Source organism: Streptomyces sp. NPDC007189 (assembly GCF_040703635.1).
Classification (GTDB): Bacteria; Actinomycetota; Actinomycetes; order Streptomycetales; family Streptomycetaceae; genus Streptomyces.
In genome coordinates, this window is sequence record NZ_JBEYEY010000002.1 from 1 (window position 1) to 57,405 (window position 57,405).

The following is a 57,405-nucleotide window of genomic DNA, read 5'->3' on the forward strand; positions in this document are numbered from 1 at the left end:
TCTGCGTCTTCTCGCGGCCGACGAGCTGGGCCAGACGGACCACGCCGAGGCCTCCTGCGCGCTGCGCCTCGTCGGAGGCGAGGGCTTCCAGCAGCCGCCCCCTCGAAGTCGTACGGACGCCCACCGGCGCCGCACGCCGAGCCCGCGCCGTCACAGTGCCTCGACGTCCTCCGGCGTCGGATACGACTCCTGCGCGCCCCGCCTGGTCACGGCCGCCGCGCCCACCCGGGCCGCGTACGCCGCCGCGTCAGCCAGGTCCGCGCCCGTCGCCAGCCGCCAGGCGAGCGCGGCCGTGAACGCGTCGCCGGCGCCCGTGGTGTCCACCGCGTCTGCCTTCACCGACGCCACCCGCGCCACCCCTGAGGAGTCGCACACCAGCGCCCCCTGCGCGCCCAGCGTCACCACCACCGAGCGCGGCCCCTTGGCCAGCAGCAGCCGGGCCCAGTCCTCGGGGTCCTCGCTGACGCACGCGTCGCCGAGGATCACCCGGGCCTCGTGCTCGTTGACGATCAGCGGGTCGCAGGCCGCGAGCACCTCGGTCGGCAGGGGGCGCGGCGGGGACGGGTTCAGCACGAGACGGCTGCCGGGGGCCAGGTTCCGCACGACCTCCACGACCGTCTCCAGCGGGATCTCCAGCTGCGTCGACACCACGCGGGAGGCGAGGAACAGGCTCACGGCCGTCCGCACGTCCGCCGGGGCGAGCTTGGCGTTGGCACCGGGCGACACCACGATGCTGTTGTCCCCGGAGGGGTCCACGGTGATCAGCGCGACGCCCGTCGGCGCCTCGCCCACCAGCACGCCCACCGTGTCGACGCCGGCCGCGCGCAGCGAGTCCAGGAGCAGCCGGCCGTGCGCGTCGTCGCCGACCCGGGCCAGCAGGGCCGTGTCCGCGCCGAACCGGGCCGCGGCGACCGCCTGGTTCGCGCCCTTGCCACCCGGGTGGACGGCCAGGTCGCCGCCGAGCACCGTCTCACCGGCGGCGGGCCGCCGCTCGACGTCGATCACCAGGTCGGCGTTGGCCGAACCCACGACCAACAGGTCGTAGTCGAACATCAGTTGACTCTCCTGACTCCCCCTGAGAGCTGACCCCGGCCGGGCGGCCGCCCCCCATGGTGCCCGATACCGGGTGAGGCGCGCTGGGCGACCCCCACGCGCGTGGCCCGCCGTCAGCCCCGGTGGCGCCCCTCCTCACGGACGGTGCGCACGGTCACGCGGGCTCGCCGGCGGGCAGTGCCCCGATGGCCGCCGTGACGGCCGCCGGTACGGCCGCGACGAGCGCGCCCGCCTCGATCTCGATGCTGCGCTCGGGCCGTCCGCTGCCGCAGTGCACGCGCCCGAGACCGCTGACGGTGTCGTCGAACACCACCATGGTGTCCGGATCCACGGAGACCGGGCACACCCCGCCGGGCCGCATCCCGGCCCGCGCCAGCCGCTCGGCGCCCGCGGGGGACAACTCGCCGCGCCGCAGCCCGGCGGCCCGGGCCAGCGGCCCGTACCGCAGCCGCGCGTGACCGGGCAGCGCGGCCAGCACCAGCCGGTCCTCCGCGGTGACGAAGGCCAGCGTCTTCACGGTCCGCTCCAGCGGAACGCCCAGCGCGGCGCACACCTGAACGGGATCGACGACACCGGGATGCTCGTACAGCCGGAAGGCCGTGCCGAGCCCGGTGAGCACGTCCGGCGGCTCAAGGGGTGCGGGATCGCTCACCCGCCCGAGACTACCGGGCGGACCGGGGGAGTCGACCTGCCCCGGCCCCGAAACGGAACTGCTCACCACGTGACTTGACCGGCACCGCCTGTCAGACCCCACCGGTACCGTCGGATCATGGCTCGAGAGGCGGGGACCCAGAGCGGTGAGCGGCGGCTCGCCGTGCTCGAGGGTGTGCTGGAACGGATCACGTACGCCAACGAGGAGAACGGCTACACCGTCGCCCGGGTCGACACCGGCAGAGGCGGCGGGGACCTGCTCACCGTCGTCGGCGCGCTGCTCGGCGCCCAGGTCGGGGAGTCGCTGCGCATGGAGGGGCGCTGGGGCTCCCACCCCCAGTACGGCAAGCAGTTCCACGTCGAGAACTACACGACGGTGCTGCCCGCCACGGTCCAGGGCATCCGGCGTTACCTCGGCTCGGGTCTGGTGAAGGGGATCGGGCCGGTCTTCGCCGACCGGATCACCCAGCACTTCGGGCTCGACACGCTCCGGGTCATCGAGGAGGAGCCGAAGCGGCTCATCGAGGTCCCCGGCCTCGGGCCCAAGCGGACCAGGAAGATCGCCGACGCCTGGGAGGAGCAGAAGGCGATCAAGGAGGTCATGCTCTTCCTGCAGACCGTCGAGGTGTCCACGTCCATCGCCGTGCGGATCTACAAGAAGTACGGCGACGCGTCCATCGGCATCGTCAAGGAGCAGCCGTACCGCCTCGCCGCCGACGTCTGGGGCATCGGCTTCCTCACCGCCGACAAGATCGCCCAGTCCGTCGGCATCCCGCACGACAGCCCCGAAAGGGTCAAGGCGGGGCTGCAGTACGCCCTGTCCCAGTCGGCCGACCAGGGGCACTGCTTCCTGCCCGAGGAGCGGCTGATCTCGGACGCGGTGAAGCTGCTCGCCGTGGACACCGGCCTGGTCATCGAGTGCCTCGCCGAGCTGGCCGCGGTCCCGGACGACGGCGGCGACCCGGGTGTCGTACGGGAGAAGGTGCCCGGACCGGACGGCGACGGCGCCGAACCCGTCACCGCCGTCTACCTCGTTCCGTTCCACCGCGCCGAGCAGTCCCTCTCCGCCCAGCTGCGGCGCCTTCTGCGGACGGACGAGGACCGGATGCCGGCCTTCCGGGACGTGGACTGGGGCAAGGCCCTCGGCTGGCTGAAGGGCCGTACCGGCGCCGATCTCGCCCCGGAGCAGGAGGCGGCCGTCAGGCTCGCGCTCACCGAGAAGGTCGCCGTCCTCACCGGCGGGCCCGGCTGCGGCAAGTCCTTCACCGTGCGCTCGATCGTCGAGCTGGCCCGCGCCAAGCGCGCCAAGGTGCTGCTCGCCGCCCCCACCGGGCGGGCCGCGAAACGGCTGGCCGAGCTGACCGGCGCCGAGGCCTCCACCGTCCACCGGCTGCTGGAGCTCAAGCCCGGCGGGGACGCGGCGTACGACCGGGACCGGCCGCTCGACGCCGACCTGGTCGTGGTGGACGAGGCCTCCATGCTGGACCTGCTGCTGGCGAACAAGCTGGTGAAGGCCGTGCCGCCCGGCGCCCATCTGCTGTTCGTCGGGGACGTCGACCAGCTGCCCAGCGTCGGCGCGGGGGAGGTGCTGCGGGATCTGCTCGCCGAGGGCAGCCCCGTGCCCGCCGTCCGGCTCACCCGGGTCTTCCGGCAGGCCCAGCAGTCCGGCGTCGTCACCAACGCGCACCGGATCAACGCCGGGCAGCATCCGCTCACCGACGGCCTGAAGGACTTCTTCCTCTTCGTGGAGGACGACACCGAGGCCGCCGGCCGGCTCACCGTGGACGTGGCCGCGCGGCGGATTCCGGCCAAGTTCGGGCTCGACCCGAGGAGGGACGTCCAGGTCCTCGCCCCCATGCACCGGGGACCGGCCGGCGCCGGGGCGCTCAACGGCCTGCTCCAGCAGGCCATCACGCCCGGCCGGCCCGATCAGCCCGAGAAGCGGTTCGGCGGCCGGGTCTTCCGCGTCGGCGACAAGGTCACCCAGGTTCGCAACAATTACGAGAAAGGGAAGAACGGTGTCTTCAACGGCACCGTGGGCGTCGTGACCTCGCTCGATCCGGTCGACCAGCGGCTCACGGTGCTGACGGACGAGGACGAGGAGGTGCCGTACGAATTCGACGAACTGGACGAACTGGCCCATGCGTACGCGGTGACCATCCACCGTTCGCAGGGAAGTGAATATCCTGCCGTGGTGATCCCCGTCACCACCGGGGCATGGATGATGCTGCAGCGGAACCTGCTGTACACGGCGGTGACACGGGCGAAGAAGCTGGTCGTCCTCGTCGGTTCACGCAAGGCGATCGGACAGGCGGTGCGCACGGTGTCCGCGGGGCGGCGCTGCACGGCACTGGACTTCAGGCTGCGCGGCGGCTGACCGCCCCTGACCAGGGGTGTCCGCCCGCATCACAAAAAATGATCGATCAAACGAGTCGTGAAGGTCACAGAGCACTTCCAGATGCCCTTCCCAGGGGGCAGGATGTGCAAGTTGGCGGCACTGAGTGCCGCCAATGGGCCCAATGGTCGACCCCGAGTGCACTCTCCTGAGCCAAATGGGGGATGGTAGAGACAGTCAGGGCACCTCGAAGATGAGGCACTACGTCGGTGAGGGAAGACGTGAGCGACAACTCTGTAGTACTGCGGTACGGCGACGGCGAGTACACCTACCCGGTGATCGACAGCACCGTCGGCGACAAGGGCTTCGACATCGGGAAGCTCCGCGCCCAGACCGGTCTGGTGACTCTGGACAGCGGGTACGGCAACACGGCCGCCTATAAATCCGCGATCACCTACCTCGACGGTGAGGCGGGCATCCTCCGCTACCGCGGCTACCCCATCGAGCAGCTGGCCGAGCGCTCCACCTTCCTGGAGGTGGCGTACCTGCTGATCAACGGCGAGCTGCCCACCGTCGACGAGCTGACGACGTTCAAGAACGACATCACGCGGCACACGCTGCTGCACGAGGACGTCAAGAACTTCTACAAGGGCTTCCCGCGCGACGCCCACCCGATGGCCATGCTGTCCTCGGTCGTCTCGGCGCTGTCCACCTTCTACCAGGACAGCCACAACCCGTTCGACGAGACGCAGCGCAACCTCTCCACGATCCGGCTGCTCGCCAAGCTGCCGACGATCGCGGCCTACGCGTACAAGAAGTCGATCGGCCACCCCTTCGTCTACCCGCGCAACGACCTCGGCTACGTCGAGAACTTCCTGCGCATGACCTTCTCGGTCCCCGCGCAGGAGTACGACCTCGACCCGGTCGTCGTCTCCGCCCTCGACAAGCTGCTGATCCTGCACGCGGACCACGAGCAGAACTGTTCGACCTCGACGGTCCGCCTGGTCGGCTCCTCGCAGGCGAACATGTTCGCGTCGATCTCGGCCGGCATCTCCGCCCTGTGGGGCCCGCTGCACGGCGGCGCCAACCAGTCCGTCCTGGAGATGCTGGAGGGCATCCAGGCGACCGGCGGCGACGTCGACTCCTTCATCCGCAAGGTGAAGAACAAGGAGGACGGCGTCCGCCTGATGGGCTTCGGCCACCGGGTCTACAAGAACTTCGACCCGCGCGCGAAGATCATCAAGGCCGCGGCGCACGACGTGCTCTCCGCTCTCGGCAAGTCGGATGAGCTGCTGGACATCGCGCTGAAGCTGGAGGAGCACGCGCTCTCCGACGACTACTTCACCGAGCGCAAGCTCTACCCGAACGTGGACTTCTACACGGGCCTGATCTACCGCGCGATGGGCTTCCCGACCGAGATGTTCACGGTCCTGTTCGCCCTGGGCCGCCTGCCGGGCTGGATCGCCCAGTGGACCGAGATGATCAAGGAGCCGGGCTCCCGCATCGGCCGCCCCCGCCAGATCTACACGGGCGTCGTCGAGCGCGACTTCGTGCCGGTCGAGGAGCGCTGACACCCCCTTTTTTCAGGGCTCGGTTCGCCTCCGGGGCGCTTGGTGCCGGTGTCGGCAGCACTCCGGAGGCTCACTCGCCGCATGGTGTGAGCGTCGGCAGCACAGTCAAAAAGCGGAAGGCGCCCTGAGACGCCGGTCCCCCCACGGGCCGACGACCAGGGCGCCTTCCCATGTCCCGGTGCGGATTCCCCCCACGGGATCCGGCCGGGCGCTCGGAGAGGACAGCGCCTGAATCGCTGTCGTGAGCAGAATGAGCAAAACTCGTCCTGCTCCAGTGATGCGGTGCGATCTGCCGGGACAGCGCACGCAGGGAGGGCCGCTCAAAGCTTCCCGGCGCACGTGCCCCGGCAACGCATCTCTGAGGAAGTCCCCCAAGACATCCCCAGATGCCGGCTGACGCCCCCCAAGACGCCGAACCGACATCGCCAACTTAGACCTTCGAACCCCTTCGATGGTTACGTTCGCATCACTGTGATCTGCGTCTCTTGCATATGTCCCTTAGGTGCGCAAGAGCCCCGATACGCGGATCGGAGCCCAAGCGTAAGGATGATGCGCGAGCCTTGTGAAGAGCTTATGTGAGGCTCGCCCCGGACTCTAGAGGGTCTCTTACTTCGGCCATCCCTAACCGCCGGTAACTTCGAGGCACTTCAGCGGAAGCGGCGCAGCCGCAGGCTGTTGGTCACCACGAACACCGAGGAGAAGGCCATCGCCGCCCCGGCGATCATCGGGTTGAGCAGCCCGGCGGCGGCCAGCGGCAGCGCGGCCACGTTGTAGCCGAACGCCCAGACCAGGTTCCCCTTGATGGTGGCCAGCGTCCGCCGGGACAGCCGGATCGCGTCGGCCGCGACCCGCAGGTCACCGCGCACCAGGGTCAGATCGCCGGCCTCGATCGCCGCGTCCGTCCCGGTGCCCATCGCCAGGCCCAGGTCGGCGGTGGCGAGCGCGGCCGCGTCGTTCACCCCGTCGCCGACCATCGCCACGGCCCGCCCCTCGCGCCGCAGCCGCCGTACGACCTCCACCTTGTCCTCGGGGAGCACCTCGGCGAACACGTCGGCGGAGTCGATGCCGACGGCCTGTGCGACCGCCTCGGCGACCGTGCGGTTGTCCCCGGTGAGCAGCACCGGCCGCAGCCCCAGGGCACGCAGGTCGCGCACCGCCTCGGCGCTGCCGTCCTTGATCGCGTCGGCGACGGCGAGCACGCCGCGGGCCCGGCCGTCCCAGCCGGCCACCACGGCCGTACGGCCCTCCCGCTCGGCCTCGCGCGCCGCGCGGGCGACGTCCGGCGGCAGGTCGTCGTACAGGCGCCCCACGGCCACCTCATGCCCGTCCACGCGCCCGCGCGCGCCCCGCCCGGGGACGTTCTCGAAGTGCTCGACCGCGGGGAGCGCGCCGACGCGTTCTCCGGCGCCGGCGGCGATCGCGCGGGCGACGGGGTGCTCGGAGGCGTGCTCCAGGGCGCCGGCGAGCCGCAACAGCTCCTTCTCGTCCTCGCCGTCGGCGGCGTACACCGCCTGCAGGGTCATCCGGCCGGTGGTGACGGTGCCCGTCTTGTCGAGGACGACGGTGTCCACGCGGCGCGTGGACTCCAGCACCTCGGGGCCCTTGATCAGGATGCCGAGCTGGGCGCCGCGCCCGGTGCCGACCATCAGCGCGGTCGGCGTGGCGAGGCCCAGCGCGCAGGGGCAGGCGATGATCAGGACGGCGACGGCGGCGGTGAACGCGGCGACCGTGTCCCCGGTGACCCCCAGCCACACACCGAAGGTGCCGAGCGCGATCAGGATGACGACCGGGACGAAGACGGCGGAGATCCGGTCGGCGAGCCGCTGCACCTCGGCCTTGCCGTTCTGCGCGTCCTCCACCAGCTTCGCCATCCGGGCGAGCTGGGTGTCGGCGCCGACCCGGGTGGCCTCCACCACCAGCCGGCCGCCCGCGTTGACGGTGGCGCCGGTGACCTTCGCGCCCGGTCCGACGTCCACCGGCACCGACTCGCCGGTCAGCATGGACGCGTCCACCGCGGAGACGCCCTCGACCACCGTGCCGTCGGTGGCGATCTTCTCGCCCGGCCGTACGACGAACCGGTCGGCGACGGCCAGCTCCGCCACCGGCACCCGCACCTCGCGCCCGTCCCGCAGGACGGCCACGTCCTTGGCGCCCAGTTCCATCAGCGCCCTCAGGGCCGCGCCCGCGCGCCGCTTGGAGCGGGCCTCCAGATAGCGGCCGAGCAGGATCAGCGCGACGACTCCGGCGGCGACCTCCAGATAGATGGTGGAGGCGCCGTCCATGCGCGAGACCGTGAGGCGGAACGCGTCGTGCAGGCCGGGCCTGCCCGCGTCGCCGAAGAACAGCGCCCACAGCGACCAGCCGAACGCGGCCAGCGTGCCGACCGAGACCAGCGTGTCCATGGTGGCCGCGCCGTGCCGGAGATTGGTCCAGGCGGCCCGGTGGAAGGGCGCGCCGCCCCAGACGACGACCGGCGCGGCCAGGGTCAGGGAGAGCCACTGCCAGTTGTCGAACTGCAGCGCCGGGATCATCGCGAGCAGCACCACGGGCGCGGCGAGCAGCGCGGAGACGAGCAGGCGGTGGCGCAGGGCGCCCAGTTCGGGGTCCTGCTCGGGGGTCTGCGGGCCCGCCGTCACGGGCTCGGGCTCGGGCGGCGCGGGTTCCTCGGCGGTGTAGCCGGTCCGCTCCACGGTGGCGATCAGATCGGCGACCCGTACGCCCTCGCCGAAGGTGATCCGCGCCTTCTCGGTGGCGAAGTTGACGGTGGCGCTGACGCCGTCCATCCGGTTGAGCTTCTTCTCCACGCGGGCGGCGCAGGAGGCGCAGGTCATCCCGCCGATGAGCAGCTCGACCTCGGAGGCGCCGGCCGTTGCGGCGCCGTTCTTCTCGGGCGTGGCGATGGTGCTGGTCATGTCCGGACTCCAGACATCGGACCGGGCCGCACGGAGCCAGTATCAGCTGGTCGGCACGGCCCGGTCGGGAATGAGAGGTGGGGCGTTCGGCCCTGAAAGCCGGGTTCAGGCCTTGCCGGCCAGCTCGAAGCCGGCCTCGTCGACGGCGGCGCGCACGGCGTCGTCGTCGAGCGGGGCCTCGGACACCACGGTCACCTCGCCGGTGGACGCGACGGCCTTCACCGAGCTGACGCCGGGGATCTGGGAGATCTCACCGGAGACGGAACCCTCGCAGTGGCCACAGCTCATACCGGTCACCTTGTAGACGGTGGTCACGGAGCCGGGTGTGTCGGTGTGGGCGGTCATGTCGTTGCTCCTCGTCGAGGCGTGTGAGGCCGGTGGGGTCCGGGAGGGAACCCCACGCTTCTCACAGTATACCCCTAGGGGGTACCTCACCAAGAGGCGTCCCGGCGCGCCAGCGACCGCACCCAGCCGACCCCGGCCAGCGCGACGAGCGCGAGCCCGCCGACCGAGAACAGCGTGAACAGGTGCTCCCGCACGCCGCCCGGCCGGACGAGATACCCCGGTGCGAACGGGTCGGCGCCGGTCAGCCGGGCCACCCCCCGCAGGGCGAGGCCGCGCGTGGCGTCCCCCAGCGCGTGCAGCAGGCAGACGCCGAGACAGGTGCCCACGAGCGGCGCGGTGATGCGGAAACGCCCGGTCAGCCGGCGCCGGGACAGCAGCGCGCCGCCCGCGATCGCCGTCCACAGCCCGTGCCCGAACGGCGCGAGCAGCCCGCGCGGGATCTCCGTCTGAAGCAGCGCGCGCAGACCGGCGCCGCTCGTGGAGGTGACCGCACCGAAGGCGTGCCCCACGCTCTCCGGGGCGGCGAAGCCGAAACCGACGGCCGCGCCGAGCACCAGTCCGGCGCGCATCCCGCGGATACCCGGCTGCCGGCGCAGCACGAACACCAGCGCCCCGAGCTTGGCCGCCTCCTCGATCAGGCCGACGCCGAGGAACCTGCCGAGGGAGGGGTGCAGCGGATACGACCCCAGCGGCGAGGCGCCGAGCACGCCGAGGGTGCCGCCGGCCAGGAAACAGCCGAGGATCGCGCTGACGCCCAGGTCGCGGACGTGCCGCTCGTACGCCCACAGCACGAAGACGACCGGCACGAGAAAGCCGCCGAGCAGGATCAGTGTCGGCAGCAGGGTGCTGTTCCGCGTCTCGTACGTGACCCACGCGGCCGACACCCACAGGGCGAGCCCTGCGCCCAGACACCGCCGCCACAGGCCCGCGGCGATCCGGGGGTACGGCGGTGGCGGCTGCTGGGGTCCGGGGATACGGGCCTTGGGCGCGCCGGGAGGCGGGGAGTGGCTCACGGGGGTCCCCTCGGACGACGGCTGGGCGGAGTCGAGTCGATGTCGAGCGGTTCATCCGCACTCTAGGCAGCCGCGCCGCGGGGCGCAGTCCGGGTGGCCTGGTGGGGGCATGGGGCGGGCCCCCAAGGGCGGCGAGGCAGACGTGCGCCGTGCGGGTGACGTCGGCGGGGGAGGCGCCGGGCATGAAGGAGGCGAGCAGGTCCTCGACGCGGCCGACGATCGTGGCGTGCAGCCGGCCGTGCGCCTCGGCCATCCGGACCCTCTACTCTTCGCGGAGGTTCCGGAAAGGAGTGCGGATGCGCGCGGTGGTGTTCGAGCGGTACGGCGAGCCGGCCGAGGTCCGGGACGTACCCGACCCGGAGCCCGAGGAGCACGGCGTCGTCGTCCGCGTGGAGGCCACCGGGCTCTGCCGCAGCGACTGGCACGGCTGGATGGGCCACGACGCCGACATCACGCTGCCGCACGTACCCGGACACGAACTCGCCGGTGTCGTCGAGGCGGTGGGCCCCCGGGTCAGCCGATGGCGGCCCGGCGACCGGGTCACCGTGCCGTTCGTCTGCGCCTGCGGCACCTGTCCGGCCTGCGCCGACGGCGACCAGCAGGTGTGCGAACGCCAGACCCAGCCGGGCTTCCACCACTGGGGCTCCTTCGCCGAGTACGTCGCGCTCGACCACGCCGACGTCAACCTGGTCGCGATCCCGGACGACATGGCGTACACCACCGCCGCCGCTCTCGGCTGCCGCTTCGCCACCGCCTTCCGCGCGGTGGTGCAGCAGGGCCGGGTGGCGCCGGGGGAATGGGTCGCCGTGCACGGCTGCGGCGGCGTCGGGCTGTCCGCGGTGATGATCGCGGCGGCGGCCGGTGCGCGCGTGGTCGCCGTCGACGTGTCGGCCCAGGCCCTCGCCCTGGCGCGGAAGTTCGGCGCCGCCGAGTGCCTGGACGCGACCGGGGTGATCGATCCGGCCGCCGCCGTCCGCGAGCTGACCGACGGCGGCGCCCATCTCTCCCTGGACGCCCTCGGCTCGCCCGCCACCTGCGCGAACTCCGTGAACGGCCTGCGCCGGCGCGGCCGGCACGTCCAGGTCGGGCTGCTGCCCTCGGCCGACGGCACCACCCCCGTCCCGCTGGCCCGCGCCATCGCCCTGGAACTCGAACTCCTCGGCAGCCACGGCATGGCCGCCCACGCCTACCCCGAGATGCTCCGCCTGGTCCGCTCCGGTGTGCTGCGCCCCGACCTCCTGGTGACGTCCACCATCCCGCTGGACGCGACACCGGCCGCCCTCGCGGCGATGGGCACGGCACCGGGCGCGGGGGTCACGGTCATCGAGCCGTGGAGTTGAGCGCGGCCCACTCCCGGTCCAGGATCGACATGATCACCTCGTCGGCCCAGGCGCCGTCGCGCCGCTGCACCTCCCGACGTACGCCCTCGACCACGAAGCCGACCTTCTCGTAGACCCGCAGGGCCCGCGCGTTGTCGGCGTACACCTCCAACTGGATCCGGTGCAGGCCGAGTTGCTCGAAGCCGTGACCGACGATCAGCCGGGTCGCCTCGGTGCCGACGCCCCGGCCGCGGCCCCGGGGGCCGATGAGGGTGCGGAACGTGCAGCTGCGGGCGGCCGGGTCGTACGCGTACAGGACGACCTCGCCCAGGACCTCGCCTGTCCCGGGGTCCGTGACGGCCAGATCGAGCCGGTCGGGCGAGGCCGACCGGGAGCCGTACCAGGACCGGAGCCGTTCCGGGCTGAGGTCGGTGGACGGCTCGAAGGTGAAGCGGATGACCTCAGGGTCGGCGATGATCTCCCACATGGCCCCGGCATCGGCCTCGGTGAAGGGCCGCAGGACGGTCTTCCGGCCGGTCAGCGTGGGTTTGACGGAGAAGTCCATGGTCGGCACTGTGCCCCACGCGGACGGTGGGGCACACGGGATTTTCCGCCGGCCGGCAGCCGGGCGAGCGGCGAAGGCCTCACGGTCGTGGGCCCCGCCTGGTGAAGGCCCCGCGGTCGTAGGTCCGCGGATGAAGGCCCGGCGGTCCTAGTCCCGCCGGGCGGCGAAGGCCTCACGGTCGTGGGCCCGCGGGGTGAAGGCCTGACGGTCGTAGGCCCCGCGGTCGTAGGCCCGCGGATGAAGGCCCGGCGGTCCTAGGCTCGCCGGGCGGCGAAGGCCTCACCGTCGTAGGCCCGCGGATGAAGGCCCCGCGGTCCTAGGCCCGCGGGTGAAGGCCCCGCGGTCGTAAGGCCCGCGGATGAAGGCCCGGCGGTCCTAGTCCCGCCGGGCGGCGAAGGCCTCACCGTCGTAGGCCCGCGGGGTGAAGGCCTGACGGTCGTAGGCCCGCGGATGAAGGCCCCGCGGTCCTAGGCCCGCCGGGTGAAGGCCCCGCGGTCGTAAGGCCCGCGATCGTGAGCCCCGCGGGAGGAGCCCCCGCGGTCGTAAGGCCCGCGCCGCCCGGCTCCGGGAGGTCAGTCCGTGCGCCGGCCCCGGTTGCCCGGTCGTGAGGCGACCCAGGCGTGGACGGTCTCGGCGTACCAGTACGGCTTGCCGCCCTCCACGCGGTCGGGCGGGGGCAGCAGCCCGTGCTTGCGATAGGACCGTACGGTGTCGGGCTGCACCCTGATGTGCGCCGCGATCTCCTTGTAGGACCAGAGCCTTTGGTCGGTCATGAGTTGCACCTCCCTGCGTGCGCCGCGGCGGCGGCCGGGGGCGGCCGTCGGGGGAGCCGGGCGCTGCGCTGGCGATCAGCGAGCCTGCGACCGGTGAACGACGCCCGGTCGCCGGTGGACAGGGGCTGTCGACACGGTGTGACGGGGAGCCCGCGTACCCGGGACATGTGTGACAGGAAGGAGGTGTTTGTGACACGTCCGCCGCAAAGGCGTGCGCCGGGGCATCGGCGGGGCGCGTTGCCGTGTCCGCCGGAGGCGCTTTCGCGGCGGTGGCCGGAAAGCGGTGACAAGAGCTGGTCCGAATGTCCGGACAAAACATTGACAGGGCTCGGCGTGCGGGACTAGAAAGCCGGGGAGAGCCATGACGAAGGGAAGCCGATGGCCTACGACCTGATCACCATGGGGCGGATCGGAGTGGACCTCTACCCGCTGCAGACCGGTGTCCCGCTCGCCCAGGTGTCGTCGTTCGGCAAGTTCCTCGGCGGGTCGGCGACGAACGTGGCGGTCGCCGCGGCCCGACTCGGCCGGCGCACCGCCGTGATCACCCGTACGGGCGACGATCCGTTCGGCGCCTATCTGCACGAGGCGCTGCGCGGCTTCGGCGTCGACGACCGCTGGGTCACCCCCGTCCCGGGGCTGCCGACCCCGGTCACCTTCTGCGAGGTCTTCCCGCCGGACGACTTCCCCCTCTACTTCTACCGGCAGCCCAAGGCGCCGGACCTGGAGATCGACGCCCATGAGCTGGATCTGGACGCGGTCCGCGCCGCCCGCATCTTCTGGATGACCGGCACCGGCCTGAGCGAGGAGCCCAGCCGTACGGCGACCCTCGCGGCCCTGGCCCACCGGGCCAAGTCCGGCATCACGGTGTTCGACCTCGACTGGCGCCCGATGTTCTGGCGGGACCCCGACGCGGCGCGCCCCTTCTACGCCGAGGCCCTGCGGCACGCCACGGTCGCCGTCGGCAACCTGGACGAGGTCGAGGTGGCGACCGGGGAACGCGAGCCGCATGCCGCCGCCCGCGCGCTGCTCGCCGCCGGGGCGGAGGTCGCCGTGGTCAAGCAGGGACCCAAGGGTGTTCTCGCCGTCAGCGCTTCGGGCGACTCGGCGGAGGTCCCGCCGCTGCCCGTCACCGTCCTGAACGGCCTCGGCGCCGGAGACGCCTTCGGCGGCTCCCTGTGCCACGGACTCCTCGAAGGCTGGGACCTGGAGACGGTCATGCGGCACGCCAACGCGGCCGGCGCCATCGTCGCCTCCCGGCTGGAATGCTCCTCGGCGATGCCCACCCCGGACGAGGTGGCCGCCGCGCTCGACGCCGGAGCGGTCCAGTGAGGGCCGGCCGGGTGACGGGCACCCACACGGGCGACGGAGCAGGCGCCGGCCCGGAAAGCCCCGCGCCCAGCGAAGGCACCGCGACGGCTCCCCGCGAGGGCGCCGCGCCCGCACCCCCCACAGGCGTCCCCCGCGCCACGCCCGCCGAGATCGACGTCACCGAACTCGTCCGGATCCGCACCCGCCACCCGGAGGCGATCGCCGAGGCCGCCGCCCGTCGTGCCCGCAGGCCGCTGCTGAACGAGAACGGCAGGCTGATGATCGTCGCCGCCGACCACCCCGCCCGGGGAGCCCTCGGCGTCGGTGACCGCAAGCTCGCCATGGCGAACCGTGCCGACCTGCTCGGGCGCCTCTGCCTCGCGCTGTCCCGGCCCGGTGTCGACGGCGTCCTCGCCACCGCCGACATCCTGGACGACCTGCTCCTGCTCGGCGCCCTCGACCACAAGGTGGTCATGGGCTCCATGAACCGGGGCGGACTGCAGGGCGCCAGCTTCGAGCTGGACGACCGTTTCACCGGGCACCGCCCCGAGGACATCCAGCGGCTCGGCTTCGACGCGGGCAAGCTGCTGCTGCGCATCGACTACGACGACCCCGGCTCCCTGACCACCCTGGAGTCCACCGCCCGCGCCATCGACGAGATGGCCGCGCGCCGGCTGCCGGTGTTCGTCGAGCCGTTCATCAGCCGCCGCACCCCCGAGGGCAGGGTGCGCAACGACCTGTCCGCCGAGGCGGTCACCCGCTCCATCGCCATCGCCTCCGGCCTCGGCGGCTCCTCCGCCTACACCTGGCTGAAGGTGCCGGTCACCGACGACCCCGACGACATGGCCCGGGTCATGGAGACCTCCACGCTGCCGGCCGTGCTGCTCGGCGGGGACATCGGCGACTCGCCCGAGAGCCAGGTCGCCGCGTACGAGAAATGGCGCGGCGCGCTGCAACTGCCCACCGTGCGCGGCCTGGTGGTCGGCCGCTCGCTGCTGTACCCGGCGGACGGCGACGTGGCCGCCGCCGTGGACACCGCCGTAGGACTGCTGTGAGGGCCGCATGACCAGCACCGATCTGCATCTGCCCAGGGGCGCCACCGCGAACGCCCGGTACGCCGTCGACATCGGCCCCAAGGCGGCCGGCTGGTCTTACAGCAGCCTGCGCGTGGTCGAGTCGGCGCCCGGCGGCAGTCATACGTTCACCACCGGGGACAGCGAGTGGATCGTGCTTCCGCTGGAAGGCGGATGTACCGTACAAATCGAGACCGCGACAGGGGAGCAGGACGAGTTCCAACTCCTGGGCCGGGACAGCGTGTTCGCGGACGTCTCCGACTTCGCGTACGTTCCCCGGGACGCCCGGGTCCAGATCGCCTCCGGCGCGGGAGGCCGCTTCGCCCTGGCAGGAGCGAAGTGCGAGCGACGACTCCCCGCCCGCTACGGCCCCGCGCCGGAGGTCCCCGTCGAACAGCGCGGCAGCGGCACCTGCGCCCGCACGGTGCGCAACTTCGCCTCCGCGGACTCCTTCGACTGCGACAGGCTGATCGCCGTCGAGGTGATCACCCCGGGCGGCAACTGGTCGTCGTACCCGCCGCACAAGCACGACGAGCACCGGCCGGGCGAGGAGTCCGAGCTGGAGGAGATCTACTACTTCGAGATCGACGGCCCCAACGGCCTCGGCTACCAGCGGGTCTTCCCCTCCCGTGCGGGCGGCGCGGACGTCCTCGCCGAGGTCCGCTCCGGCGACACGGTCCTCGTCCCCGACGGCTGGCACGGCCCGTCCATCGCCCAGCCCGGGCACGACATGTACTACCTGAACGTCATGGCGGGCCCGGGCCAGACCCGCGAGTGGCGGATCTGCTTCCACCCGGACCACACGGAGGGGTACCGATGACGACGACCCGGCTGACCGTCGCCCAGGCGCTGGTCCGGTTCCTGGCGGCCCAGTACACCGAACGCGACGGCGAGCGGCGCCGGCTGATCGGCGCCACCTGGGGCATCTTCGGCCACGGCAATGTCGCGGGGCTCGGCCAGGCGCTGGTCGAGTACGCGGACGTCATGCCGTACCACCAGGGCCGCAACGAGCAGTCCATGGTGCACGCGGCCGTCGGCTACGCCCGCCAGTCCAACCGCCTGTCCACGCACGCGGTGACGACGTCGATCGGCCCCGGCGCCACCAACCTGGTCACCGGCGCCGCGCTCGCCACCATCAACCACCTCCCGGTGCTGCTCCTGCCCGGCGACGTCTTCGCCACCCGCCCCGCCGACCCGGTGCTGCAGCAGCTGGAGGTGCCGTACGCGGGCGACGTGTCGGTCAACGACACCCTGCGCCCGGTGTCGAGGTACTTCGACCGCATCACCCGCCCGGAGGCCCTGATCCCGAGCGCGCTGCAGGCCATGCGGGTCCTCACCGACCCGGTGGAGACCGGCGCGGTCACCCTCGCCCTGCCGCAGGACGTGCAGGCGGAGGCGTTCGACTGGCCGGAGGAGTTCTTCGCCGAGCGGGTGTGGACCGTACGGCGGCCGGGCGCGGACCCGGCCGAGCTGGCGGAGGCGGTCCGGGCGATCCGCGCCGCACGCAGGCCCCTGATCGTCGCGGGCGGCGGGGTGCACCACAGCCGCGCCGAGACGGCCCTCGCCGAGTTCGCCGAGGCCACCGGCATCCCGGTCGCCTCCACCCAGGCCGGCAAGGGCTCCCTGCGGTACGACCACCCGCAGGACGTCGGCGGCATCGGCCACACCGGCACCGCGACCGCCGACGAGCTGGCCCGCACCGCGGACCTGGTGATCGGCGCCGGCACCCGGTACACCGACTTCACCACCGCCTCCGGCACCCTCTTCGAGAACCCGGACGTCCGCTTCCTCAACCTCAACATCGCGGCCTTCGACGGCCACAAGCTGGCCGGACTTCCGCTGGTCGCCGACGCCCGCAGCGGCCTGGAGGAACTGACCGAGCGGCTGCAGATGCACGGCCACCGGGTCGCCGACTCCTACGTCACCGAGTACACCGAGGACAAGGAGCGCTGGGAGCAGCGCGTCGACGCCTGCTTCGAGGCCGAGGAGCCGGACGTACGGCCCACCCAGCCGCAGGTCATCGGCGCCCTGGACGCCCTGGTGGACGAGTCCGACATCATCATCAACGCGGCCGGCTCGCTGCCCGGCGATCTGCACAAGCTGTGGCGGGCGCGGTCGGTGGACCAGTACCACCTGGAGTACGGCTACTCCTGCATGGGCTACGAGATCCCGGCCGCGCTCGGCGTGAAGCTCGCCGCGCCGGAGCGGAACGTGTGGGCGCTGGTCGGCGACGGCACGTATCTGATGATGCCGACGGAGATCGTGACGGCCGTGCAGGAGGGCGTCGCGATCAAGATCCTGCTGGTGCAGAACCACGGGTACGCGTCCATCGGCGGGCTCTCGGAGTCGGTGGGCGGCGAACGGTTCGGCACCGCCTACCGGTTCCCGACGGCCGAGGGCACGTACACGGGCGCCCCGCTGCCCGTCGACCTCGCCGCCAACGCCGCCAGCCTGGGGATGCGGGTGCTGCGCGCGAAGACCGTACGGGAGCTGCGCGCGGCGCTCGCCGAGGCGCGCACCGCCGACACTCCCACATGTGTCTACGTGGAGACCGAAACGTCCGACACTGTGTCGGGCGCGCCTCCGGCGCAGGCCTGGTGGGATGTTCCTGTGGCCGAGACCGCGACCCGACCGTCCGCGGTCAAGGCACGTGAGCTGTACGAACGGCACGTCTCGACCCGACGCCGCCATCTGTGAGCAAGGAGTACTGGGGCATGACGAAGATCGTCAACCACTGGATCGGCGGGAAGACCGTCGACGGCGCGTCGGGTACGTACGGGCCGGTCACCGACCCGGCGACCGGCGCGGTCACCACGAAGGTCGCGTTCGCGTCGGTGGAGGAGGTGGACGCGGCGGTCGCCGCCGCCAAGGACGCCTTCACGACCTGGGGCCAGTCCTCGCTGGCCCAGCGGACCACCATCCTCTTCCGGTTCCGGGCGCTGCTCGACGCCCACCGCGACGAGATCGCCGAGCTGATCACCGCCGAGCACGGCAAGGTGCACTCGGACGCGCTGGGTGAGGTCGCGCGCGGTCTGGAGATCGTGGACCTGGCCTGCGGGATCAACGTCCAGCTGAAGGGCGAGCTGTCGACGCAGGTCGCGAGCCGTGTGGACGTCTCCTCCATCCGCCAGCCGCTCGGTGTCGTCGCCGGCATCACGCCGTTCAACTTCCCGGCGATGGTCCCGATGTGGATGTTCCCGATCGCGATCGCGTGCGGCAACACGTTCGTGCTGAAGCCGAGCGAGAAGGACCCGTCGGCCTCCCTCAAGCTCGCCGAGCTGCTGGCCGAGGCGGGTCTGCCGGACGGCGTCTTCAACGTCGTGCACGGCGACAAGGTGGCCGTCGACCGCCTGCTGGAGCACCCGGACGTCAAGGCGGTCTCCTTCGTCGGCTCGACCCCGATCGCCCGCTACATCCACACCACCGCCGCCGCGAACGGCAAGCGGGTGCAGGCCCTGGGCGGCGCCAAGAACCACATGCTGGTCCTGCCGGACGCCGACCTGGACGCGGCGGCCGACGCGGCCGTGAGCGCCGCCTACGGCTCGGCCGGCGAGCGCTGCATGGCCATCTCCGCCGTCGTCGCGGTCGGCTCGATCGGCGACACGCTGGTGGAGAAGATCCGCGAGCGCGCCGAGAAGATCAAGATCGGTCCGGGCAACGACCCGACGTCCGAGATGGGCCCGCTGATCACCAAGGCGCACCGCGACAAGGTGGCCTCCTATGTGGCGGGCGCCGCCGCCGAGGGCTGCGAGGTGGTGCTCGACGGCACCGGCTACACCGTCGAGGGCCACGAGGACGGCCACTGGATCGGCATCTCGCTGCTGGACAAGGTGCCCACCTCCGCGAAGGCCTACCAGGACGAGATCTTCGGCCCGGTGCTGTGCGTGCTGCGCGCGGAGACGTACGAGGAGGGTGTGGCCCTCATCAACGCCTCGCCGTTCGGCAACGGCACCGCGATCTTCACCCGGGACGGCGGCGCGGCCCGCCGCTTCCAGCTGGAGATCGAGGCCGGCATGGTCGGCGTGAACGTCCCGATCCCGGTGCCGGTGGGCTACCACTCCTTCGGCGGCTGGAAGGACTCGCTCTTCGGCGACCACCACATCTACGGCAACGACGGCACGCACTTCTACACGCGCGGCAAGGTCGTCACCACGCGCTGGCCCGACCCGGCCGACGCCCCGGCGGGCGTGGACCTCGGCTTCCCGCGGAACCACTGACCGTAGTCCCAGCACGTCGTCAGGCCGTCCGGATTCCGGACGGCCTGACATTTTTTTGAAACCTTCGCTGCGGTTCCCGTTCACGCAGGACGAAACGGATGACGAAGGGGTTTCGCGGAGATGGCCTTCGAAAGCAAGGTCACACTCGCTCAAGGCTTGATGGATACGCCAATAGGGTGTCGCGGCCTAGGAAAGTGATGTGGCGTACGACCCTCCGCAACTGCGGATTCCGTAGGTAAACCCCCATTGACGAGGCGGTTTTCGTCGGGGTTCCCTATGGGCGCCGGGAGCGGGCGACAGACACGTACGACGATCCGCCGGAGGCGATAGCGCTCCCGAACCCACCCTCAGTCTCACGAGTCGATCGGAATCGCCGTATGACCGACACCGTCCAGAAGTCCGTGATCGACACCGCGACGGCCCCGTCCCCGGGCCTGAAGCGTTCCATCGGTGTCGTCGGCGGCACGCTGCTGACGCTGTCCTGCGTCACGCCCGCCTCCACGCTCTTCGTGATCGTGCCCGACCTGTTCTCCAGCCTGGGCACGGCGACGGCGCTCTGCATCGCCATCGGCGCACTCCTGTGCATCCCCGTGGCCTTCTGCTACTCCGAGCTGGGCACCCTCATCCCCAGCGCGGGCGGCGAGTACGCCATCGTCTCCACCCTCGCCGGACGGCTCGCCGGCTGGCTGGCCTTCGTGATGTCGCTGCTCGTGGTGATGATCGTCCCTCCGGTCATCGCGATGGGCACCGCCGACTACCTCGCCCCGATCGTCCACCTCGACCCGTCCATGACGGGCGCCGGAGTGATGATCGCGGCCACCCTCGCCGGCCTGCTCGACCTGCGCGCCAACGCCTGGATCACCGGCATCTTCCTGGTCCTGGAGGTCGTCGCCGCCGGCGTGGTCGCCCTGCTCGGCTTCACCCACACCCACCGCGGCGCGGGCAGCCTCGTCGGCTCGCTGCACGTGGCCGGCGAACACGCCCACGTCAACCCGGTGACGGCCATGATGGTCCTGTCCGGGCTCGCCATCGCCCTGTTCGCCACCCAGGGCTTCTCCACCGCCATCTACCTCTCCGAGGAGCTGGAGAACCCGCGCCGCAGCGTCGCCCGCACCGTCCTCGCCACGCTCGCCATCTCCAGCATCGTCATCCTGGTCCCGGTCGTGGCGATCACCCTCGGCGCCGGCGACCTGAAGACCCTGACCGGCGGCGACATCTCCAGCATGGTCATCGCCTGGAGCGACTCGGCCGTCGGCACCTTCGTCAGCCTGTGCGTCGCGCTGGCGATCATCAACGCGGGCATCGTCATGGTCATCCAGAACTCCCGCGTCCTGTTCGCCTCCGCCCGCGACAAGGCCTGGCCGCGGCCGGTCAACGACGCCCTCGCCAAGCTCGGCCGGTTCGGCTCCCCCTGGGTCGCCACCCTCGTCGTCGGCGTCCCCGGCGCCTTCCTCTGCTTCGTCAACCTCGACACCCTCTACGGCGTCACCGGCGTCGCCGTCACCGGCCTGTACCTGCTGGTCGCCATCGCCTCGCTGCTCTGCCGGCGCGGCGCGCACCGCGGCCGTACGGCCTGGCGCATGCCCCTGTGGCCCGCGGTGCCCGTCCTGCTGATCGCCGTCCTGCTCTACGTCCTGGTCGAGCAGGACGTCTCCTACCTGATCTGGACCGGCGGCATCACCGCCGTCGCCACCCTCTACTGGGCCTTCTACCTCCGCCCGCGCCGCGAGACCCGCTGGCTGGTGTCCCTGCCGGAGGACGTCCAGGCCGAGCAGGCCCAGGCCTAGCGCCTCAGAAGTCCCACGTCACCACGGTGCACGTCCCGTCGCCCTTGCCGCCCGCACTGCGATACGCGGCAAGGGCGACGTCGTTTCCGGCGTCGACGCCGACCCACATGCCGTAGCAGCCCCGCTCCCGGGCCAGCGCGGCCAGTCGCAGGACGAGCGCCCGCCCGATGCCCCGGCGCCGGTACGGCTCGCCGACGGCCAGCTCGTAGAGGAACATCTCGGCGCCCTTGTCGGGGTGCACGGTCTCCACGCCGCTGACGAAGCCGGCCACGGCGCCCTCCTCGTACGCCAGCAGCAGATGGTGCCCGGCGGTGGTGAGGAAACGCTCCGCCCACTCGGGACGCACCGGATGATCGAACAGATGCTCGGCGGCGGCGACGTCGGCGACCGTACCGGCCTTCCGGATCTCCATGGCTCTTCGTACCACGGCTGGTGTACGCCGGACAGGTCCCGTACTCCCGGGGGAGGGGCGGGGGTTCAGCCCACCGGCTCGCCCGGTTGTCGGTGGCGGCCCGTACCGTTGAGGCATGGATCTTCGCCAGGGGCCTCTCCGGGGGCGGATGAGGCAGCGCCTGCCCTCGGTGCGGGGGCTGCTGAAGGGGCCGCGCCGGCTGCTCGCCGCCGCGGCCGCCGTCGTGGTGCTCGCCGGGGCCGGCACCTGGACGGCCGCAGCGTCCGGCGACACGCCGCCGGTGCACCGCACCGATCAGGTCATGGCGGTCGACGGGGTGCGCCTGGACACCTCGTTCTTCACCCCCGCCGGCCCCGGCCGGCACCCGGCCGTCCTGCTGGCGCACGGCTTCGGCGGCAGCAAGGACGACATGCGCGCCCAGGCCGAGGACCTCGCCCGCGACGGATACGCGGTCCTGACCTGGTCCGCGCGCGGCTTCGGCAGGTCGACCGGAAAGATCGGGCTCAACGACCCGAAGGCCGAGGTCGCCGACGTCTCCCGGCTCCTCGACTGGCTGGCGAGGCGCCCCGAGGTCCAGCTCGACAAGCCGGGCGACCCGCGCGTGGGCATGGCCGGCGGCTCCTACGGCGGCGCCGTCTCGCTGCTCACCGCCGGATACGACCACCGGGTCGACGCCATCGCCCCGGCCATCACCTACTGGAACCTCGCGGACGCCCTGTTCCCGGACGGCGTGTTCAAGAAGCTGTGGGCCGGCGTCTTCTTCAACACCGGCGGCGGCTGCGCCCGCTTCGAGCCGGTCCTGTGCCGGATGTACGACAGGGTCGCCGAGTCCGGCACCCCGGACGCGGCCGCCCGCACGCTCCTCCAGGAGCGCTCGCCGTCCGCCGTCGGCTCCCGCATCAAGGTCCCCACCCTGCTGCTGCAGGGCCAGACGGACTCCCTGTTCACCCTCGCCCAGTCCGACGCCGCCGAGAAGGCGATCCGGGCGAACGGCGCGCCGGTGGACGTCGACTGGATCGCCGGCGGCCACGACGGCGGCGACATGGAGACCGGCCGGGTGCAGGCACGCGTGCGTGCGTGGTTCGACCGGTATCTGAAGGGCGACGGAAGCGCCGCCACCGGCCCGGTCTTCCGGATCACCCGCACCGGCGGCGTGAACTCCACCGACGGCACCGCCCAGCTGCGCGGCGCGAGCGCCGGCGCCTACCCCGGCCTGCGCAGCCACCCGCGCGACATCCCGCTCACCGGCGGCGCCCAGCACGTCACCAACCCGGCAGGCGCCAGCCCGCCCGGCGTCTCCGCGCTGCCCGGCCTCGGCGGCTCCGGCGGCCTCACCCAGCTGTCCGCGCTCGGCCTCGGCGTCTCCCTCGACTTCCCCGGCCAGTACGCGAAGTTCGACTCGGCGCCGCTCACCCGCGACCTGCAGATCACCGGCGCCCCGACCGCGACCGTCCACATCACCTCCACCAGCGACGACGCCGTCCTGTTCGGCAAGGTCTACGACGTCGGCCCCGACGGCGCCCGGCAGGTGCTGCCGTCCCAGCTCGTCGCCCCCTTCCGGGTGACCGGCGTCCGGGCCGGCAAGGACGTCACGGTCACCCTCCCGGCGATCGACCACCAGGTGCAGAAGGGCCACCGGCTCCGCCTGGTCCTCGCCTCCACCGACCTCGGCTACGCCTCACCGGCCGCTCCGGCCACCTACACCGTCTCCCTCAAGGGAGGCCTGAGCGTGCCGACGGCCCCCGCCGTCACCACGGCCGCGGCCCCCCTGCCCGCCTGGGTCTGGTGGCTCCCCGCGGCCGGCGCGGCGGTCGCGCTCGCCCTGCTGCTCACCGCCCGCCGCCGCACGGCCGGCCCCGCACCCGACCCCGCTCTGGCCGACGTCCCGCTGGTGATCAGCGGCCTGAGCAAGCGGTACGCGAAGTCCGCCGACCGGTACGCGGTGCGCGAGCTGTCCTTCCGCGTCGAGCAGGGCCAGGTGCTCGGCCTGCTCGGCCCCAACGGCGCGGGCAAGACCACCACCCTGCGCATGCTGATGGGCCTGATCACCCCGGACGACGGCGAGATCCGCGTCTTCGGCCACGCCATCCGCCCCGGCGCGCCCGTGCTCTCCCGGGTCGGCGCCTTCGTCGAGGGCGCGGGCTTCCTGCCGCACCTGTCCGGCCGGGAGAACCTCCAGCTGTACTGGCGGGCCACCGGCCGCCCGCCCGAGGACGCCCACCTGGACGAGGCGCTGGAGATCGCCGGGCTCGGCGACGCGCTCGCCCGCGCGGTGCGCACCTACTCGCAGGGCATGCGCCAGCGCCTCGCCATCGCCCAGGCCATGCTCGGCCTTCCCGACCTGCTCATCCTCGACGAACCCACCAACGGCCTCGACCCGCCCCAGATCCGCGAGATGCGCCAGGTGATGATCCGCTACGCCGCCGCCGGACGCACGGTGATCGTCTCCAGCCATCTCCTCGCCGAGGTCGAGCAGACCTGCACGCACCTGGTGGTGATGGACCGCGGCCGGCTCGTCCAGGCCGGCCCGGTCGGCGAGATCGTCGGCTCCGGCGACACGCTGCTCGTCGGCACCGCCACGCCGGTGGAGGAGCCGGTCGTGGAGAAGGTGGCCGCGCTGCCCGGCGTCGCCTCCGCCGTGCGCACCGACGACGGGCTGCTGATCCGGCTGGAGACCGGCGGCACGGCCGAGCGGCTGGTCGCGGAGCTGGTGCGGCTCGAGGTGCCGGTCGCCTCGGTCGGCCCACACCGCCGACTGGAAGACGCCTTCCTCACCCTGATCGGAGGATCAGCATGAGCACGCTCACCGAGGCGGCCTCCGGTTACCGGGCGGGCCATACGCTCCCCGTGCGGGTCGAGCTGGTCCGCCAGCTCAAGCGGCGCCGCACCCTGGTCATGGGCGCCGTCCTCGCCTTGCTGCCGTTCGTGCTGGTGATCGCCTTCGCGATCGGCGGCGGCCCGTCCGGCCGCAACGGCGAGATCACCCTGATGGACACGGCCACCGCGTCCGGCGCCAACTTCGCCGCGGTGAACCTGTTCGTCTCGGCCGGCTTCCTGCTCGTGATCCCGGTCGCCCTGTTCTGCGGGGACACCGTCGCCTCCGAGGCCGGCTGGTCCTCCCTGCGCTACCTGCTCGCCGCGCCCGTCCCCCGCGTCCGGCTGCTGTGGTCCAAGCTGGTCGTGGCGCTCGCACTGAGCCTCGCCGCGATGATCCTGCTCCCGGTCATCGCCCTCGCGGTCGGCACGGCGGCCTACGGCTGGGGTCCGCTGCAGATACCGACGGGCGGCGCGCTGGACACCGGGACGGCGGTGCAGCGGCTCGCGGTGACCGTGGCGTACATCTTCGTGTCCCAACTGGTCACCGCCGGGCTGGCGTTCTGGCTGTCGACGAAGACCGACGCACCGCTCGGCGCGGTGGGCGGCGCGGTCGGCCTGACCATCGTCGGCAACGTCCTGGACGCGGTCACCGCGCTCGGCCACTGGCGCGACTTCCTGCCCGCGCACTGGCAGTTCGCCTGGGCCGACGCCGTCCAGCCCCGTCCGGAGTGGTCCGGCATGATCCAGGGCACCGCGATCTCCATAACGTACGCCCTGGTGCTGTTCGCCCTGGCCTTCCGGGGTTTCGCCCGCAAGGACATCGTGTCCTAGGTCACCGGAGGGTCACCCACGGGTCTCGGCGGCCCGCCACCGTGCCCGCTTCGAGACCCATCCGCAACACCCCGGCCCGCACGTTCCACACCCCCGCACCGTCACAGTCGGGACGAGTCGCGCGACAGGTTCGTCCTCAACTGGCTCAGGGGGTTGGCGAGATGACAGGCAACAGCTCGGCGAGGCGGACAGACGGCCGACCGGGGAAGGACACAGGGGGACGACGGGCCACGCATGCGGGGGCCGCGACCGAGCCGGTACCCGGGCGAGGGGCGCGGTTGGAGGCCGCGACCGGGTCGGCGCTCGAGCGCGGCGCGCTGCCGGAGGTCGGGAGCAGGCCGGAGGTGGGGGCCGGGAGCAGGCCGGAGGTGGGGGACGGGAGTGGGCCGGAGGCGGGGGCCGGGCCGGTACCCGGGCGCGGGGCGCGGACGGAGGCCGGGAGTGGGCCGGAGGCGGGGGCGGCGACCGGGTCGGCGCTCGAGCGCGATGTGCTGCTGGAGGTCGGGAGCAGGCCGGAGGCGGGGGTTCTGGTCGGGGCCGTCGGCCCGTTCGGTCGGGTGGCCCGGAACCCGTCGGCTCGCCGGGCCCCGCAGGGTCCTCGGCGTCGGGCGGCTCGCGGCTTCCTGTGGGCCACGCGGCCCTGGCCTCGCGGGGCGCGCGCGTCTCTGCCGGGGCCGTATCCCCAGCAGAGGCGCGCACCTTCGCCCGGGATACGGCCCCGGCCTCGAGGGGCTCGCCCGCTGTTCGCGCTCACCCTCGCGCTCGCCGCAGGCTTGCTGCTGACGTCCTGTTCCGCGGGTGAAAGGCAGCAGGGTGCGGTGGGCAGGGCCGACAGCGCGGGGCAGCCGGCGCCCGGGCCCGGCCGGAGCGTCACCGGGGCCGGGCCCGAGCGGTCCTCCGGGAAGCTGTCCACCTTCGCGCTCGACGTCGACACCGCCTCCTACACCTACGCCCGCCGCACCCTCGCCGACGGCCGCAGGCCCGACCCGTCGACCGTCCGGCCCGAGGAGTTCGTCAACAGCTTCCGCCAGGACTACCCGCGGCCGGACGGCAACGGCTTCACGGTGACCGTCGACGGCGCCCGCACCGGCCGGCCCGGCTGGTCCCTCGTCCGGGTCGGGCTCGCCACCCGGGCCGCCGAACCGGCCGGGAAACGCCCGCCCGCCGCCCTCACCTTCGTCATCGACGTCTCCGGCTCCATGGGCGAACCCGGCCGCCTCGACCTCGCGAAGCGGTCCCTGAACACCATGACGGACCGGCTGCGCGACGACGACTCGGTGGCCGTCGTCACCTTCAGCGACCGCGCCGAGACCGTCCTGCCGATGACCCGGCTCGGCGGCCACCGCGGCGCGGTCCACGACGCCGTCGACGGTCTGCAACCCCAGTACTCCACCAATCTCGGCGCGGGCGTCGAGACGGGATACGCCACCGCCGTGAAGGGCCTGCGCAAGGGCGCCGTCAACCGGGTCGTCCTCGTCTCCGACGCCCTCGCCAACGAAGGCGACACCAGCGCGGACGCCATCCTGCGCCGCATCGACGGCGCCCGCCGCGAACACGGCATCACCCTCTTCGGCGTGGGCGTCGGCAGCGACTACGGCGACGCCCTCATGGAGCGCCTCGCCGACAAGGGCGACGGCCACACCGTCTACGTCTCCGACGCCGAGCAGGCCCGCACGGTGTTGTGCGAGCAGCTCCCGCAGAACATCGAGCTGACCGCGCGCGACGCCAAGGCCCAGGTCGCCTTCGACCCGGACACCGTCACCGCCTTCCGGCTCGTCAGCTACGACGACCGCAAGGTCGCCGACAAGGACTTCCGCGACGACCACGTCGACGGCGGCGAGGTGGGCCCCGGCCACACCGTGACCGCCCTCTACGCGGTCCACACCCGCCCCGGGGCCCACGGTCACCTCGCCACGGCGACCGTCCGCTGGCTCGACCCGCGCACCCGCGCCCCGCACGAGGCCTCCGGCGCGCTGGAGACCGGCGCCCTGGCCGGCTCGGTGTGGGAGGCGAGCCCCCGCTTCCAGGCCACCGCGGTCGCCGCCTACTTCGCCGACGCCCTGCGCGCCGACGGCCTGCGCGCCGGTCCCGCCCTCCCGGGCGCCCCGGGCCTGCCTCACCTCGCCACCAGGGCCGCCGCGCTGGCGACGAGGACGGAGGACCAGGACGTACGGGCCCTCGCCGACGCCATCCGCCAGGCGAGCCGTACCGATCCGGAGGACTGACCCGGCCACAAGGTCGCGCGCACCCCATTGACCTTTCCTTACTTGCGAGTAAGTTGCGCCCCGGCAAGGACCTTCGCAGGGCAGAGCCGGGAGCCGCCATGGGCGTACGCAGGGATCTGAAGCGGGCACGGCAGCGCACCGACCTGGCGGCGCGCGGCTCGGTGGAGATCGTCAGGGATGCCGACGGCACGGTCCGCGAGGTCCGTGCCTCCCCGCTCGCGCCCCCGCTGACCACCGGCTCCATGGCCGACCTGCCCTTCGCGCACGCGGCCGAGACGCCGGACGCGGTGCTGTTCCGGCGCCAGGCGCAGGGGGCCTGGCGGCCGGTGACGGCGGCCGCGTTCGCCGCCGAGGTCGCCGCCGTCGCCAAGGGGCTGATCGCGGCCGGCCTCGAACCGGGCGGCCGGGTCGCGCTCATGTCCCGGACCCGCTACGAGTGGACCGTCCTGGACTTCGCCGTCTGGGCCGCCGGGGGCCAGTCCGTGCCCGTCTACCCCACCTCCTCCGCCGAGCAACTGGAGTGGATCGTCCGCGACTCCGGCGCCCGGTACGTCGTCACCGAGACCGCCGAGAACGCGACCACGGTCACCACCGGCACCGCGGGCCACGCCCGCCCACCGCGCCTGTGGCAGCTCGACGCCGGAGCCCTCGCCGACCTCACCGCCCTCGGCCGCGACGTCCCCGACGAGGAACTCGCCGCCCGCCGGGCCGCGCTGACCCCCGGCGCCATCGCGACCGTCTGCTACACCTCCGGCACCACGGGCCGGCCCAAGGGCTGCGTCCTCACCCACGCCAATCTGCACGCCGAGGCCGCCAACACCGTCGAACTGCTGCACCCGGTCTTCCAGGCCGTCACCGGCGAGGCCGCCACCACCCTGCTCTTCCTGCCGCTCGCCCACATCCTCGGCCGCACCCTCCAGCTGGCCTGCCTGCTGGCCCGCATCGAGACCGGTCACTTCCCGAGCGTCAGACCGGACGAACTGCGGCCCGCCCTCAAGGAGTTCCGGCCCACCTTCCTGGTCGGGGTGCCGTACCTCTTCGAGAAGATCCACGACACCGGGCGCGCCACCGCCGAGAAGATCGGCCGGGCCGCCTCCTTCGACCGCGCCGAGCGGATCGCCGTCCGCTTCGGCGAGGCGTCCCTGCGGAAGTTCCTCGGCACCGGCAAGGGCCCGGGACCCGGCCTGTACGCCGCCTGGGCGCTGTACGACCTGCTGGTCTACCGCCGCATCCGCAAGGAGCTGGGCGGCCGGATGCGGTACGCCATCAGCGGCGGCTCCCCGCTGGACCGCGATCTCAACCTGTTCTTCCACGCGGCCGGCATCGTCGTCTACGAGGGCTACGGCCTGACCGAGACCACGGCCGCCGCCACCATCGTGCCCCCGCTCGCCCCCCGCCCCGGCACGGTCGGCCTGCCGGTCCCCGGTGTCGCCGTACGCCTCGCCGACGACGGGGAAGTGCTGGTCAAAGGCGGGGTGGTCTTCGGGTCGTACTGGAACAACCGGCGGGCCACGGACGCGGTCCTGGCGGACGGCTGGTTCGCCACCGGCGACCTGGGGTCCCTGGACGAGGACGGCTATCTCACCATCACCGGCCGGAAGAAGGACATCCTCGTCACCTCGGGCGGCAAGAACGTCTCCCCGGCCGTCCTGGAGGACCGGCTGCGCAGCCGCGCGCCGGTCGGGCAGTGCGTGGTCGTCGGCGACAACCGGCCCTTCGTCGCCGCGCTGATCACCCTCGACCCGGAGGCGGTCGCCCACTGGCTGTCGGTGCGGAAGCTTCCGCCGGACACCCCGGCCGCCGAGCTGGTGCGCGACGAACGGCTGCGCGCCGAGGTGCGGAAGGCGGTCGACTACGCCAACGAGGCCGTCTCGCGCGCGGAGTCCATCCGCGCCTTCGCGCTCGTCGAGGGCGAGTTCACCGAGGAGAACGGGCTGCTGACGCCGTCGCTCAAGGTCAAGCGGCACGCGGTGACGGCAGCCTACGCCGAGGAGATCGAGCGGCTCTACAAGGGGTAGGAAACGCGGACGGCGGGCCACCGGGGAACCGGTGGCCCGCCGCGGCGGGAAGGGGCCGGTCAGCCGTTGCCGGACAGGGCGTTGACGTCCGACAGGATGTGCGAGAGCGGCTCGTCGCCCTTGGCCTGGGTCGAGTTCTCGGTGCACTGCTGGTTCTGCGGCGCGGACAGGATCGGCACGTCCTGCAGCACGCCGACGGCGACGACGCCGAGCAGCCCCTGCAGGTTGGCCTTGACCGGCAGACCGACGCACGGCTTGTTGAGCGAGCCCTGGACCAGCGAGAGCTGCGGGCTCTGGTCGCCGAGCGTGGCGGAGTTGCCGAAGTCGGAGCTGGCCTTGTTGCCGCTGAGCGACGTGGTGCCGTGGCCGTCGTCGAGGGCGAGGGCCTGGGGGGCCGCCACCCCGGCGAGACCGGCGACGGAGGCGGCGACAGCCGCGGTTGCCCACAGCTTCTTCATGTTCATTCCCTTTCGAAAGGCGGACTCCGGGGAGGAGCTGCATGATCGTCAACGGCGGAGACCCCACCGGAGTTGCGGTGTTTGCCCCGATTGGAGCAGTGCAATGCGATGAGTTCACAAACGCCCCCCTCCGGTGGTCGGACGGGGCGTGCAAACGGCGGGCCGCCAAGACTCGGCGGCCCGCCGGACGCGGGGCCCGTGCGGGCCCCGCGGACTCACTTGGAGCCGTTGCCGGCCAGCACGTCGAGGTCGTCCAGGATGTGCGAGAGCGGCTCGTCGCCCTTGGCCTGGGTCGAGTTCTCGGTGCACTGCTGGTTCTGCGGCGCGGACAGGATCGGCACGTCCTGCAGCACGCCGACGGCGCCGAGGCCGAGCAGCCCCTGCGCGTTCAGCTTCGCCGGCAGGGCGATGCAGGGCTTGTTGAACGAACCCTGGATCAGCGCGATCTGCGGGCTCATGTTGCCGTACGTCGCGGAGTTGCCGAACGCCTGCGAGGCACCGTTGCCGCTGAACGAGGTGGTGCCGTGGTGGTCGTCGATGGCCAGGGCCGGTGACGCCGCGGCGGCGGATGCACCGACGACGGAGGCGGCGACCGCGGCGGAGGCCAGAACCTTCTTGATCACGTATTTGTTCCCTTCTGAAGAAACCCCGTCCACCGGAGCGCCCTGGTTCAACTGTCCCTCGCACCGACCGGTTGCTGGCGTTCACTCCGATGGCCCATACGGAAGCGGGGAAACGGGTGATTCCCCGCAACCGATCGGCGCGGACCGGGTTGATGCGAGGGCATGCACGTGTGTCTTGGCGAAGAGCCAGGAAAGGAAAGCGAAATGCTCAAGAAGGCAATGGCCGCGGCGGCGGTCGCCGCGTCCTTCGTCGGTGCGTCCGCGGCGGTGGCCCCTCAGGCGCTTGCCCTCGACGACGGCCAGGGGACCACGTCGCTGAGCGGCAACGGGGCCCACGAGGCGTTCGGCAACCAGCTGACCAAGGGCAAGATGAGCCCGCAGGCCACTTTGGTGCAGAGCTCCCTCAACAAGCTCTGCGTCGGACTGCCCGCCAAGCTCAACGCCCAGGGCATCCTCGGCATCATCGCCGCCGTCGGCGTCGCGCAGGACGTGCCGATCCTGTCCGCGCCGCAGAACCAGCAGTGCACCGAGAACTCGACCCAGGCCAAGGGCGACGAACCGGTCTCGCACGTCCTGTCGGACGTCAACGCCCTGTCGGGCAACAAGTAGGCCGTCGGCCGGACCGCGGTCCGGCGACGACCGCCCGGGGATGCCCGCGCCGAGGCGCGCGGCACCCCGGGCGGTTTTTTGGTGCCGCGCGCGTATATCCTGCCGGTCCGGCGACGTGTCAATTCTGTGAAGGCGTTCGAGTGAATTCCCGGACGGCGCCTGTTCCGGAGTTTCTTCCGCCGTCCATCCCTCGTTTTACAGCCTGCCGGTCATGGTGCGAGCCGTTCAAGCTGTGCTCGCTCGGTTTCGGCCGTCATAGGGGCATGACCGCAAAGAAGGGAAATCTCATGAAGAAGAGCGCTGCCGTCGTCGCCGGCGCGGTCCTGGCCCTGGGCGGTGCCGCCCCCGCCTTCGCCGGGACGAGCGCCGAGGGTGCCGCCGCCAACTCCGCGGGCGTCGCGTCCGGCAACGCGGTCCAGATCCCGGTCCACGTGCCGATCAACGTCTGCGGCAACACCGTCGACATCATCGCGCTGCTGAACCCCGCGTTCGGCAACACCTGCGCGGCCCGCTGACGTTCGGCGCACCGCGCCGGCCACCGGGTGCGTCATGGCCGGCTCCGGACCGGGGGATCCGTCGATTCGTCGTTCCGGGGCCGGCCTTTCCCACTTCTTCGAGCAGGAAGACAACGACATTGCGACAGACCCTCAGCAAGGGCATGGTCGTCGCCGCCGCCGCGACCGGCGTGCTGTCCTTGTGCAGCGGCGGCACCGCGCTCGCCGACAGCGGCGCGGACAGCGTGGCCCAGGGCTCGGCCGGTGTGCTGTCCGGCAACACCCTCCAGGCCCCGGTGAACGTCCCGGTCAACGTCTGCGGCAACTCCGTGGACGCGGCCGGGGCCCTGAACCCGGCGTTCGGCAACTCCTGCGGGAACGTCCACGGTTCCCCCCAGCGCCACAGCCCCACCCGGCACCACCACCCCCCGCACGGCGGCGAGACGACCCCGCCCCCGTACGGCGGCGAGGAGTCGAACCCGCCTCCGTACGGCGGCGAGGAATCGACCCCGCCTCCCTACGGCGGCGAGGAGGGCACCCCGCCCGGCGGCCATCACTCGAAGCCGCCGTGCCGCCACTCGACGCCTCCCGCCAGGCCCAGCAGCCCGCCCAGCGGCGGGCACACCGCGCCTCCGCGCGGCGAGACGGCTCCGCCGCCCCAGGCGCGGCCGTCCCTTCCGCAGACCGGTGGTGAAGGCCCGGCGATGCTCGCGACCTCGGCCGCGAGCGCCGCGCTGATCGCGGCCGGCACGGTCCTGTACCGCCGGGGCCGGGCCACCGCGCGCCGGTAGCGTGCCGGGTGCCGGAGCAGCCGCCGGCACCCGGTCCCGATGCTCTTCTTCTCTCTCGCCGGTTTTCTCGCCCGTTTTCTCGTCGGTTCCCCCGTGCGGGGGTCAGGGCCACCTGAAAGCCCCAACCGCGCTGGCGGAAGCCACACCGATGTGACTGCCTGTCAGTGACGAGAAAGGAGCGGGCATGGCTGCACAGCACAGCGGGGCCCGGTCCCGGCGGCTGGCCGTCGTGACGGTGGCGGCCGTCGCGTCGGTCGCCCTGGCGGTCGGTCCCGGTCTCGCCGCGAACGCGAGCGCGAGCACGGGAGCGGTACGGGCAGCCGCTCCGCCCGTTCCGGCCGCGCCGCCGCCCCCTGCCGTACCGCCCGTTCCGGCCGTGCCGACACCCCCGGCCCCTGTCGCACCGCCCCCTCCGGCCCCCGTCGCCCAGCCGACCCCGGCACCGGGCCTCCCGCCCGCCCCGGTCACCCCGCCCGCTCCGCCCGTTCCGCCCGCCCCGGGCATCCCCACGCCCACCGGCCCGGCCCCGGCCGTGTCGCCGCCGGCGCCCGCCGAGCCCGCCGTACCGCCGTTCGGCGCGTTCCTGGACTCCGGGCCGCTCGGGATCGCGCGCATGGCGGAGTTGAGCAACTGGCTCGGCGGGACCGAGCTGAAGGTCGCCCACACCTATCTGCCCGGCGACAGCTGGCTGGACATCGAGGGTCCGCCCGGCTTCCTGGACGTATGGGCGCAGTGGCGGCGGGCCAAGGCCGACCGCATGCTCGTGCTCAACGTGCCGATGCAGCAGCACAACGAGGCCGGGGTCTCCGACGACGGGGTGCGGTGGCTGCTGCGGCAGGGCGCGGCCGGCGCGTTCGACCAGCACTTCAGGGCGCTGGCCGAGCGGCTCGTGGCGCTGAAGGCGCCGGACACGGTGATCGTGCTCGGCTGGGAGATGAACGGCACCACCTACACCCACCGCTGCGCACCGGACCCGGAGAACTGGAAGAGGTACTGGAACCGGATCGTCACCACCATGCGCGCGGTGCCCGGCCAGAAGTTCCGGTTCGACTTCGCGCCGAGCCGCGGACTGGACGCCGTGCCGTGGACCGCGTGCTATCCGGGCGATGCCACGGTCGACATCATCGGCATGGATTCCTACGACCAGCCGGCCGGACTGTCGTTCGACCAGCAGGTGAAAGAGCCCTACGGCCTGCAGCAGCACGTGGACTTCGCGAAGGCCCACGGCAAGCCGATCTCCTATCCGGAATGGGGGCTGTTCCGCAACGGTGACGACGCCGCGTACATGAAGGGCATGCTCGGCTGGATCGACGCGCACAAGCCGCTGTACAACACGCTGACCGACTACTGCCCGCACGGCGTGTGGCAGTGCCCGGAGAACCCCAGGTCGGCCTGGATCTACCGGACCGCCCTGTACGGCCGCGCCGACGAACCGGTCCCCACCGTCCCGGCGCCGCCCCCGGCGAAGCCGGCCGCGCCCCCGGCGAACTGCTCCCCGCTGAGCCTCGGCGACCTGGTCGAGTACTGGCTCGGCGGGAAGCTGTGCCTGCGCTTCGACTGGTGGTCGCGGACCCGCTAGCCGCGCCGGTGCTGCGTCCACCGGCGCAGCGCCTCCTTGCCCCGCTGCCGGGCGGCCGCCTCGCACAGGGCGGCCGTCAGCAGCGGGGCGGTGCGCCGGCGGGCCATGAGCAGGCGCCGGCTGACGACCGGTTCGGGACGCCAGTGGTGCTTGTACGGCTCGTCGCCGCGCAGCAGGCTCAGCGTGCCGCGTCCGCGCGCCCGCTCGGCGCAGGCGTCGAGCAGCATCACCGCCACGTCCGCCTTGCGCTCCCGCAGGGACGGGTGGGCGCCGTACAGATAGCCGCCGGCCAGACCGGGGGAGAGCAGGGTCAGGTCGACGGCCACCACCTCGCCGTCGATCCGGAACTCGGTGACCGCCGCGCTGCCCGAGCGGATCATCGGGCCGGCCGCGCGCACCAGGTGCTCCTGGAACCGGGGCTGGAGATGCTCGGCCGTCACCTTCCGGCCCTGCCACTGCAGCCGGTGCAGCTCCAGCAGCCGGCCGAGCGCCGCGTCCGCCTCCTGGGGGCCCACCGCGTGCCGCGTGACGCCCAGGGACTCGAGTTTGCGCAGCTTCGCCCGCACCCGCTGCTGGGCCTTGGCGGACGGCAGCCGGGCCACCAGGTCGTCCAGGGGGACGGCGGGCAGCTCCAGGCACAGCGAGCCGGCCACCGTACGGCGCGGGCCGCGCCAGCGGTCGTAGACCCGCTCCGCCGCGCCGCCCGGCCGTACCTCGCGGAAGTCGACCAGCGCCGTGCGGGCCGCGTCCGCCAGCGCCTCGGTGAGCGCGTCGGCCGCGGGCCCGGCGTCGGCGTCGTCCAGCAGCACGTCCGCGTAGTCGGAGATCGCCCCGCCGAGCGGCACCAGCGCGGGCAGCGGCCGGTGGACCAGCATCAGCGGCGCGGCGGCCACCAGGTCGCCGCCGGAGCGCACCAGCAGCACCCGGAGCCGGCCGGGGCGGCCGTACGCCAGCCACCACGAGTGCAGCCAGGCATGGCTCTGGAACGGGGTCGCGGCGGCGCACCGCCCGTACAGCCGCTCCCAGGCGGGCGCCAGGGCGGCGAACGCGGCCTCGTCGGTGACGAGTTCGGCGGTGCGGGCGCAGCGCGCCGTCTCGGTGGCCGTCACAGCCGGCCGTGCGCGTCGGCGGCGACGGCCGGGCCGGGCACCGAGGCCGGGCGGGCGGCCTCCTCCGGGCGGCGCCGCGGCCGGGCCAGCAGCGCGAGCGCGCCGACCAGCCCGCCCGCGCTCGCCCCGACCAGGCCGGTCACCTCCACCGACGGCGAGGACGGCGCGGACGGCTTGAGCGCGCGGGAGAACTGCAGCAGCTTGACGTGGGTCTGGTCCGCGGTGTCGGCGGCGTGCCGGGTGAGCGCCTCGGCCACGGCGTTGGCCATGTCGGCGGCCTGCACCGGGCGGGTGGCGGTGGCGGAGACGGACACGATCGGGGCGTCCGGCGAGGTCGCGGTGCGCACGCTCTCGCGCAGGGTGTCCACCGGCACCCCGGCCCACATCTGGGCGTCGCCGAGCACCGCGAGCTGGGTGGCGGCCCGGCCGTAGGCCTGCGCGAAGCCCTGGGCGGAGGCGGCGTCGGACTTGGCGGTGGGCACGGCGACGACATAGCTGGTGGCCGTGTACGTCGGCGGCTTGACGACGCCGTACTCGACGCCGAGCAGCCCGCCCGCGACGACCCCGGCCGCCACCAGCGACCAGGCCGGGAGCCTGCGGAGGCGAAAGAGGCGGACAGTGCGGTGGTTGTCGGTCATGAGGGGTTCGCTCCCTGCTGGACGGGGACTTCAAGGGGGATGTGGGAGGCCGTGAGCGCCGCCGCGTAGACCTCCATGAGCCGGGCGGCGCTGCGGGTGATGCAGTAGTGGCGGGCCGCCTCGCAGGCGGTGCGCGGGCGGGGGCCGGCGGCGCGGACCCGGGCGAGTGCGCGGGCGTAGGCGTCGGCGTCGCACGGGACGCGTACGGCGTCCGGGGCGGCCCCGGGCGGCAGGTCCTGAAGGGCCGGGCAGGAGGTGTAGCGCACCGGCAGCCCGGCGGCGAGCGCCTCCACGGCCGCCAGCCCGAACGCCTCCTCGGGGGACGGCGCGGCCAGCACGTCCATCGCCGAGGTCAGCGCGGGCAGGTCAGGGCCGCACGTGCCGTCGCCGAGGTACGGCCGCTCGCCCGCGAACAGCACCCGGCCGGCGACGCCCGCCGCCCGTGCGGCCCGCCGCAGCGCGCCCTCCTCGGGCCCGCCGCCGACCAGCAGCAGCCAGTAGAAATCTGGAAGTTGGCGCAGCGCGTGGATCAGGACGTCGAAGCGTTTGCCGGGGACCAGCCGGCCGACGGCGCCGACGACGAACGCCCCGGCGGGCAGCCCGAGCCGGTCGCGGGTGCGCCGCCGGGCCGCCGGGTCGAAGGCGAACCGGGCCAGGTCGATGCCGTTGGGTACGACCGTGATCCGCGGCTCGGGCACGCCCCAGCGGGCGAGCCGGGCGGCGACCGTGGGCGAGACCGCGACCGTGGACCGGCCCAGCCGCTCGCCCAGCAGGTACAGCCCGCGCACCCCGGCGGTGAGCGGCCGGCCCTCCAGCCGGGTGTCGCCGAGGGAGTGCTCGGTGGCGACGACCGCGCGGACCCCGGCCAGCCGGGCGGCGATACGGCCGTACAGGCAGGCCCGGTAGAGGTGGGTGTGCACGAGGTCGTAGCGGCCCTGGCGGACGATCCGGGCCAGCCGGGGCAGCGCGGCCAGGTCGCGGTTGCCGCGCATGCCGAGGTGCGTCACCCGCACCCCGTCGGCGCGCAGCCCGTCGGCCACCGGCCCCGGGCCGGTCAGCGTCACCACGTCGCACTCGATCGGCAAGTGCCGCAGCAGCAGCCGCAGTTGCTGCTCGGCGCCGCCCACGCCGAGGCCCGTGATGATGTGCAGCGCCCTCACCGCAGCCCCGCCACGGGACGGCGGCGCAGCCGGTGCAGCCGGTACTTCAGGAACAGGCGTACGGCGGTGTCGTTCTGCCCGACGTGCACGCGCGGCAGGACGTGCGGGCCGTTCAGCTCCCCGGGGTCGATGGCGCAGGCGTACCCGTACCCGGCCGCGCGCACGGCCTCCACCGCGCGCTGGTCGACCGTGCCGTACGGATAGCAGAAACCGGTGACCGGGACGCCGGTCAGCTCCTCCAGCAGGGCCCGGCTCTCGGCGGTCTCCTCCTTGAGCGCGGCGTCGTCGGCGCGGGTGAGGTCGATGTGGGTGAGGCCGTGCGAGCCGATCTCGACGCCCGCCTCGGCGGCGCGCCGGACGCCCTCGGCGGTCAGCAGCGGTTTGCGCGGGCCCTGCGGATCCCAGGCGTTGTCGGCGCCGAGCCGGCCGGGCAGCACGAACAGGGTGGCCGAGCAGCCCCAACGCGACAGCAGCGGAAGGGCGTTGTCCAGGAAGTCGGCGTATCCGTCGTCGAAGGTGAGGCCCACCAGGTTCCGGCCCTCGCCCCGCGCCCGGGCGGCGAGCAGTTCGGCCACCGACACCCCGCGCAGCCCCCGCCGGCGCAGCCAGCCCAGCTGCCGCTCCAGCCGGGCGGGGGCGACCGTGACCCGGTACGGGTCCTCGGAGCAGTCGGCGACCGAGTGGTACATGGCGATCCACGGGACCGGGCCCGTCCTGCCCGGCCGGAGCGGGGCGGTGGTCTCAGCGCAGAAGGGCATGGGCCAGCCTTCGGGTGAGGGTGCGGACACGGCGGAGCGCGCAGGTGCAGCCCTGCGCGCCCAGGACGCAAGCGAGCAGCGCGAACACGACGGTCACGGTGGCGGTGCCGGCGGCGAGCGCGGCGAGCGGCGTCGCGGGCAGCGCGGCCACGAGGGCGCCGGACACGGCGGCGACCACCGCGGCCCGCAGCGGCCGGCTCAGCTCGCGCAGCACGAGCGGCGTGCGGACCGGCACACTGCGGCGCCGCATGCCGGCGAGCAGCAGGGCGGCGGTGACGGTGATGCCGGTGGCGTTGGCGGCGGCGATCCCGGTCACGCCCCAGGAGCCGAGGGCCAGGGCGCCGACGCAGGACGTCACCGCGATCCCGGCGGTCATCGCGCCGACCGGGTACCAGGCGGCGCGGCCCGCGGAGAAGTAGGAGCGGACCAGGACGCCGGTCAGCGTCTGGCCGAGCAGCCCGATCGCGTAGACGCGCATCACCCCGGCCGTCGCCGCGGTGTCGGCGGCGGTGAACGCGCCGCGCTGGAACAGCAGGGCGATCAGCTGCGGGGCGCAGGCCACGACGGCGGCCGTGCCGAGCAGCACCAGTGCGGCGGCCACCGCGAGGTCCCGTTCCACCCGGGCCCGGGCCCGCTCGGTGTCGCCCTCGGCCAGCGCCCGCGCGACCACCGGGAAGGTGACCGTGCACAGCATCAGCGACAGGCTCATGGGGATCTGCGCGACCTTCTGCGCGTAGTTCAGGTGCGAGATCGCCCCGGCGGGCAGACCGGAGGCGAGGAACCGCTCGATCAGCACCTGCGACTGCCGGCACAGCGCGAACAGCAGCACGGTCGCCATCAGCCGCACGTCCACCGCCCGCGGCTCGACGGCCACGGGGGGCACCGGATCCCTCGTAAGGCCGCGCCGGGACCCCACCACACGGATCAGCGACGGCAGTTGGACGAGCACCATGAGCAGCCCGCCCGCCGCGACCCCGAACGCGGCCGCGCGCACGCCCCAGCGGCCGCCGAACGCGTACATCGCCGCGACGATGCAGAGGTTGTAGACGATGTAGATCGCGGCCGGCGCCAGGAACCGGCGATGGGCCCGCAGCGCCGCGCTGCAGTACCCGGCGAGACCGAAGCTGAGCACACAGGTCGCGGTGAGCCGGGTGCAGTCCACGGCCAGGCCCGCGTCGGACAGGCCCGGCGCGAGTGCCGCGACGAACTGCGGCGCCGCCAGCGCCAGCAGCCCGCCCACCGCTGTGAACACCGGCGCCAGCCGGGGCAGCGTGCCCGCGACCAGCGACCGCACCGGGTCGCCGCCGGCGCCCTGGGCGCGGCGGGCCAGCGCCCGGCTGAACGCCGGGATCAGCGCGAACGCCAGCCCGTCCTCGATGAGCAGCGTCGCCGCGAACTCCGGCACCGTCCAGGCGACCAGAAAGGCGTCCGTGTCCCGCCCGGCCCCGAACAGCCGCGCCAGTGACTGGTCCCGCACCAGCCCCAGCAACGATCCCGCGACCGACAGCGAGGCGGTGACGAGCGCGGCCCGCGCGAGAAAACGCCGGGAGGGCGGGACGTGGTCGGGGTGCTGGTCGGGGGCCTCGGGTGGTGCTTCGGGTGGGGTTCCGGGTGGGGTTTCGGGCAGGCGGGTCGTCGGTACGGCGGGCGGGTCCCACCCCGGTGCGACCGCGCCGGTCGTCTGTGCGGTCGGCGCGGTCGGCTCCGGGCTCGGCAGGTTCTCGGTGCTCGGGCTCGTCATCGCGGGGGCCTCCGGCACTCGTGCCGTGCCGGCCGCCGCCCCCGGCGCGGCCCGGAACCGCATGAGCCGGACGGCAGGGGGCGCCCCGCCGCGCGCAACACGGTCATCGCAGCGCCGCCTCCTCCGCGACCGGGGCCGGGCAGTCCGGCACGCCCGTGCTCGCTTCGGCGGTGAGCTGGTCCGCGCCGACCAGCGCCCACCAGCCGGCCATCCCGAGGCACACCGCCGTCAGCACGGTCGACGGGCCGCCGATGTCGGCGTACAGGAAGTCCACGAGCTGCCAGATCAGCAGCCCGCACGCGATCAGGGCGCAGTCCAGGCCCCGGCCGCCGGCCGCGCGGACGCGCCCCAGGCCCCGCAGGGCGCACACCAGCAGGGCCAGCCAGCCGCCCGCGAGGCCGAGCAGCCCGGTCAGGCCCTGCTCGCCGAGGACCAGCAGATACATGTCGTGCGGGGACAGCAGCGGCTCCCTGCGGTATGCCGCGCCCGCCCCCTCGGTGTCGCTGCCGGAGGAGAGCGCCAGGGAGGCGTGTGCGTCCCGGTACTCGGGAAAGCCCTTCAGGCCGACGCCGGTCAGCGGGTGCTCGCGCCACATGTCGAGCGCCGCCGCCCACATCGCGTACCGGTCGGTGACCGACTGGTCGGGCGTGTCGGTGACCTGCGTGATGCTGTCGATCCGCTCCCGCAGCAGCGCCGTACCCGCCCCGAACCCGCCCACCAGCACCACGCACACCGCGACCGCCGCCGCGCCCGCCTTCAGCGCCCGGCGCGGCCCGGACAGCACGAGCTGGACGGTGACCGTGACGGCGGTGGCGATCCAGGCGCCCCGGCTGAAGGACAGCGCCAGCGGCAGCAGCAGCGCCAGGGCGCAGCCGGCGGCCGCAAGGCGCGTGCGCCGGGTGCCGCGGCCGAGCGCGAGCCCCACCGCGCACACCAGCCCGAAGGACACCACCGTCGCCATGTCCATCACGTCCGACGGCCCGAAGGTGCCGACCGCGCGGATGTCCTCGCCCTGGTAGGAGGCGCCCGTGCCGGTGACGTACTGGTGCACCCCGACCGCGCCCTGGCACACCGCGAGCGCCATGAACGCCCAGGCGGCCAGCCGCAGATCGCGCCGGTCCCGGACGAGCAGGACCACGGCCGCGGGGACCAGGACGAAGATCTGCAGGTAGCGGCCGAGGCCGGCGATCCCGGCACCCGGCGACAGCGCGTTCGCCGCGGCCAGCGCGAGCCCGGGCACGGGCAGGGCGAGCAGCACGGCCGCGGTACGGCTGAGCGGGCGGCGCCGGGCGCGCAGCAGCCGTACCGCGCAGAAGACCACGACCAGCGCGGACAGCGCGTCGGCCGGGCCCGCGCCGCCGCCGGACGGGACCGGCAGCGCGAGCAGCGCGACGACGGCCACCACCGGCAGCACGGGGGACCGGAGCGCGGAGAGCCGCGGGAGCGGTGTGCGGGCCATCGGTCAGCTCCCCGTCGAGCGCACGAGCGCGGCCGCGGTGCGCAGCAGGATGCAGACGTCCTGCCACAGCGACCAGTTGTCGATGTAGGCGTTGTCGAACCGCGCCCGGTCCTCGATGGAGGTGTCACCGCGCAGCCCGTGGATCTGCGCGAGCCCGGTGATGCCGGTCTGCATGCGGTGCCGGGCCGCGTAACCCGGGTGGTCCTGGCTGAACCGGGCCACGAAGTACGGCCGTTCCGGGCGCGGGCCGACCAGGCTCATGTCGCCCCGGAAGACGTTCCACAGCTGGAGAAGCTCGTCCAGCGAGGTCCGCCGCAGAAAGCGGCAGAAGGGGCTCATCCGGCTCTCCCCGGCCACGCTCCACCGGGTGGCCGCCTCGTGCTCGTCGGCCGGGCGGTGCGTGCGGAACTTCAGCAGGGTGAAGGGGCGCCCGTCCTTGCCGATCCGCTCCTGCCGGAAGACCACGCCGGGCCCGCCGGTGATCCGGAGCACGACCGCGCACACCAGCAGCACCGGGCCGGCCAGCACCAGCAGCGCCCCGGAGACCAGCACGTCCAGCAGCCGCTTGCCGAGGCTGCCGCGCCGCCGCGCGCCGAGGTCCAGACGCCGTACGGCGAAACCGGCGAGCTGGTCGCGCATCTCGTACGCCGGGCAGTCCGCGTCCAGCTCCCACACCGTGCAGCCCGACTCGGCGAGCGCCCGCAGCAGCGGGGCCTGCGCGGTGCGCACGGCCGGGTCCACGGTGAGCACCACCCGCACCCCGTCCCGGACCAGCGCCCGCTCCACCTCCTCGCCGGTGGCGAGCACGGGCAGCGCACCGCCGCCCGCCCGGTGGTCGGCCACCACGCCGACCGGCCGCACCCCGCAGCGCGGATGCCGCAGCAGCGCGGCGGCCACCCGCTGCGCGGTCGCGGCGGGCCCGAACACCAGCGCGGTGCGCGGGCGGCGCAGCACCGCGACGTGACGCCGCCAGTGCACCAGGCCCCGGCCCGCGCAGGCCGCCGCCGAGTGCAGCGCCCAGCCCAGCAGCAGGGCGCGGGTGCCGAGGGCGCGCTCGGGGTCGTACGCGGCGAGCAGTGCGGCGAGTGCCAGCCAGGCCACCGCGATCCGGCCGCACAGCGCGGGCAGTTCGTCGAGGACGCCGGGCAGCGGGCGCGCCGACCGCGGGCGCAGCAGCAGCGCGAGCGCCGCCAGCACGGCGGTCGGCAGCGGACGGCGGGCGGCGTCCAGCGCGGCCGCGCCCGCCAGCGCCGCGGCGAGGTCGGCCGCGAGCAGCGGCAGCGGTGAGGCCGGGCGGACGGGCGGGCGGCGCAGCGGGAACCGGAAGCCGCGGGCCGCCGGGGCCGGCAGCACCGAGACGGGCGAGAATCCGTGGTCCCAGGGCTGCGAGCCGGGCGAGGGTACGGTGCTTTCCGCAGTCACGAGTGGATGGACTCCCTGCACTCGGAGGGCACGCGCGGTGCTCTGGCTCGGGCGCCGCCGAGGAGTTCGCGGTAGAGGTCCGTGATCCGCGCGGTCGTGTGCCGCACGTCGTGCGTGGCCGTCACATGCCGGCGCCCCTGCTCGCCGAGGGCGGCGCACAGCGGCGGGTCGGACAGCAGCGCGGCGAGGGCACCGGCGAGCGCGGCGGGGTCGTCCGGCGGCACCAGGCAGTGCGCGGCGAGCGCGGCGGGCAGGCTCTCGCGGGCGCCGCCGACGTCGGTGAGGACGGCGGGCCGGCCGCAGCCGAGCGCCTCCAGCGGGGCGAGCGCCATGCCCTCCCAGCGCGAGGGCAGCACGACCAGGTCGGCGGCGCGGTACCAGGGCACGGGGTCCGCCACCGCGCCGGCGAACCGCACGGAGGAGTGGGCGAGCCGCCGTAACGTCTCCCGGTCCGGGCCGTCGCCGACCAGCACGAGCCGCGCGTTCGGAACCCTGCCGAGGACGCGCGGCCAGGCCCGCAGCAGCACGTCCTGGCCCTTCTGGCGGCAGAGCCGGCCCACGCAGACCACGACGGGCCCGCCGGACTCCGCGAGGAGCGCGGGACGGGGCCCGGGCGCGAAACGTTGCGTGTCGACGCCGTTCGGGACGACCGTGTACGCGGCCCGCACACCGGCGCGCAGCCCGGTCAGGCGTTCGGCGTCGCTGACGCACACCACGCGGTCGGTCCAGCGCGCCCCCCACCGCTCCCAGCGCCGGGCGAGGGCGGCGGTGGGGCCGTCGACGGCCTCGAAGGACCAGGCGTGCGGCTGGAACACGGTCGGGACGCGGCCGCGCACGGCCAGCCGTCCGGCCAGACCGGCCTTCGCGCTGTGCGCGTGCACCAGTTCGGGGCGTACCTCGGCGATCAGACGTGCGAGCCGCCGTACCTCGCCCGGCAGGCCGGGACCGGGGGACCGGACGGCCCGCCAGAGCCGGACCTCGGCGCCCAACTCCCGCAGGGAGTCGGCAAGTTCACCGCCGGGGCAGGCGGCGCAGACGCGCAGACCCGCCGTGAGCTGGGCCTCGGCCAGGTCCCGTACGACCCGGGCGACACCGCCGTCGACGGGTTGCGCGAGGTGCAGGACCCGGGGCCGGGGGTCGGGTGCTGACTGGTGCATTCGCGGGTTACCTCGCAGGAAGAGGGGCGCTCGGACGGCGGTCGGGAACGCGCCTCACACCCGTGCGCCCACGGCGGCGAAGGGGCCACCGGCCCACGCCGCGTCCGGCCTGGAAACGAGCCGAAGGGCCGCCGGGTCACCGCCGCGCCGTTCGCGCACGTCGTCCGCGGTCCGGGCGGGGGCGCGCAGTGCGACCGGCGTGCGCCGGAGGCCGAGGGAGAGCGTGCGCGGGGGCGCGGGAGAGGGGCGTGCGGCCGGGACGCCGGCGGGGGCGGGGGCCGGGGGGCACGGCGTCGAGCACAGTCGCGGACCGAGGAACTTGCGCATGACCGGCGGGGCCCTTTCGCACGTGCTGGAGAGGTCCGCAACTCTAGTGGCTATGCGTATTAATCCGGAGAAATGGGGCAAGTGTGTCGGAATCGTGAAAGTGGCGCCGTGCCTCCGTCACTCCATTGGCCGCACAACCCCGGGCTCCGCCACGCGTTGACACAACGCCGGGTATCCGCCCGGATGTTTGTGTCGATCCCCAAGGAGCACCTCTCCATGTCGCGTATCGCGAAGGGTCTGGTCCTGACCTCCGCCGCCGTCGCGGCCGTCGCCGGCGCTGCCGGTGCGGCTTCCGCCGACTCGCACGCAGCCGCTCTGGCCAACGGTTCCCCGGGCGTCCTGTCGGGCGACATCGTCCCGGTCCCGATCCACGTGCCCATCAACGCCTGCGGTAACAGCGTCAACGTCATCGTCGGCCTGCTGAACCCGTCGTTCGGCAACAAGTGCGCCAACCTCTGACGCCGGGGGCAACCCTTCGGCCGGCCGTCCTTCTCGCGCGTTCACCGCGGGGTGGGCGGCCGGTTCCGTGCTCGCCCGAACGGATCACAATGGGTGTTCGAGCGGTTGCGGTACGTCATCGGTGAACGGACGGTGGGCTCAGGTCCCGATGTTCACCGAAAGGAACACCCATGCGTGGTCTGCCCGCGCGGCGTCTCGCCTCCTCCGCCCTCTGTGCCGCCGTCCTGGTCGGCATAACCGGTCCGGCAGCCGTCGCCGCCGACTCGGCCGGAGAGCGCGACCATGCCGCCCCCCGATCCTCCGTCCCCGGAGCGGACAAGCTCCTCGCCCAGGTCAGGGCCCTCGACCACACCGGCTCCACCCTGCAGCCGGTCGTCGACCTGCTCAAGGAGTCGCTGACCCAGGGCCGGTTGCCCGCCGACCGGGCGCGGGCGCTCGCCGACGCGGCCCACGCGGCCGTCGCCAGGGCCGCCGCCCAGGCCGACCCCAAGCCGACCACCCCGGCCAAGCCCGCCACCCCGGCCACCCCGACGGCTCCGGCCACCCCGGCCGCCCCGACGCCCGCGGCCACGCCTACGGCGGCGGCCACGCCCACGACGGCGGCCACCCCCACCGCGCCGAGCACTCCGACCGCGCCGGCCACGCCCACGACGGCTGCCAAGCCTGCGGCGACTCCCGCTGCGGCGGCGCCCACTGTGGCGGCGACTCCTACTGCGGCGGCGACTCCTGCGACGGCGGCTAAGCCTGCGGCGACTCCTACTGCGGCGGCGCCCACTGTGGCGGCGACTCCGACTGCGGCGGCGACTCCTGCGACGGCGGCTAAGCCTGCGGCGACTCCTACTGCGGCGGCGACTCCTGCGACGGCGGCTAAGCCTGCGGCGACTTCTACTGCGGCGGCTGCGCCTGCGACGGCGGCCAAGCCGGCCGCAGCCACCACGCCGGCGGCCCCGACCGCCCCCGCGACCCCCGAACTGCCGGCCAAGCCGAGCACGCCGGCGGCGCCCGCCAAGCCCGCGGTCCCTGCGACGCCGGCGGCTGCTGCCAAGCCTGCTGCGGTGCCCGTGACGCCGACGGCTGCCGCGGTGCCGAGCGTGCCCGCGACTCCCGCCAAGCCCGCCGTGCCCACGACGCCGGCGGCTGCTGCCAAGCCCGCTGCGGTGCCCGCGACGCCGACGGCTCCCGCCGTACCGAGCACGCCGGCGACGCCCGCCAAGCCCGCCGTGGCCGCGACGCCGACCGGCGCCGCCGTACCGAGCACGCCCGCGGCCCCCGCGCTCCCGGCCACCCCGAGCGCTCCCGCGGCCGCGAAGCCCGCGGCGGCGGCCGTTCCCGCCGCCCTGACGAAGCACCTGCCCGTCAGCGCCCCGGCCTCGGCCCGCGACACCACCGACGACCTGCTCGCCGCGCTCGACACGGCCATCGACAAGCTGGTGGCGGCGGTCACCTCCGACCTCGACCAGCTGCTCACGTCCGCCGGCGGTGTCGTCGACGACCTGCTCAACCTGCTGACGACCGGCCTCCTCGGCAGCGAGTCGACCACGTCCAGCCTCACCACGCCCTCGCTGCCGAGCCTGCCCACGACCGGGTGACACGCCACGCCCCGCAGCGCCCTCACCGCGTCAGCCGCCGTGCCCGTCCCCGGCACGGCGGCTGAGCGCTTCCGCCGATGAGCCGTTTCCCGGGCCCGTCGGGGATTTCATATGTCTTCTCCACGCGGGGTTTCCGCTCCGGCCGGACCTCGTTAGGCACGACGTCAGAATTTCCTGGGGTGACGTGAGTTGCCGAAGAAAGGAACACGATGAAGTCCCTGAAGGCTGCCGCTGTCGTTGCCGGTTCCGTGGCCCTCGCCGGCGTCGCCGCGCCCGCGTTCGCCTACAACGCCGCCGACGTGACGCCCACCAGCCTCAACGGCGCCGTCAACCAGCTCACCAAGGGTCCGCTCACCCTCGACCAGGCGATGCCGCTGCAGCACCAGTCGGACGCCCTCGACACCGAGAACAAGGACTCCCTGCTCCACACGGTCAAGGGCGCCGCCGGCGCGCTGAACCAGCACAACCCGCTGCTCGGCGGCCTGCCCCTGCAGAGCTGACGCTCCGCCCCCGCGCGCACGGGCCGGTACCGCACCCGCGGCGCCGGCCCCGGCGTTTTCCGGGCCGCTTCCCTCTATCGTGTGGAGCGCCCGTGGGCACTCGCCCGGAAGGGTGAGAAGCCGCCCGGAGGCCCGCGAACCCGCCGATAAGGTCGCGCGGTGACCTCAACTCCCAGCGAAATCCGCACCCCCGGCCTCGGCACCCTCGTCGTCCTGCCCTGGAGCGGCGAGGCACCTGACGGCGCCGACATGCCCTATCTGCTGGCCTACTCCCTCGGAGACGCCGAGGGCGGACCGGAGGCCACCGCGGTCGCCGTCGAGCGGCTGCTGACCCGCAACGGGCTGCCCGTGGGCGGCGACCTCGTCGACGGCACGGGCCGGCCCAGCCTCCCCGTCAGCCTGCTGGTCGAGGCCGGCCAGGCCGTGCTGAGGATGCCGCAGATGGTCGCCCAGGCCGACGCGCCGCCGGAGTGGCTCGCCGCGGTCGCCCGGCGCGGCTACGCCTACCTGGTCTTCACCACCCGCGCCTGGCCCGAGGGCGAGCCCGGCAAGCCCGTCGAAGCCGCCGCGCTGGCCGCGTTCGCCGGCGCCGAGGAGACCCTGACCGCCGCCGCGCACGTCGTCCTGCCGGCGACCAGCCTGCGCGTCTGACGCCCTGGACCCCGGCGGAAGGCGCAGGACTCGGCCCGCTGCCGGCGCTCACCGGGTCGGCCGGACGGCGCTGCCGGCTGGTGGGACTTCGGGACCAGCCGAAGGGTGACGAGACGACTATTACGGCATCCGGGCGAAATGTGAACTGAGGTCGTTTTCCGGCTCGTTACCCGGTACGGACCTCGCATCCCCGCACCCTGGAAGGGACCGTACCCGACATGAAGCCGACCACCCGAGGAACCCTTGCCGCCGTCATCGCGGGCGCCGCTGCCGCCGTCGGAGCCGCAGCCAGCCCCGCCGCTGCGGCCGGCACGGTCCCCGTGCCGGTGCCGCTGCAGGGCGTCTCCGAATCCCTGGGCATGGAGGTGCCCAAGGCCGGCCTGCAGGTGCCGCTGCTGACCCCGGGCGCGCCCGAGGGCCCGCGCCATGTCACCGGGCGCCTGCTGCCCGACCGGACCCTGCCCCAGGTGCCCGTCCACGGCGCGCTGCCCGGTGCCGACGTGCGGGCGCCGCTGCCGCGGCTCCTCGGCGACGGCTTCGACCACGCCTCCGTCGACCTCCCCGCCTCCGACCTGCGCACCCTCGGCCCCGGCCTGAACGTGGACGCGCCCCTGACCGCGCCCAACCCGCACAACTTCGGCCTCCCGGACGCCAAGCTGCCCGAGGCCGGCGTCCTCGCCCCGGTCCTCCAGACGGTCGCAGGCGCGAACCTGGGCAGCGGGCCGGGTCTGTAGCCCGGAGAGCTGGGCCTGCGGCGCTGGGCCGTGGGCGTTTGGCGCCTGGGGCGCTCGGTCTGCGGCGCTGGGCCCGCGGCGCTTGGCCCGCGCCGTGCTCGGACCGTGGCGCTCGGTTCGCGGTGCTCGGTTCGCGGTGCTCAGACCCTGGCGCTCGGCTCGCGGTGTTCGGTCCGTGGCGCTCAGACCGTGGCGCTCGGTTCGCGGTGTTCGGTTCGCGGTGCTCGGTCCGTGGCGCTCGGCTCGCGGTACTCGGATCGTGGCGCTCGATCCGCGGTGCTCGGACCGCCGCATCCGGCCGGCGGCGCTCGGCCCGGCCCACGGTGCCCCGGCCGCCGGCCGCGCTCGGCCGTTCCTGCTGCGGGGCGTGCCCGCTGCCGCCGTCGTACCGCCGGATGGCCCCTCGACGGTGACCCTCCGTGCCGGGCGGCGGTTAGCCGTTGGGGACACCTGATCGGGCACCTCGGGTCAGGGTCCCCGGTCACGGAATCCGGTCAGAGGCATCCGAGCACTCGGGAGTGAACGATGGGCGTGGGCGGCGGAACGGTGGCGGTGGACACGGAACAGCGGGGAAGAGCGGAGGCCGCCGGGCCGTCCCGCAGAGACATGGCGCGGAGGCTGCTCGGCTCGGCCGCCGCCCTGGCGGTGGCCCCGCTCGTCGCCGCCGCCCGGCCCGCGCCCTCCGCGAAAAGCCCCGCTCGCGCCTTCGACGAGACCTACCGGGGCCGCCACATCCAGGGCGTGCCGGTGTCGGCCGCGAGCCGCGAACTGGGCGGGCAGGACTGGCGGATCACCGTCGACGGACGCCCGCTGCATCTGATGCGGCGGGCCGACGGCACCTGGATGAGCATGGTCGACCACTACACGTCGTACCGCACGCCGCTGGAGGCGACCCGGGCGGCCGTGGACGAGATCGGCCCCGGCCAGCGGCTGCGCGACATGGCCTCGGCCGACGCGGACGCCGGGCCGATGGACTGCGCCATGACCGGGGAAGCAGGCACAGGGTCGGCGGAAGGAGACCGGGGGCTGAGGACGGGGGAACGCGATGGCGTACGTGCGTAAGAACGCCGGCAGGCTCACCACGAGCGAGCGGCGAAGGTTCGTGAACGCGCTGCTGGAGCTGAAACGGCGCGGCGAATACGACGAGTTCGTGCGGATGCACCTCGCCTACTACACCCCCGACGGCGAGACCGGCCTGCGCACCGCGCACATGGCGCCGTCCTTCCTGCCCTGGCACCGCCGGTTCCTGCTGGAACTGGAGCGGGCGCTGCGCCGGGTGGACTCCTCGGTGACGGTGCCGTACTGGGACTGGACCCGGGACCGTACGACGACTTCCGTGCCCTGGACCAAGGACCTGCTCGGCGGCAACGGGCGGCGCTCCGACCGGCGGGTGACGACCGGGCCGTTCGCCTATGCGGCGGGACACTGGACCATCAAGGTGGGCATCACCGACGGCGCGTTCCTCACCCGGGACCTGGGCCGGGCCGCCGCCCCCCTCCAGCTGCCCACCCGCCACGACCTGCAGTGGGCGCTCGCCGACCCGCTCTACGACGCCTGGCCCTGGGACTCGACGGTCACCAAGGGCTTCCGCAACAAGCTGGAGGGCTGGGGGACCGGCAGCGGCAGCGCCTCCTGGCACAACCACAACCGGGTGCACCGCTGGGTCGGCGGCGCGATGCTCGGCGGCGCGTCCGTCAACGACCCGGTGTTCTGGCTGCACCACGCCTTCCTCGACCTGCAGTGGCAGCGCTGGCAGCGGGCCCACCGCGAGCACCGCTATCTGCCGGCCGCCGCGCCCGGCCACGCCGACGCCCAGCACGGCCGGGTCGTCGCCCGGCACCAGAAGCTCCCGCCGTGGGACGAGACACCGGACCAGCTGGAGGACCTGAGCCGGACCTACCGGTACGCGTGAGCGGGTTACGCGTGCGGGATGCCGGTACGGGCAGCGGTACGGGCATGGCAAGAGCCCCGGCGCTCGGGGTGCCGGGGCTCTGGGCGGTGGCGTCGGATCAGTTGCCGTAGCCGCTGCTGCTGCCGCCGTGGCTGCTGCTGCCGCCGTGGCCGGGCTGGCTCTGGCTGAGGTTGCCGCAGGTGTTGCCGAAGGCCGGGTTCAGCAGCGCGATGACGTCGACGGTGTTGCCGCAGGCGTTGATCGGTACGTGGACCGGGACCTGGACCACGTCGCCCGAGATCGCACCGGGGGAGCGGACGGCCCCGGCCTGGGCGCCCGAGTCGGCCATGGCCAGTCCGGCCCCGCTGGCCACCACGGCACCGGTGCCGAGAGCGACGGCGGCTGCCTTCGCGATGCGAGACATCACGTTCTCCTTCTGATTGCTCGGGAAGCGCGGCGGCAGACAGCCGCCATACCTCCCGTTCAACGGCGCCACGCGGAGGCGGTCACGGCGATCTGCCGCAGATCACCCTTCTGACGCGGACGGCGGCCGTACGGCGCGCACGGCACGTACCGCGCGCAAGCAGCCCTCGCCACCGCGGCGGCCGCACGGCAGGGGAGCGGTCACTGCGACTGCCGCGGCCGCATGACGCGGGCTCGGTCACGGCCACTGCGGCGGTCGTATGGCAGGGGAGCGGTCACGGCCACTGCGGTAGTCGCATCGTGCGGGCTCGGTCACCGCCACCGCGGCGGCCGCATGGCTCCGGAGCCGTCCCCGCCCCCGCCATGGCGCCGGCTCAGGGCAGTCGTCGTACGGGAGAGCCGGCGAGGTAGGCGCGGATGTTCTCGATCGCCTGGCCGTAGTACGTCGTGTAGTTGGCCCGCGAGACATAGCCGAGGTGGGGCGTGGCGAGGAGGCGGGGCGCGGTGCGCATCGGGTGGCCGGCGGGCAGCGGCTCGATGTCGAAGACGTCGACGCCGGCGCCCGCGATCCGGCCCTCGTGCAGCGCGGCCAGCAGGGCGTCCTGGTCGACGACCGACGCGCGCGAGGTGTTGATCAGGTAGGCGGTCGGTTTCATCAGGGCGAGTTCGGCGGCGCCGATCAGGCCGCGGGTGCCGGCGCCGCCGGGGACGTGGACGGAGACGAAGTCGGACTCGGCGAGCAACTCCTCCTTGGAGGCCGCCGGTTCGACACCGTGCTCCGCGGCACGCTCCCCGGTCAGGCGCGGGCTCCACGCGCTGACCCGCATGCCGAAGGCGAGCCCCACCCGGGCCACGCGGGCGCCGATCCTGCCGAGCCCGAGCACACCGAGCCGGGCGCCGTGCAGATCGGCGCCGACGGTGGACTGCCAGGGGCCGCCCGTGCGCAGCGCGGTGCTCTCCTCGACGATCCCGCGGGCCAGCCCGAGCAGCAGCGCCCAGGTCAGCTCGGCCGGCGGGATGCCGGAGCTGTCGGTGCCGCACACGGTGACGCCGTACCGCTCGGCGGCGGCGTAGTCGATGACGGTGTTGCGCCTCCCGGACGCGACGAGCAGCCTCAGCCGGGGCAGCCGGGCGAGCAGCGAGCCGGGGAACGGGACGCGTTCGCGCAGGGTGACCACGATGTCGTAGTCGGCGAGGGCCGCGGCGAGGGCGTCCTCGCCGTCGAGGTGCTCGCGCAGCGCGACGACCTCGACCTCGTCCTCGAGCACCGACCAGTCGGCCATCGCGGTGGCCACCCCCTGGAAGTCGTCCAGCACCGCACAGCGAAGTCGCACGTCGTCACTCCCTTCCCGACGCCGACCCTAACCACGGGCACGGGCGCGTCTGTTGGCGCCTCCCACCGCCGCCCGAGCCACCTACCCCGAGGCAAACGGAACCTGAACTCTTTCTTTCTTCTCCATATACAACTCTTCACCTTCCTCTTACGTCGAACCGGTGAACAGCGGCGCCCGTCCCTGGAGGCGCCACCCCGGAAGAGGAACCCTGCCCATGACGATCCGCCGGCTGTGCGGAGTCCTGCGCGTACGCGGGACGACCGACCTAGCCCTCGCGCTCCTGCTCGGCGCGTCCTTCGCCGCGCTGCCCGTCGTCGCCCTGCTGCCGTCCCTGTGGGGTTTCGTGGCGGCGACGGCCGTGACGTACCTGGCGGACGAGGCGCTGCACGTGCGCGCCCCGGCCTTCGTGCGCCGGCTGGCGGCACTGCATCTGGACCGCACCATGCGGTTCGCGGTGCGTACGGTCATGCTGCTGGCGCTGGCCGCACGGCTGGACGCGCCGGACGCGGTGCTCGTCGCCGGGCTCGGCGTCTTCAGCGCCCACTACGCGATGATGATGTGCTACACGGCCGTACACCACGCCGTACGGCGCCGCCGGGTCCTGCCGCTGGTGGTGCGCAACCTCGACATGAGCGAGCTGCCCGTCCCGCCGCAGCCGTCGGCCTTCTTCTACCGCCGCTACCTGCGCAAACTCCTCCACCTCGACCTGCCGGCGCACGCCGGGCTTCTGGTGGCGGCCGCCACCGGCTCCGAGCGGGCGGCCTACGCGGGCTTCGCGCTGACGCCGGCGACGACCGCGGCGGCGCTCCTGGCCGTCCTGGCCCAGTACCGCACGGCGCGCCGCATGCCCGCCCGCGAGGAGGTGCTCGCCGCGGTCAACCGCCAACTGACCGGATACCGCCCGCAGGTGGCCCTGTACTTCAGCTTCGCGGCTGTATCCCGTGACTTCATGTACCAGGTCAACATGTGGATCGAGACGCTGGAGCAGCTGGACCTGCGCCCGGTGATCATCCTGCGCGAGCGGGCGTCGTTCCGCTACCTGAGCCGTACCTGGATACCGGTGGTGTGCGTGCCGAGGGCGGACGACCTGGCCGAGCTGGACCTGTCCGCCGTACGCGTCGTGCTGTACCCCGGCAACGCGGGCAAGAACGTCCACATGCTGCGCTTCGCCGAGGCCAAGCACGTCTTCATCGGTCACGGCGACAGCGACAAGCTGGCCAGCAGCAACCGGGTCAGCAAGGTGTACGACGAGATATGGGTGGCCGGGCGCGCGGGCCGGGACCGGTACCAGCGGGTGCGGCACGCCATCAGCGACAGCGCGATCGTGGAGGTGGGGCGCCCGCAGCTGTCCCCGATCCGTCTGCACGCCGACCACACTCCCGGCCCGGTCCCGGTCGTCCTCTACGCCCCCACCTGGGAGGGCTGGAGCGACGACGACTGCCACACCTCGCTCATCCCGATGGGCGTGCCGCTGATCGAGAAGCTGCTCGCGGAGAACGTCCGGATCATCTACAAGCCCCACCCCCTCACCGGCAAGCGCTCCGCCGAGGCCGCGGCGGCCGACCGGGCGATCCGCGAGCTGCTGCGCACCGACAACGAGCGGCACGGCGCCACCGAGGCGGAGGCGGCGGAGGCGGCGGCACGCCCCCGGCTGAAGGAGATCCAGGCCCGCCTGGACGAACTCGCCGGCCGGCACCGCGGCGACGACGCCGAGCAGCTGCGCACGTCACGGGTCCCCGACCGGGCGGCGGCGGCCGAGTGGCAGGAGCTGCGGGCGGAATGGCACCGCGTCTTCTGGGAGAGCCGCGGCCCGCTCCGCCACAACATCATCACCCGCCAACTGCCCGCCCTGTACGACTGCTTCAACCAGGCCGACCTGCTGATCAGCGACGTCTCCTCGGTGGTCGCCGACTTCGTGGCCAGCCTCAAGCCGTACGTCCTGACCAACGCCCACGACCTGCCCGACGCCGAGTTCCGCGCCGCGTACACCACGGCGGGCGGCGCCTACCTCCTGGACCGCGCCTGCACCCGCCTCCCCGCCATCCTCACCGCCGTCCGCTCCCCCCACCCCGACCCGATGACCCCCGCCCGCCGCACCCTCAAGCACTACGTCCTCGGCCCCGACCACCCCACCTCCCTGCAACGCTTCAACACCGCGGTGAACACCCTGGCAAGCAGAGCGGAGACGGAAGGGGTACAGGGGGGTGCGGGGGTGGCGGCGTGAGGGGCACGTGAGGGCGACTGTGGGGCGGGCGGGGCAGTGATCAGGTGCTGTCGCCCCGGCCCCTCCTCTCCGCCGCCTTCGCCGTCCAGCCCAGATACCCCGGGCCAGCGCGCCGACGCCGATCGCCACGAGGACGGCTCCGCAGTCGATGACATGAGGCAGACCGGGGAAGAAGGCGAAGAACGCCAGGGAGAGAACAAGCCCCCGCAACGAACACGATCCCTCCCGCCCGACGCCGGCCCGACCACTGCTGTTGTTCCGTCATGCCCAACTCACTTGGTGATGTGGTGACACTGGCTCACGCGCCGCACCCCGTTGACATGGAGGCGGGCGTGAAGGAGCAGTCGACACCGGCGTTGTGGTAGGTGATCCTCCTGCCGCTGCCTCGGATGATGTGCGTGAACATGCAGCCGGTCGGCACCTTCATGGTCATACCGCCGACGCTGTACTCGAAGGTGTGCACAGGAGCCGTTGCGATCGACGTGGCCTCGGCCCCTGCCGGGGTGGTGAGGACAAGGGCGCCTGGGGCGGCCAGAGCCGTGACGATGCGCTTGAAGTCCGGTGTGAGCAAGGTGGTCCCCCTCTGGTGATCTCGTGACGAGCACCTGGGACAACGGGCACGTTGCTGTGCTGTCGCGGGATCGAAGGGCAGCTTCGCCGAAATAAAGGATCACGGAGCTGCCCTGTTGACCAGCAGAACCGTCAGCGGTGCGGTTGGCCGGGACGGTGGGGGCGACCACCGGTCTCGGACGCAGAACTCGCGCTACTCCACTGTCCTTACGACCCGAAGGTCACGGACGCCTGCCCATGGCCCGTGGTGTCGGAGGTGAGGCCGGTCGGGAACGCACGGCTCGAGGGCCGTTCGGAACTAGCGAGCGGCGACTGCCTCGATGCTTCTTTGCCGGCGGGCGCCGGTCGCTGAAGTGCGTCCGGCGTCGATTCTCGGCTCGGCTACTCTCGGCGCCACTGACCTTCACGCCCGCTGCATCTGGGCACCCCGCATCTCGCTCGGGAGACGCCAACCCATGAATACGCCGCCGCCATCGCCGCGTGACCCGGAGTGGGCCGACGGATCAGCCGTCCGGATCGGTGCTCTGGTTCCGCTGACCCGGCCCGGCTGGGTGGAGGCGGGCCGGCACCTGCTCGCCGGGCTGGAGTTGGGCGTGCGCGACGTCAATGACGGGGGCGGGATCGCCGGAAGGCCACTGGAGCTGGTGGTCCGGGACACCGCGGCCGATCCGCAGCGGGCCGCGGCGGCCGTGGACGAACTGGCTGACCTGGGCGTGGCCGCCCTGGCGGGGGAGTACCACAGCGTCGTCGCTCGCGCCGCCGCCACCAGGGCCGACGCCCTCGGCGTGCCGTTCCTCTGCTCGTCAGCGGTGCTCGACGCGCTCACCGAGCAGCCGACGCGATGGGTCGCGCGGCTCCCCCCGGCACAGTCCCACGGCTGGCGGATCTACGCGGACTTCCTCCTCGGCGCGGGTCACACCCGAGTCGCCGTGGCAACCCAGCCGAGCGTCTACTGGGCGTCCGGGATCCGCATCCTGCGGGACCACCTTGCTCCGCGCGGCGGCACGGTCGTCGAACTCGACACGCGCGCGCTCGCGCCGGCGGCCGTGTGCGACGAACTCGTCGCCCATCGTGCGACGGCGCTCCTCCTCCTGGTCGGCCACCCGGAGCCGGCGGTGCCGATCGTCAAGTCCGTCCGCCACGACGAGCGCCTCGCCGAGGTCCTGATCGGCGCTCCGGCCGGGCAGCCGGAGTTCGCCGAGTGGGCGAGGATGCTGGGCGACGACGGCGCCGGGATCCCGTTCCTGCGCTACCTGCCCGAGCGCCTCGGCCCACTCGGCGCACGAGTGGACACGGCCCTCCGCGAGCGGCTGGCCGAGGCGCCCTCCTTCGTCGCCTTCGAGGGCTACGACACGGTCGCCGTCCTCGCCGACGTCCTGCGTTCGCACGGCACGGACCGGGCACGCATCGCCGAATCCTGGCCGCGTGCCGAAGTGGAGGGCACCCGCGGACGGATCCGGTTCTCGCGCACGCCCGGCATCAGCGTGCAGCAATGGGCTTGGCCGCCGGTCCAGGTCGTCGATCGAGACCCGGCGAACCTTGACCGCTTCCGAACCCTCCACACCGGCTGAGCACGCCCCCGCCCATCGCCGGCATTGGCTGATCTTCCTCCCGCTTCCAGACCGCCGACAGCTCCGACCGCCTCCGACACGGCTGCCTCGCGAATCCCCGGTGAAAGCTGGACGGCCCCGGGTTCCGCCCTTGATCACCAGCGGGTCTCCGGTGCTTTGCCGTACCCGGCGTCACAGCCCCTGACCAGCGAAAAGCCCTCCCGAGGGGAGGGCTGAGACTGGGCGCCCCCGGCAGGACTCGAACCTGCGGCCAAGCGCTTAGAAGGCGCCTGCTCTATCCACTGAGCTACGGGGGCCTGGTGGCCGGACCAAGGATAAAGCTCCCTGTTCCTCGACCCTGTCGCTTCCCCTCCGTGGCTCGATGTGGAGGTTCGGTGAAGCGGTCCTGATAATCGCAGGCAGGTACGAATCGTGCATCGCTTTTGGCCTCCGACGCACCGGGTGTTGTGCACTCGTTATGCCTGGGCTGTGCCCATGTCCCAGTCGTCCCTTGCGTCCTTTCTGTCCGCTCGGCGCGCAGACATGTCTATATGCTTCAGAATTCCCCTAAAATTGGGCATTCTTCGCATGTGGTGACCTTGGACGTACGGCCTCAGCTGCTCGACACACTCTCCGCACTGCGCGACCGTGTCGTCGCCGCACGCTTTCCGCTGCCCCTCCCGGGGGCGCCACGCGCGCGTGCCAACCGCGACGAACTCCTCGCGCAGCTCGACGACTACCTGGTACCCCGCCTGAGGGAGCCGGAGGCGCCGCTCCTGGCCGTCGTCGGCGGGTCCACCGGCGCCGGCAAGTCGACGCTCGTGAACTCCCTCGTCGGACGGCGGGTGAGCGAAGCGGGCGTCCTGAGGCCGACGACCCGGACACCCGTCCTCGTCTGCCATCCGGACGATCAGCACTGGTTCAGCGGCATGCGCGTGCTCCCCGACCTCACGCGCGTGTGGGCCCCCGCCCCCGACGAGGATCCCGACGACCTCATGCCCTCCGGTGCGCCCCCTGCGCGCGTGCTGCGCGTCGAGACCGCCGACACCCTCCCGCGCGGCCTCGCCCTCCTCGACGCCCCCGACATCGACTCCCTGGTCGCCGACAACCGCGTCCTCGCCGCCGAACTGATCTGCGCCGCCGACATCTGGATCATGGTCACCACGGCCGCCCGCTACGCCGACGCCGTCCCCTGGCACCTGCTGCGCACCGCCAAGGAGTACGACGCCACCCTCGTCACCGTCCTGGACCGGGTGCCCCACCAGGTCGTCTCCGAGGTCTCCCGGCAGTACGGCGCCCTGCTCACCAAGGCCGGCCTCGGTGACGTACCCCGCTTCACCGTGCCCGAGCTGCCCGAGTCCGCCTGGGGCGCCGGTCTGCTGCCCGCCACCGCCGTGGCCCCGCTGAAGGAGTGGCTCACCCACCACGCTCAGGAACCGGCCGCGAGAGAGCAGGCCATGGCCCGTACGGTCCATGGTCTCCTCGACTCGCTCAAGGTCCGCATGCCCGAGCTGGCCGGCGCGGCCGCCGCCCAGTACGCGGCCGCCCTCCGCCTCACCTCCGCCGTGGAGACCGCCTACGACAGCGAGCACGCGCGCGTACGCGGCCGGCTCCAGTCCGGCGCCGTACTCGCCGGGGACGCCCTCAAGCGCTGGCGGGCCTTCCCGCTGGACTGCACCCCCGGCGAACTCCTCGACGCCCTCGTGGAAAGCCTGGCCGCCCTGCTGCTGTGCTCCGTCACCGCCGCCGACGAGCGTGTCGACGAGGCCTGGCGGCGCGAGCCCGCCGGGGCCGACCCGGCCCTCGCCGCCGGCCACTCCGCCCTGGAGAGCTCCGAACACCGCATCGGCCTCGCCGTACGGCGCTGGCGGCGCGAGCTGGAGGAGTACGCCGAGGACGAGGTGCGCGTGCTGGAACGCTCCGTGATGCC

At 73.4% G+C, this 57,405-nt stretch carries 48 protein-coding genes and 1 tRNA gene (1 of these 49 only partly in view); 27 read left to right on the forward strand and 22 right to left on the reverse strand.

Annotated features, from left to right (window positions below):
• Positions 1-150: 150 nt before the first annotated feature.
• Both AB0950_RS03195 and AB0950_RS03200 read right to left on the reverse strand, forming a co-directional pair.
• Positions 151-1,053, reverse strand: coding sequence for a ribokinase (locus AB0950_RS03195; protein ID WP_366777673.1), 903 nt, complete (start codon positions 1,051-1,053; stop codon positions 151-153).
• A 154-nt stretch (positions 1,054-1,207) separates the two neighbouring features.
• Positions 1,208-1,705, reverse strand: a complete 498-nt coding sequence (locus AB0950_RS03200) for a YbaK/EbsC family protein (RefSeq protein WP_360144980.1) — start codon at positions 1,703-1,705, stop codon at positions 1,208-1,210.
• A 117-nt stretch (positions 1,706-1,822) separates the two neighbouring features.
• Here AB0950_RS03200 and AB0950_RS03205 point away from each other — a divergent pair, with 117 nt between their 5' ends.
• Positions 1,823-4,081: an ATP-dependent RecD-like DNA helicase gene (locus AB0950_RS03205; protein ID WP_360572309.1), complete on the forward strand. Its 2,259-nt coding sequence runs from the start codon at positions 1,823-1,825 to the stop codon at positions 4,079-4,081.
• A gap of 239 nt (positions 4,082-4,320) precedes the next feature.
• Positions 4,321-5,610: a citrate synthase gene (locus AB0950_RS03210; RefSeq protein ID WP_360144974.1), complete on the forward strand. Its 1,290-nt coding sequence runs from the start codon at positions 4,321-4,323 to the stop codon at positions 5,608-5,610.
• Between the two features lie 647 nt (positions 5,611-6,257).
• Here the strand turns inward: AB0950_RS03210 and AB0950_RS03215 are convergent.
• The 3 genes from AB0950_RS03215 to AB0950_RS03225 form a co-directional block, all read right to left on the reverse strand.
• Positions 6,258-8,522, reverse strand: a complete 2,265-nt coding sequence (locus tag AB0950_RS03215; RefSeq protein WP_366777674.1) for a heavy metal translocating P-type ATPase — start codon at positions 8,520-8,522, stop codon at positions 6,258-6,260.
• 105 nt (positions 8,523-8,627) lie between these two features.
• The gene (locus AB0950_RS03220) at positions 8,628-8,867 is read right to left on the reverse strand and encodes a heavy-metal-associated domain-containing protein (RefSeq protein WP_360144968.1); all 240 of its coding nucleotides are present in this window, start codon (positions 8,865-8,867) and stop codon (positions 8,628-8,630) included.
• Positions 8,868-8,953: 86 nt separating this feature from the next.
• Positions 8,954-9,880 carry a PrsW family glutamic-type intramembrane protease gene (locus tag AB0950_RS03225; protein ID WP_360572305.1) on the reverse strand — a complete coding sequence of 309 codons (927 nt, stop codon included), beginning with the start codon at positions 9,878-9,880 and terminating at the stop codon, positions 8,954-8,956.
• Positions 9,881-10,176: 296 nt separating this feature from the next.
• Here AB0950_RS03225 and AB0950_RS03230 point away from each other — a divergent pair, with 296 nt between their 5' ends.
• Entirely contained in the window at positions 10,177-11,220 is a 1,044-nt protein-coding gene (locus AB0950_RS03230; RefSeq protein WP_366777675.1) for a zinc-dependent alcohol dehydrogenase family protein, read from the forward strand.
• Here AB0950_RS03230 and AB0950_RS03235 read toward each other — a convergent pair.
• Complete coding sequence (locus AB0950_RS03235; protein ID WP_360144959.1) at positions 11,201-11,764, reverse strand: GNAT family protein; 564 nt, start codon at positions 11,762-11,764, stop codon at positions 11,201-11,203. The two genes, AB0950_RS03230 and AB0950_RS03235, sit on opposite strands and share 20 nt — an antisense overlap.
• Before the next feature lie 572 nt (positions 11,765-12,336).
• Entirely contained in the window at positions 12,337-12,537 is a 201-nt protein-coding gene (locus tag AB0950_RS03240; RefSeq protein WP_360144956.1) for a MerR family DNA-binding transcriptional regulator, read from the reverse strand.
• 378 nt (positions 12,538-12,915) lie between these two features.
• On the opposite strand from AB0950_RS03240, the gene iolC reads away from it, so the two are divergent.
• From iolC to AB0950_RS03270, 6 genes are all read left to right on the forward strand, one after another.
• Positions 12,916-13,866, forward strand: coding sequence for a 5-dehydro-2-deoxygluconokinase (gene iolC / locus AB0950_RS03245; RefSeq protein WP_360572301.1), 951 nt, complete (start codon positions 12,916-12,918; stop codon positions 13,864-13,866).
• A gap of 149 nt (positions 13,867-14,015) precedes the next feature.
• Positions 14,016-14,900 carry a deoxyribose-phosphate aldolase gene (locus tag AB0950_RS03250; protein ID WP_360145504.1) on the forward strand — a complete coding sequence of 295 codons (885 nt, stop codon included), beginning with the start codon at positions 14,016-14,018 and terminating at the stop codon, positions 14,898-14,900.
• 7 nt (positions 14,901-14,907) lie between these two features.
• Positions 14,908-15,738 carry a 5-deoxy-glucuronate isomerase gene (iolB, locus tag AB0950_RS03255; protein WP_366777676.1) on the forward strand — a complete coding sequence of 277 codons (831 nt, stop codon included), beginning with the start codon at positions 14,908-14,910 and terminating at the stop codon, positions 15,736-15,738.
• Positions 15,735-17,615, forward strand: a complete 1,881-nt coding sequence (gene iolD / locus AB0950_RS03260; RefSeq protein ID WP_366777677.1) for a 3D-(3,5/4)-trihydroxycyclohexane-1,2-dione acylhydrolase (decyclizing) — start codon at positions 15,735-15,737, stop codon at positions 17,613-17,615. The genes iolB and iolD overlap by 4 nt, the downstream gene beginning before the upstream one ends.
• 17 nt (positions 17,616-17,632) lie before the next feature.
• Positions 17,633-19,135 carry a CoA-acylating methylmalonate-semialdehyde dehydrogenase gene (gene mmsA / locus AB0950_RS03265; RefSeq protein ID WP_360144944.1) on the forward strand — a complete coding sequence of 501 codons (1,503 nt, stop codon included), beginning with the start codon at positions 17,633-17,635 and terminating at the stop codon, positions 19,133-19,135.
• A 377-nt stretch (positions 19,136-19,512) separates the two neighbouring features.
• Positions 19,513-20,922, forward strand: coding sequence for an APC family permease (locus AB0950_RS03270; RefSeq protein ID WP_366777678.1), 1,410 nt, complete (start codon positions 19,513-19,515; stop codon positions 20,920-20,922).
• A 4-nt stretch (positions 20,923-20,926) separates the two neighbouring features.
• On the opposite strand, the gene AB0950_RS03275 is transcribed toward AB0950_RS03270, so the two are convergent.
• A complete protein-coding gene (locus AB0950_RS03275) occupies positions 20,927-21,334 on the reverse strand; it encodes a GNAT family N-acetyltransferase (protein ID WP_366777679.1) in 408 nt (135 codons plus the stop codon).
• 148 nt (positions 21,335-21,482) lie between these two features.
• On the opposite strand from AB0950_RS03275, the gene AB0950_RS03280 reads away from it, so the two are divergent.
• The 4 genes from AB0950_RS03280 to AB0950_RS03295 all read left to right on the forward strand — a co-directional run bounded on the left by AB0950_RS03280 (position 21,483) and on the right by AB0950_RS03295 (position 29,225).
• Positions 21,483-24,131: a CocE/NonD family hydrolase gene (locus AB0950_RS03280; RefSeq protein ID WP_366777914.1), complete on the forward strand. Its 2,649-nt coding sequence runs from the start codon at positions 21,483-21,485 to the stop codon at positions 24,129-24,131.
• Entirely contained in the window at positions 24,128-24,982 is an 855-nt protein-coding gene (locus AB0950_RS03285) for an ABC transporter permease (protein WP_360144935.1), read from the forward strand. The genes AB0950_RS03280 and AB0950_RS03285 overlap by 4 nt, the downstream gene beginning before the upstream one ends.
• A gap of 710 nt (positions 24,983-25,692) precedes the next feature.
• Entirely contained in the window at positions 25,693-27,207 is a 1,515-nt protein-coding gene (locus tag AB0950_RS03290; RefSeq protein ID WP_366777915.1) for a von Willebrand factor type A domain-containing protein, read from the forward strand.
• Positions 27,208-27,305: 98 nt separating this feature from the next.
• On the forward strand, positions 27,306-29,225 hold the full coding sequence (locus AB0950_RS03295) for an AMP-binding protein (RefSeq protein WP_366777680.1): 1,920 nt from the start codon (positions 27,306-27,308) through the stop codon (positions 29,223-29,225).
• A 59-nt stretch (positions 29,226-29,284) separates the two neighbouring features.
• On the opposite strand, the gene AB0950_RS03300 is transcribed toward AB0950_RS03295, so the two are convergent.
• On the reverse strand, positions 29,285-29,683 hold the full coding sequence (locus tag AB0950_RS03300; RefSeq protein ID WP_366777681.1) for a rodlin: 399 nt from the start codon (positions 29,681-29,683) through the stop codon (positions 29,285-29,287).
• Between the two features lie 215 nt (positions 29,684-29,898).
• Complete coding sequence (locus AB0950_RS03305; protein ID WP_360572294.1) at positions 29,899-30,306, reverse strand: rodlin; 408 nt, start codon at positions 30,304-30,306, stop codon at positions 29,899-29,901.
• Between the two features lie 204 nt (positions 30,307-30,510).
• On the opposite strand from AB0950_RS03305, the gene AB0950_RS03310 reads away from it, so the two are divergent.
• The 4 genes from AB0950_RS03310 to AB0950_RS03325 all read left to right on the forward strand — a co-directional run bounded on the left by AB0950_RS03310 (position 30,511) and on the right by AB0950_RS03325 (position 33,779).
• Positions 30,511-30,915 carry a rodlin gene (locus AB0950_RS03310; RefSeq protein ID WP_360144921.1) on the forward strand — a complete coding sequence of 135 codons (405 nt, stop codon included), beginning with the start codon at positions 30,511-30,513 and terminating at the stop codon, positions 30,913-30,915.
• Positions 30,916-31,202: 287 nt separating this feature from the next.
• Positions 31,203-31,430, forward strand: a complete 228-nt coding sequence (locus AB0950_RS03315) for a chaplin (protein ID WP_360144918.1) — start codon at positions 31,203-31,205, stop codon at positions 31,428-31,430.
• A gap of 119 nt (positions 31,431-31,549) precedes the next feature.
• Positions 31,550-32,200: a chaplin gene (locus tag AB0950_RS03320; protein ID WP_366777682.1), complete on the forward strand. Its 651-nt coding sequence runs from the start codon at positions 31,550-31,552 to the stop codon at positions 32,198-32,200.
• 184 nt (positions 32,201-32,384) lie between these two features.
• Positions 32,385-33,779: a glycosyl hydrolase gene (locus AB0950_RS03325; RefSeq protein WP_366777683.1), complete on the forward strand. Its 1,395-nt coding sequence runs from the start codon at positions 32,385-32,387 to the stop codon at positions 33,777-33,779.
• Here AB0950_RS03325 and AB0950_RS03330 read toward each other — a convergent pair.
• The 8 genes from AB0950_RS03330 to AB0950_RS03365 form a co-directional block, all read right to left on the reverse strand.
• Positions 33,776-34,888 carry a GNAT family N-acetyltransferase gene (locus AB0950_RS03330; RefSeq protein WP_366777684.1) on the reverse strand — a complete coding sequence of 371 codons (1,113 nt, stop codon included), beginning with the start codon at positions 34,886-34,888 and terminating at the stop codon, positions 33,776-33,778. The genes AB0950_RS03325 and AB0950_RS03330 overlap by 4 nt on opposite strands.
• Positions 34,885-35,526, reverse strand: a complete 642-nt coding sequence (locus AB0950_RS03335) for a lipopolysaccharide biosynthesis protein (protein ID WP_366777685.1) — start codon at positions 35,524-35,526, stop codon at positions 34,885-34,887. The genes AB0950_RS03330 and AB0950_RS03335 overlap by 4 nt, the downstream gene beginning before the upstream one ends.
• Positions 35,523-36,686 (reverse strand): glycosyltransferase, encoded by a 1,164-nt coding sequence (locus AB0950_RS03340; protein WP_360144903.1) that lies wholly within the window; start codon positions 36,684-36,686, stop codon positions 35,523-35,525. The genes AB0950_RS03335 and AB0950_RS03340 overlap by 4 nt, the downstream gene beginning before the upstream one ends.
• A complete protein-coding gene (locus AB0950_RS03345; RefSeq protein WP_366777916.1) occupies positions 36,683-37,375 on the reverse strand; it encodes a polysaccharide deacetylase family protein in 693 nt (230 codons plus the stop codon). The genes AB0950_RS03340 and AB0950_RS03345 overlap by 4 nt, the downstream gene beginning before the upstream one ends.
• 52 nt (positions 37,376-37,427) lie before the next feature.
• Positions 37,428-39,185: a lipid II flippase MurJ gene (locus AB0950_RS03350; RefSeq protein ID WP_366777686.1), complete on the reverse strand. Its 1,758-nt coding sequence runs from the start codon at positions 39,183-39,185 to the stop codon at positions 37,428-37,430.
• A 103-nt stretch (positions 39,186-39,288) separates the two neighbouring features.
• Entirely contained in the window at positions 39,289-40,644 is a 1,356-nt protein-coding gene (locus tag AB0950_RS03355) for an O-antigen ligase family protein (RefSeq protein WP_366777687.1), read from the reverse strand.
• A 3-nt stretch (positions 40,645-40,647) separates the two neighbouring features.
• The gene (locus tag AB0950_RS03360; protein ID WP_360144894.1) at positions 40,648-42,066 is read right to left on the reverse strand and encodes a sugar transferase; all 1,419 of its coding nucleotides are present in this window, start codon (positions 42,064-42,066) and stop codon (positions 40,648-40,650) included.
• Positions 42,063-43,223, reverse strand: a complete 1,161-nt coding sequence (locus AB0950_RS03365; protein WP_360144891.1) for a glycosyltransferase — start codon at positions 43,221-43,223, stop codon at positions 42,063-42,065. Before AB0950_RS03365 ends, AB0950_RS03360 begins: the two co-directional genes overlap by 4 nt.
• A gap of 543 nt (positions 43,224-43,766) precedes the next feature.
• Between AB0950_RS03365 and AB0950_RS03370 the strand changes: the two genes are divergently transcribed.
• From AB0950_RS03370 to AB0950_RS03400, 7 genes are all read left to right on the forward strand, one after another.
• Complete coding sequence (locus AB0950_RS03370; RefSeq protein ID WP_360144888.1) at positions 43,767-44,009, forward strand: chaplin; 243 nt, start codon at positions 43,767-43,769, stop codon at positions 44,007-44,009.
• A 170-nt stretch (positions 44,010-44,179) separates the two neighbouring features.
• Entirely contained in the window at positions 44,180-45,598 is a 1,419-nt protein-coding gene (locus AB0950_RS03375) for a hypothetical protein (RefSeq protein WP_366777688.1), read from the forward strand.
• A gap of 209 nt (positions 45,599-45,807) precedes the next feature.
• Positions 45,808-46,098 (forward strand): hypothetical protein, encoded by a 291-nt coding sequence (locus AB0950_RS03380; protein ID WP_360144882.1) that lies wholly within the window; start codon positions 45,808-45,810, stop codon positions 46,096-46,098.
• A 159-nt stretch (positions 46,099-46,257) separates the two neighbouring features.
• On the forward strand, positions 46,258-46,749 hold the full coding sequence (locus AB0950_RS03385) for a DUF5949 family protein (RefSeq protein WP_360144879.1): 492 nt from the start codon (positions 46,258-46,260) through the stop codon (positions 46,747-46,749).
• A gap of 218 nt (positions 46,750-46,967) precedes the next feature.
• Positions 46,968-47,483, forward strand: coding sequence for a hypothetical protein (locus AB0950_RS03390; protein ID WP_360144876.1), 516 nt, complete (start codon positions 46,968-46,970; stop codon positions 47,481-47,483).
• A 525-nt stretch (positions 47,484-48,008) separates the two neighbouring features.
• Positions 48,009-48,545, forward strand: a complete 537-nt coding sequence (locus AB0950_RS03395; protein WP_366777689.1) for a tyrosinase family oxidase copper chaperone — start codon at positions 48,009-48,011, stop codon at positions 48,543-48,545.
• Positions 48,529-49,395, forward strand: a complete 867-nt coding sequence (locus AB0950_RS03400; RefSeq protein ID WP_366777690.1) for a tyrosinase family protein — start codon at positions 48,529-48,531, stop codon at positions 49,393-49,395. Before AB0950_RS03395 ends, AB0950_RS03400 begins: the two co-directional genes overlap by 17 nt.
• Positions 49,396-49,492: 97 nt before the next feature.
• Here AB0950_RS03400 and AB0950_RS03405 read toward each other — a convergent pair whose 3' ends face one another.
• Both AB0950_RS03405 and AB0950_RS03410 read right to left on the reverse strand, forming a co-directional pair.
• Positions 49,493-49,798, reverse strand: coding sequence for a chaplin (locus AB0950_RS03405; RefSeq protein WP_366777691.1), 306 nt, complete (start codon positions 49,796-49,798; stop codon positions 49,493-49,495).
• 373 nt (positions 49,799-50,171) lie between these two features.
• Positions 50,172-51,131, reverse strand: a complete 960-nt coding sequence (locus AB0950_RS03410) for a D-2-hydroxyacid dehydrogenase family protein (protein ID WP_360144864.1) — start codon at positions 51,129-51,131, stop codon at positions 50,172-50,174.
• Positions 51,132-51,345: 214 nt separating this feature from the next.
• On the opposite strand from AB0950_RS03410, the gene AB0950_RS03415 reads away from it, so the two are divergent.
• Positions 51,346-53,355 carry a hypothetical protein gene (locus AB0950_RS03415; protein WP_366777692.1) on the forward strand — a complete coding sequence of 670 codons (2,010 nt, stop codon included), beginning with the start codon at positions 51,346-51,348 and terminating at the stop codon, positions 53,353-53,355.
• Between the two features lie 298 nt (positions 53,356-53,653).
• On the opposite strand, the gene AB0950_RS03420 is transcribed toward AB0950_RS03415, so the two are convergent.
• A complete protein-coding gene (locus AB0950_RS03420; RefSeq protein WP_366777693.1) occupies positions 53,654-53,926 on the reverse strand; it encodes a hypothetical protein in 273 nt (90 codons plus the stop codon).
• 454 nt (positions 53,927-54,380) lie between these two features.
• Here AB0950_RS03420 and AB0950_RS03425 point away from each other — a divergent pair, with 454 nt between their 5' ends.
• On the forward strand, positions 54,381-55,496 hold the full coding sequence (locus AB0950_RS03425; RefSeq protein WP_366777694.1) for an ABC transporter substrate-binding protein: 1,116 nt from the start codon (positions 54,381-54,383) through the stop codon (positions 55,494-55,496).
• Between the two features lie 223 nt (positions 55,497-55,719).
• Here AB0950_RS03425 and AB0950_RS03430 read toward each other — a convergent pair.
• Positions 55,720-55,792, reverse strand: a tRNA-Arg gene (locus tag AB0950_RS03430).
• 273 nt (positions 55,793-56,065) lie between these two features.
• Between AB0950_RS03430 and AB0950_RS03435 the strand changes: the two genes are divergently transcribed.
• A protein-coding gene (locus AB0950_RS03435) for a dynamin family protein (protein ID WP_366777695.1) crosses the window boundary here: on the forward strand, positions 56,066-57,405 show its 5' portion. Its footprint extends 271 nt past the window's final position; 1,340 of the gene's 1,611 nt are visible here — the first part of the coding sequence; the start codon lies at positions 56,066-56,068; the stop codon falls past the right edge of the window.

Excerpts from the sequence above, each read along its gene's own strand:
- AB0950_RS03195 (WP_366777673.1), bottom strand. The coding sequence starts at position 1,053 with ATGTTCGACTACGACCTGTTGGTCGTGGGTTCGGCCAACGCCGACCTG.
- AB0950_RS03375 (WP_366777688.1), top strand. The coding sequence starts at position 44,180 with ATGCGTGGTCTGCCCGCGCGGCGTCTCGCCTCCTCCGCCCTCTGTGCC.
- AB0950_RS03285 (WP_360144935.1), top strand. The coding sequence starts at position 24,128 with ATGAGCACGCTCACCGAGGCGGCCTCCGGTTACCGGGCGGGCCATACG.
- AB0950_RS03205 (WP_360572309.1), top strand. The coding sequence starts at position 1,823 with ATGGCTCGAGAGGCGGGGACCCAGAGCGGTGAGCGGCGGCTCGCCGTG.
- AB0950_RS03415 (WP_366777692.1), top strand. The coding sequence starts at position 51,346 with ATGACGATCCGCCGGCTGTGCGGAGTCCTGCGCGTACGCGGGACGACC.
- AB0950_RS03400 (WP_366777690.1), top strand. The coding sequence starts at position 48,529 with ATGGCGTACGTGCGTAAGAACGCCGGCAGGCTCACCACGAGCGAGCGG.
- AB0950_RS03395 (WP_366777689.1), top strand. The coding sequence starts at position 48,009 with ATGGGCGTGGGCGGCGGAACGGTGGCGGTGGACACGGAACAGCGGGGA.
- AB0950_RS03425 (WP_366777694.1), top strand. The coding sequence starts at position 54,381 with ATGAATACGCCGCCGCCATCGCCGCGTGACCCGGAGTGGGCCGACGGA.
- AB0950_RS03350 (WP_366777686.1), bottom strand. The coding sequence starts at position 39,185 with ATGACGAGCCCGAGCACCGAGAACCTGCCGAGCCCGGAGCCGACCGCG.
- AB0950_RS03215 (WP_366777674.1), bottom strand. The coding sequence starts at position 8,522 with ATGACCAGCACCATCGCCACGCCCGAGAAGAACGGCGCCGCAACGGCC.
- AB0950_RS03325 (WP_366777683.1), top strand. The coding sequence starts at position 32,385 with ATGGCTGCACAGCACAGCGGGGCCCGGTCCCGGCGGCTGGCCGTCGTG.
- AB0950_RS03405 (WP_366777691.1), bottom strand. The coding sequence starts at position 49,798 with ATGTCTCGCATCGCGAAGGCAGCCGCCGTCGCTCTCGGCACCGGTGCC.
- AB0950_RS03295 (WP_366777680.1), top strand. The coding sequence starts at position 27,306 with ATGGGCGTACGCAGGGATCTGAAGCGGGCACGGCAGCGCACCGACCTG.
- iolD (WP_366777677.1), top strand. The coding sequence starts at position 15,735 with ATGACGACGACCCGGCTGACCGTCGCCCAGGCGCTGGTCCGGTTCCTG.
- AB0950_RS03240 (WP_360144956.1), bottom strand. The coding sequence starts at position 12,537 with ATGACCGACCAAAGGCTCTGGTCCTACAAGGAGATCGCGGCGCACATC.
- AB0950_RS03390 (WP_360144876.1), top strand. The coding sequence starts at position 46,968 with ATGAAGCCGACCACCCGAGGAACCCTTGCCGCCGTCATCGCGGGCGCC.
- AB0950_RS03355 (WP_366777687.1), bottom strand. The coding sequence starts at position 40,644 with ATGGCCCGCACACCGCTCCCGCGGCTCTCCGCGCTCCGGTCCCCCGTG.
- AB0950_RS03345 (WP_366777916.1), bottom strand. The coding sequence starts at position 37,375 with ATGTACCACTCGGTCGCCGACTGCTCCGAGGACCCGTACCGGGTCACG.
- iolB (WP_366777676.1), top strand. The coding sequence starts at position 14,908 with ATGACCAGCACCGATCTGCATCTGCCCAGGGGCGCCACCGCGAACGCC.
- mmsA (WP_360144944.1), top strand. The coding sequence starts at position 17,633 with ATGACGAAGATCGTCAACCACTGGATCGGCGGGAAGACCGTCGACGGC.
- AB0950_RS03370 (WP_360144888.1), top strand. The coding sequence starts at position 43,767 with ATGTCGCGTATCGCGAAGGGTCTGGTCCTGACCTCCGCCGCCGTCGCG.
- AB0950_RS03220 (WP_360144968.1), bottom strand. The coding sequence starts at position 8,867 with ATGACCGCCCACACCGACACACCCGGCTCCGTGACCACCGTCTACAAG.
- AB0950_RS03335 (WP_366777685.1), bottom strand. The coding sequence starts at position 35,526 with ATGACCGACAACCACCGCACTGTCCGCCTCTTTCGCCTCCGCAGGCTC.
- AB0950_RS03270 (WP_366777678.1), top strand. The coding sequence starts at position 19,513 with ATGACCGACACCGTCCAGAAGTCCGTGATCGACACCGCGACGGCCCCG.
- AB0950_RS03365 (WP_360144891.1), bottom strand. The coding sequence starts at position 43,223 with ATGCACCAGTCAGCACCCGACCCCCGGCCCCGGGTCCTGCACCTCGCG.
- AB0950_RS03280 (WP_366777914.1), top strand. The coding sequence starts at position 21,483 with ATGAGGCAGCGCCTGCCCTCGGTGCGGGGGCTGCTGAAGGGGCCGCGC.
- AB0950_RS03315 (WP_360144918.1), top strand. The coding sequence starts at position 31,203 with ATGAAGAAGAGCGCTGCCGTCGTCGCCGGCGCGGTCCTGGCCCTGGGC.
- AB0950_RS03230 (WP_366777675.1), top strand. The coding sequence starts at position 10,177 with ATGCGCGCGGTGGTGTTCGAGCGGTACGGCGAGCCGGCCGAGGTCCGG.
- iolC (WP_360572301.1), top strand. The coding sequence starts at position 12,916 with ATGGCCTACGACCTGATCACCATGGGGCGGATCGGAGTGGACCTCTAC.
- AB0950_RS03310 (WP_360144921.1), top strand. The coding sequence starts at position 30,511 with ATGCTCAAGAAGGCAATGGCCGCGGCGGCGGTCGCCGCGTCCTTCGTC.
- AB0950_RS03235 (WP_360144959.1), bottom strand. The coding sequence starts at position 11,764 with ATGGACTTCTCCGTCAAACCCACGCTGACCGGCCGGAAGACCGTCCTG.
- AB0950_RS03300 (WP_366777681.1), bottom strand. The coding sequence starts at position 29,683 with ATGAAGAAGCTGTGGGCAACCGCGGCTGTCGCCGCCTCCGTCGCCGGT.
- AB0950_RS03380 (WP_360144882.1), top strand. The coding sequence starts at position 45,808 with ATGAAGTCCCTGAAGGCTGCCGCTGTCGTTGCCGGTTCCGTGGCCCTC.
- AB0950_RS03275 (WP_366777679.1), bottom strand. The coding sequence starts at position 21,334 with ATGGAGATCCGGAAGGCCGGTACGGTCGCCGACGTCGCCGCCGCCGAG.